49 protein-coding genes and 1 tRNA gene (2 of these 50 running past the window's edge) are annotated in these 57671 nt (G+C 62.8%); 28 read left to right on the top strand and 22 right to left on the bottom strand.

Annotated elements, in window-relative coordinates; translation table 11 throughout:
* The 3 genes from DFR46_RS09675 to DFR46_RS09665 all read left to right on the top strand — a co-directional run.
* Positions 1-792, top strand: partial view of an Acg family FMN-binding oxidoreductase gene (locus DFR46_RS09675; protein WP_116236259.1) — the 3' portion only. Its footprint begins 369 nt before the window's first position; 792 of the gene's 1161 nt are visible here — the last part of the coding sequence; its start codon lies off the left edge, out of view; the stop codon is at positions 790-792.
* Positions 789-1271 carry a MarR family winged helix-turn-helix transcriptional regulator gene (locus DFR46_RS09670; RefSeq protein ID WP_116236258.1) on the top strand — a complete coding sequence of 161 codons (483 nt, stop codon included), beginning with the start codon at positions 789-791 and terminating at the stop codon, positions 1269-1271. The genes DFR46_RS09675 and DFR46_RS09670 overlap by 4 nt, the downstream gene beginning before the upstream one ends.
* 112 nt (positions 1272-1383) lie before the next feature.
* Positions 1384-1653 (top strand): hypothetical protein, encoded by a 270-nt coding sequence (locus tag DFR46_RS09665; RefSeq protein WP_147297661.1) that lies wholly within the window; start codon positions 1384-1386, stop codon positions 1651-1653.
* A gap of 197 nt (positions 1654-1850) precedes the next feature.
* Here DFR46_RS09665 and DFR46_RS09660 read toward each other — a convergent pair whose 3' ends face one another.
* From DFR46_RS09660 to DFR46_RS09650, 3 genes are all read right to left on the bottom strand, one after another.
* Positions 1851-3521 (bottom strand): flavin-containing monooxygenase, encoded by a 1671-nt coding sequence (locus DFR46_RS09660; protein ID WP_116236256.1) that lies wholly within the window; start codon positions 3519-3521, stop codon positions 1851-1853.
* A gap of 70 nt (positions 3522-3591) precedes the next feature.
* On the bottom strand, positions 3592-4614 hold the full coding sequence (locus DFR46_RS09655; RefSeq protein ID WP_116236255.1) for a DUF3616 domain-containing protein: 1023 nt from the start codon (positions 4612-4614) through the stop codon (positions 3592-3594).
* On the bottom strand, positions 4602-5015 hold the full coding sequence (locus DFR46_RS09650) for a TraR/DksA family transcriptional regulator (RefSeq protein ID WP_245953794.1): 414 nt from the start codon (positions 5013-5015) through the stop codon (positions 4602-4604). The genes DFR46_RS09655 and DFR46_RS09650 overlap by 13 nt, the downstream gene beginning before the upstream one ends.
* Here DFR46_RS09650 and DFR46_RS09645 point away from each other — a divergent pair.
* Positions 4995-6176, top strand: a complete 1182-nt coding sequence (locus tag DFR46_RS09645) for an MBL fold metallo-hydrolase (RefSeq protein WP_116236254.1) — start codon at positions 4995-4997, stop codon at positions 6174-6176. The two genes, DFR46_RS09650 and DFR46_RS09645, sit on opposite strands and share 21 nt — an antisense overlap.
* 77 nt (positions 6177-6253) lie before the next feature.
* Here DFR46_RS09645 and DFR46_RS09640 read toward each other — a convergent pair whose 3' ends face one another.
* The 5 genes from DFR46_RS09640 to DFR46_RS09620 all read right to left on the bottom strand — a co-directional run bounded on the left by DFR46_RS09640 (position 6254) and on the right by DFR46_RS09620 (position 10113).
* Complete coding sequence (locus DFR46_RS09640; RefSeq protein WP_116236253.1) at positions 6254-6643, bottom strand: VOC family protein; 390 nt, start codon at positions 6641-6643, stop codon at positions 6254-6256.
* A 30-nt stretch (positions 6644-6673) separates the two neighbouring features.
* A complete protein-coding gene (locus DFR46_RS09635; RefSeq protein WP_116236252.1) occupies positions 6674-7666 on the bottom strand; it encodes a toll/interleukin-1 receptor domain-containing protein in 993 nt (330 codons plus the stop codon).
* A 16-nt stretch (positions 7667-7682) separates the two neighbouring features.
* The gene (locus tag DFR46_RS09630; RefSeq protein ID WP_211306414.1) at positions 7683-8762 is read right to left on the bottom strand and encodes a TIR domain-containing protein; all 1080 of its coding nucleotides are present in this window, start codon (positions 8760-8762) and stop codon (positions 7683-7685) included.
* Positions 8763-8856: 94 nt separating this feature from the next.
* Complete coding sequence (locus tag DFR46_RS09625; RefSeq protein WP_162843455.1) at positions 8857-9426, bottom strand: DUF3617 domain-containing protein; 570 nt, start codon at positions 9424-9426, stop codon at positions 8857-8859.
* 147 nt (positions 9427-9573) lie between these two features.
* Positions 9574-10113 (bottom strand): DUF3617 domain-containing protein, encoded by a 540-nt coding sequence (locus DFR46_RS09620; RefSeq protein ID WP_116236249.1) that lies wholly within the window; start codon positions 10111-10113, stop codon positions 9574-9576.
* Between the two features lie 188 nt (positions 10114-10301).
* On the opposite strand from DFR46_RS09620, the gene uvrB reads away from it, so the two are divergent.
* From uvrB to DFR46_RS09600, 4 genes are all read left to right on the top strand, one after another.
* Entirely contained in the window at positions 10302-12482 is a 2181-nt protein-coding gene (gene uvrB / locus DFR46_RS09615) for an excinuclease ABC subunit UvrB (protein WP_116237261.1), read from the top strand.
* 76 nt (positions 12483-12558) lie between these two features.
* Complete coding sequence (locus tag DFR46_RS09610) at positions 12559-13215, top strand: hypothetical protein (protein WP_147297660.1); 657 nt, start codon at positions 12559-12561, stop codon at positions 13213-13215.
* The gene (locus DFR46_RS09605) at positions 13212-13727 is read left to right on the top strand and encodes a hypothetical protein (protein ID WP_116236247.1); all 516 of its coding nucleotides are present in this window, start codon (positions 13212-13214) and stop codon (positions 13725-13727) included. The genes DFR46_RS09610 and DFR46_RS09605 overlap by 4 nt, the downstream gene beginning before the upstream one ends.
* Before the next feature lie 98 nt (positions 13728-13825).
* On the top strand, positions 13826-14338 hold the full coding sequence (locus tag DFR46_RS09600; protein WP_116236246.1) for a hypothetical protein: 513 nt from the start codon (positions 13826-13828) through the stop codon (positions 14336-14338).
* Between the two features lie 527 nt (positions 14339-14865).
* Here the strand turns inward: DFR46_RS09600 and DFR46_RS09595 are convergent.
* The 5 genes from DFR46_RS09595 to DFR46_RS09575 all read right to left on the bottom strand — a co-directional run bounded on the left by DFR46_RS09595 (position 14866) and on the right by DFR46_RS09575 (position 20394).
* Positions 14866-16221, bottom strand: a complete 1356-nt coding sequence (locus DFR46_RS09595) for an MATE family efflux transporter (protein WP_245953792.1) — start codon at positions 16219-16221, stop codon at positions 14866-14868.
* A gap of 160 nt (positions 16222-16381) precedes the next feature.
* On the bottom strand, positions 16382-16912 hold the full coding sequence (locus DFR46_RS09590; protein WP_116236244.1) for an AAA family ATPase: 531 nt from the start codon (positions 16910-16912) through the stop codon (positions 16382-16384).
* Between the two features lie 36 nt (positions 16913-16948).
* Entirely contained in the window at positions 16949-17965 is a 1017-nt protein-coding gene (locus DFR46_RS09585; RefSeq protein WP_116237260.1) for a polyprenyl synthetase family protein, read from the bottom strand.
* Between the two features lie 106 nt (positions 17966-18071).
* Positions 18072-19406, bottom strand: coding sequence for a cytochrome P450 (locus DFR46_RS09580; RefSeq protein ID WP_116236243.1), 1335 nt, complete (start codon positions 19404-19406; stop codon positions 18072-18074).
* A gap of 112 nt (positions 19407-19518) precedes the next feature.
* Positions 19519-20394, bottom strand: a complete 876-nt coding sequence (locus tag DFR46_RS09575) for a TauD/TfdA dioxygenase family protein (RefSeq protein WP_116236242.1) — start codon at positions 20392-20394, stop codon at positions 19519-19521.
* Between the two features lie 140 nt (positions 20395-20534).
* Between DFR46_RS09575 and DFR46_RS09570 the strand changes: the two genes are divergently transcribed.
* Both DFR46_RS09570 and DFR46_RS09565 read left to right on the top strand, forming a co-directional pair.
* Positions 20535-20660, top strand: coding sequence for an entericidin A/B family lipoprotein (locus DFR46_RS09570; RefSeq protein WP_116236241.1), 126 nt, complete (start codon positions 20535-20537; stop codon positions 20658-20660).
* A gap of 104 nt (positions 20661-20764) precedes the next feature.
* Positions 20765-22108 (top strand): amidohydrolase, encoded by a 1344-nt coding sequence (locus tag DFR46_RS09565; protein WP_116236240.1) that lies wholly within the window; start codon positions 20765-20767, stop codon positions 22106-22108.
* Positions 22109-22352: 244 nt separating this feature from the next.
* On the opposite strand, the gene DFR46_RS09560 is transcribed toward DFR46_RS09565, so the two are convergent.
* From DFR46_RS09560 to DFR46_RS09540, 5 genes are all read right to left on the bottom strand, one after another.
* Positions 22353-24692, bottom strand: a complete 2340-nt coding sequence (locus DFR46_RS09560; RefSeq protein WP_116237259.1) for a TonB-dependent receptor — start codon at positions 24690-24692, stop codon at positions 22353-22355.
* A 35-nt stretch (positions 24693-24727) separates the two neighbouring features.
* Positions 24728-25660, bottom strand: a complete 933-nt coding sequence (locus tag DFR46_RS09555) for an alpha/beta fold hydrolase (protein ID WP_116236239.1) — start codon at positions 25658-25660, stop codon at positions 24728-24730.
* A gap of 137 nt (positions 25661-25797) precedes the next feature.
* Entirely contained in the window at positions 25798-26880 is a 1083-nt protein-coding gene (locus DFR46_RS09550) for a helix-turn-helix transcriptional regulator (protein WP_211306413.1), read from the bottom strand.
* Positions 26881-26984: 104 nt separating this feature from the next.
* Positions 26985-29513 carry a TonB-dependent receptor gene (locus tag DFR46_RS09545; protein ID WP_245953789.1) on the bottom strand — a complete coding sequence of 843 codons (2529 nt, stop codon included), beginning with the start codon at positions 29511-29513 and terminating at the stop codon, positions 26985-26987.
* Positions 29514-29998: 485 nt separating this feature from the next.
* Positions 29999-30074: transfer RNA gene (locus tag DFR46_RS09540), tRNA-Ala, on the bottom strand.
* A 190-nt stretch (positions 30075-30264) separates the two neighbouring features.
* Here DFR46_RS09540 and DFR46_RS09535 point away from each other — a divergent pair.
* Positions 30265-31254, top strand: a complete 990-nt coding sequence (locus tag DFR46_RS09535; RefSeq protein WP_116236236.1) for an NADP-dependent oxidoreductase — start codon at positions 30265-30267, stop codon at positions 31252-31254.
* A gap of 154 nt (positions 31255-31408) precedes the next feature.
* Here the strand turns inward: DFR46_RS09535 and ypfJ are convergent, their stop codons facing one another.
* On the bottom strand, positions 31409-32332 hold the full coding sequence (gene ypfJ, locus DFR46_RS09530; protein WP_116237258.1) for a KPN_02809 family neutral zinc metallopeptidase: 924 nt from the start codon (positions 32330-32332) through the stop codon (positions 31409-31411).
* A 143-nt stretch (positions 32333-32475) separates the two neighbouring features.
* Here ypfJ and DFR46_RS09525 point away from each other — a divergent pair, with 143 nt between their 5' ends.
* From DFR46_RS09525 to DFR46_RS09495, 7 genes are all read left to right on the top strand, one after another.
* Positions 32476-33261 carry a 3-hydroxybutyrate dehydrogenase gene (locus DFR46_RS09525; protein WP_116236235.1) on the top strand — a complete coding sequence of 262 codons (786 nt, stop codon included), beginning with the start codon at positions 32476-32478 and terminating at the stop codon, positions 33259-33261.
* 38 nt (positions 33262-33299) lie between these two features.
* Positions 33300-33959 carry a DUF4893 domain-containing protein gene (locus DFR46_RS09520; protein WP_245953788.1) on the top strand — a complete coding sequence of 220 codons (660 nt, stop codon included), beginning with the start codon at positions 33300-33302 and terminating at the stop codon, positions 33957-33959.
* Between the two features lie 70 nt (positions 33960-34029).
* Complete coding sequence (locus DFR46_RS09515) at positions 34030-35340, top strand: amidohydrolase (protein WP_116236234.1); 1311 nt, start codon at positions 34030-34032, stop codon at positions 35338-35340.
* Between the two features lie 207 nt (positions 35341-35547).
* Complete coding sequence (locus tag DFR46_RS09510) at positions 35548-35973, top strand: rubrerythrin family protein (RefSeq protein WP_116236233.1); 426 nt, start codon at positions 35548-35550, stop codon at positions 35971-35973.
* A 199-nt stretch (positions 35974-36172) separates the two neighbouring features.
* Positions 36173-37504, top strand: coding sequence for a heterodisulfide reductase-related iron-sulfur binding cluster (locus DFR46_RS09505; RefSeq protein WP_116236232.1), 1332 nt, complete (start codon positions 36173-36175; stop codon positions 37502-37504).
* Between the two features lie 9 nt (positions 37505-37513).
* On the top strand, positions 37514-38107 hold the full coding sequence (locus tag DFR46_RS09500; protein ID WP_116236231.1) for a DUF3501 family protein: 594 nt from the start codon (positions 37514-37516) through the stop codon (positions 38105-38107).
* 620 nt (positions 38108-38727) lie between these two features.
* Entirely contained in the window at positions 38728-40119 is a 1392-nt protein-coding gene (locus DFR46_RS09495; RefSeq protein WP_116236230.1) for a helix-turn-helix domain-containing protein, read from the top strand.
* Positions 40120-40221: 102 nt separating this feature from the next.
* On the opposite strand, the gene DFR46_RS09490 is transcribed toward DFR46_RS09495, so the two are convergent.
* Positions 40222-41274 carry a mannose-1-phosphate guanylyltransferase/mannose-6-phosphate isomerase gene (locus DFR46_RS09490; protein WP_116236229.1) on the bottom strand — a complete coding sequence of 351 codons (1053 nt, stop codon included), beginning with the start codon at positions 41272-41274 and terminating at the stop codon, positions 40222-40224.
* A gap of 39 nt (positions 41275-41313) precedes the next feature.
* On the bottom strand, positions 41314-42093 hold the full coding sequence (locus DFR46_RS09485) for a hypothetical protein (RefSeq protein ID WP_211306412.1): 780 nt from the start codon (positions 42091-42093) through the stop codon (positions 41314-41316).
* A gap of 107 nt (positions 42094-42200) precedes the next feature.
* On the opposite strand from DFR46_RS09485, the gene DFR46_RS09480 reads away from it, so the two are divergent.
* The 8 genes from DFR46_RS09480 to DFR46_RS09445 all read left to right on the top strand — a co-directional run bounded on the left by DFR46_RS09480 (position 42201) and on the right by DFR46_RS09445 (position 53114).
* Positions 42201-43112 (top strand): fatty acid desaturase family protein, encoded by a 912-nt coding sequence (locus DFR46_RS09480; RefSeq protein ID WP_116236227.1) that lies wholly within the window; start codon positions 42201-42203, stop codon positions 43110-43112.
* Position 43113: 1 nt separating this feature from the next.
* Positions 43114-44016, top strand: a complete 903-nt coding sequence (locus DFR46_RS09475; RefSeq protein WP_116236226.1) for a phytanoyl-CoA dioxygenase family protein — start codon at positions 43114-43116, stop codon at positions 44014-44016.
* A 163-nt stretch (positions 44017-44179) separates the two neighbouring features.
* Positions 44180-45568, top strand: a complete 1389-nt coding sequence (locus DFR46_RS09470) for a TIGR03013 family XrtA/PEP-CTERM system glycosyltransferase (protein WP_116236225.1) — start codon at positions 44180-44182, stop codon at positions 45566-45568.
* 1 nt (position 45569) lies between these two features.
* A complete protein-coding gene (prsK, locus tag DFR46_RS09465) occupies positions 45570-47651 on the top strand; it encodes an XrtA/PEP-CTERM system histidine kinase PrsK (protein ID WP_116236224.1) in 2082 nt (693 codons plus the stop codon).
* The gene (gene prsR, locus DFR46_RS09460; protein ID WP_116236223.1) at positions 47651-49009 is read left to right on the top strand and encodes a PEP-CTERM-box response regulator transcription factor; all 1359 of its coding nucleotides are present in this window, start codon (positions 47651-47653) and stop codon (positions 49007-49009) included. The genes prsK and prsR overlap by 1 nt, the downstream gene beginning before the upstream one ends.
* A complete protein-coding gene (locus DFR46_RS09455) occupies positions 49006-51003 on the top strand; it encodes a tetratricopeptide repeat protein (RefSeq protein ID WP_147297659.1) in 1998 nt (665 codons plus the stop codon). The genes prsR and DFR46_RS09455 overlap by 4 nt, the downstream gene beginning before the upstream one ends.
* Before the next feature lie 43 nt (positions 51004-51046).
* Positions 51047-51871 carry an ATP-binding protein gene (locus DFR46_RS09450; RefSeq protein WP_116236221.1) on the top strand — a complete coding sequence of 275 codons (825 nt, stop codon included), beginning with the start codon at positions 51047-51049 and terminating at the stop codon, positions 51869-51871.
* Positions 51872-51902: 31 nt separating this feature from the next.
* Positions 51903-53114, top strand: a complete 1212-nt coding sequence (locus DFR46_RS09445; protein WP_116236220.1) for a serine hydrolase domain-containing protein — start codon at positions 51903-51905, stop codon at positions 53112-53114.
* Positions 53115-53118: 4 nt separating this feature from the next.
* Here DFR46_RS09445 and DFR46_RS09440 read toward each other — a convergent pair whose 3' ends face one another.
* Positions 53119-54912, bottom strand: a complete 1794-nt coding sequence (locus tag DFR46_RS09440; protein WP_116237256.1) for an ABC-F family ATP-binding cassette domain-containing protein — start codon at positions 54910-54912, stop codon at positions 53119-53121.
* Between the two features lie 161 nt (positions 54913-55073).
* On the opposite strand from DFR46_RS09440, the gene DFR46_RS09435 reads away from it, so the two are divergent.
* On the top strand, positions 55074-57260 hold the full coding sequence (locus DFR46_RS09435) for a TonB-dependent hemoglobin/transferrin/lactoferrin family receptor (protein WP_245953786.1): 2187 nt from the start codon (positions 55074-55076) through the stop codon (positions 57258-57260).
* Positions 57261-57291: 31 nt separating this feature from the next.
* Positions 57292-57671, top strand: partial view of a DUF6607 family protein gene (locus DFR46_RS09430; protein WP_342769833.1) — the start only. 613 nt of this gene lie beyond the right edge of the window; 380 of the gene's 993 nt are visible here — the first part of the coding sequence; it begins with the start codon at positions 57292-57294; its stop codon lies beyond the right edge, outside the window.

The raw sequence follows: 57671 nt of genomic DNA, 5'->3' as shown, positions 1-57671 counted from the left end.
ACGCCCTTTCCCGATGGAGAGCCCCAGCCGGTGCTCGACGCGCGCGCCATTGCCGATATCCGGCTGGTGCCCGAGCCGGGTATCGCCAAAGACCCGCTGTTCGGGGCGGTTCTCGATCGCCACACGAACCGCGAAGCCTATGATCCCGAGCCGGTTGCGGGCAGCCGGCTCGCCGCGTTGCAGACGGCGTTGCCGGATGCCGACAGGGTCGGACTGGGCTGGGCCAACGATGCCGAAAGCGTGGCGCCCCTCAAAAGGATCGCCACCGAAGCCTGGATGATCGAATACCGGACGCCGCACACCTTGCAGGAAAGCATCGATCTGATGCGGATCGGCGCCGCCGAAGCCAATGCCGCGCCGGACGGGATCATACTGGACGGGCCGTTCATGGAGGCGGCCAGCAATCTCGGTATGGTGACGCGCGAAAAGCTGGCCGATCCGGAAAGCTATGGCTTTGCCGAGGGGATCAGGATGTACACGGCGCTTATCGATGCAAGCCCGGCAATGGTCTGGTTGCACAGCGCGGACAACAGCCGGGAAACGCAGCTGGATACCGGCGCCGCCTGGCTTCGGGTCCAGCTTGCGGCGGCGCGCGAGGGGCTGGCCATGCAACCGCTTAGCCAGGCTCTGCAGGAGTTTCCTGAGATGGCGGAGCAGTATCGGCGCATCCACAGCCATCTCGGTATCGCGGCACCCGCCCGCTTGCAGGGTCTGTTCCGGATCGGGCAGGCACCCGCCATCCCGCCGGCACCGCGCTGGCCGCTGACCAGCCGGCTGGTCGATATCGCATGAGCAAGGGCCGGACACGCAAGGCGAAGGGCCCCGGTCTCAGGGGCGATCCGCCCATCATGCTGGCGATCACCGAAATCGCGATCATCGCGCAGCTCGCCGAAACCCTGTTCGAATCGGTGCTGCCGGAAGGCATGACCAAGGCGCAATATGGCGTGCTCAACCATCTGCTCCGCCTCGATGCGGAACAGACGATCGGCGAACTGGCCAGCGCCTTTCAGGTGCGTCAGCCCACCATGTCCTCCACAGTCCGGAAACTGGAAGACAAGGGCCTTGTCGCGCTGGAGGCCGATCCGGACGATCGCAGGATTCGCCGGGTGGCAGTCACGAAAGCCGGTAGGGCGATGCGCCGGACCGGGCTCGATGGGCTGGCACCGCTCAACGAGGTGCTGACCGGGGAAATATCGGCGCGCGAACTGAAAGCGATATTGCCGACCCTGACAAAGTTGCGCATCCTGCTGGACGACCACCGGCCGGAGTGACGCGCACCGAAGTAAGGCCGATCCGATATTGCCCGACAATCCGCAAACCATGCGGCGCGGGATCGCGAACAGGCGCTGGCTGCATGCGGGCCGGGATGGTAGGAGCGCCTCCATGATCTGGATCATATTCATGATGGGCGTGTGCAACTTCTTTCTGCATCGCTCGGTGATGGAAGGCCGCGGGCCGGTATTTGCCGAAGTTGCCCAGGCGCTGCACCGCTTTGCCGGCGGCTATGGCGGCTATGTGGTCGAGTTCCTGTTCCTGGTCGGCGCGCTGTGGTTCGCCAAGTCGGGCCAGTCGATCATCCTCTTCTTCTATGGCGGCTATACGGCGCTCAACATCGGCACCTATATGATGCTCAAACATATGAACCGGCGGTAGAGCTTGTTTGTCAGAATTTCCTTTGCAGGAAATCGCCGCACCGCCCTCCGATGACATCCAGCGACGCTTCGCGCCGCCGGAGCCTTGTCATCTTCGCCCGCTCCCCCACCCGGCCTCCCATTCAGGGTACACTCGTGGGAGGCCGGGTGGGGGAGCGGGCTGGTGCCGCGATTTCCCGCAAGGGAAATTCTGACACGCTACGCCGCGGCGAGCGCCAGGATTTCCTCGGGAAGATCGAGATGTGACAGATAGTCCACCGATTCTCCGCCGGTTTCACCCGACACGGTAAAGCCCGCATAACCCTTTGCCCTGCTGTCTTCGCAGATCGCGCGATAGCCGGGCACGCCGCCGAGATAGGCCATAAAGATACGCGGTTTTCCGGGGATATTCGCGCCCATATACCAACTGTCGGCATAGGGATAGACGGTCAGGCCGGCCATGAAATTTGTATGGTCCACCCAGCTCTTTTCGGCTTCGCGTGTCGGTTCGATCCAGCCATCGCCGACATCTCCGATACAGGCTGCGATCCACTCGACATGCTGTTCGATGGAGACGATCATGTTGGAGATGACCGAAGGGCTTTGCGGCCCGGTAACGAGAAACAGGTTGGGAAAACCCTCGCTCATCAGGCCGAGATAGGTTTCCGGGCCGTCCCGCCATTTGGCTTTCAGCCTGCGCCCGCCCCGGCCGGTAATGGCGATCTTGTCGAGAGTACCCGTCATTGCGTCGAAGCCGGTGGCATAGACGATCGCGTCAAACGCATATTCGCGCGTGCTTGTCCGGACCCCCTTGGCGGTGATCCGCTCGATCGGTGTCGATTTCAGGTCGACCAGATGGACATGATCGCGATTATAGATCTCGAAATAGCCGGTATCGACGCACAGTCGCTTGGCCCCGGCGGGATAGGTTTTCGGGCATAGCAGCTCGGCGGTTTCCGGATCGTCTACCCGCTCCCGGATCTTGGAACGGATGAACTCCGCGGCCGTGTCATTGGCCTCCATGACCATGCCGATATCGGGATAGCTCGCCATGAATCGAAGCCCGCCATAATTCCAGCGCCGCTCGAACTCGGCCGTGCGCTCGGCTTCAGGCGTGTCGAGCGCCATGGCTTCGATGGTGACGGTCGAGCCGAGAAAACCCGCCGCTTCGTCGCGTGCCTGTTCGCGCAGGGCAGGGTAGCCGGCTTTGGTCTCGGCGATCTCGTCGGCGCCGAGCGGCCGGTTATGTGCGGGCACGACGAAATTGGGAGTGCGCTGCATAACGACAAGCTCGGCGGCCTGTTCGGCGATGACGGGGATCGACTGGATCGCGCTCGATCCGGTGCCGATCACGCCTACTTTCTGGCCCGTAAAGTCCACGCCTTCATGCGGCCAGAGCCCGGTCTGATAAGTCGGCCCCTCGAAATCCGCCATGCCGGGTATGTCCGGCAGGTTGGGGGAGGAGAGGCAGCCCGTTGCCATCACCACATGGCGCGCCGAGACGCTCTCGCCGCTATCGAGTTCCACCGTCCAGAGATTGCTCGCTTCGTCATAGCTGGCCGCCGCTACCCGCGTGTCGAACCGGATATCGCGGCGCAGGTCGAACCGGTCGGCCACATGGTTGATATAGGCGAGAATTTCCGGCTGGGTCGAATAGCGTTCGGACCAGTTCCATTCCTGTTCCAGCTCTTCCGACCAGCTATAGCTGTATTCCATGCTTTCGATATCGCAGCGTGCGCCGGGATAGCGGTTCCAGTACCAGGTGCCGCCGACATCGCCGCCGGCTTCGAACACGCGGCTCGACAGCCCCAGTTCGCGCAATTTGTGGAGCAGGTAGAGGCCGGAAAAACCCGCACCGACAATTACCACATCCATGTGTTTTGCGCTCATCCGTTCCTCTCCCCGCCATTTTTTCCGCCATCTTGCGGCAGCTTTCGGCGAGAGTCGAGGCGCAGGCTTCCTAGCGCGGGAGGCGTAGCGTCAGCGGTTCCGGCGCGCCGTCCGCGGCGCTGTCGAACAGGATCAGCAGGGAGAGGACACGGCCCTGCAGCCCGACAATGGCCAGGGCTTCGGGTTTGCTGTTTCCAGCGGGGGAAAGGGTCTCCAGCGTCGATACCGCGCCGTCGTTCGTGCGCAGATGGATCCGGTAAGCCACGTCCTGGTCCTGGGCAGGGCCGGAGAGGATCAGCAGTCGCCCATCGGGCAGGAAGGCGAGATCGCGAATGCCGGTATCGCGGCCCAGTGGCACGGTGAGAGAGCGCCCGCTTCCTACAATCTGGCGGGAAAAGAGCGCGGTGGCGCTCGTCTCGAACAGATAGGCATGGCCTTCGATGCTGGGCGCGCGCAGGCCGAAGATCATTCTGTCTCCGTCCACGGCCAGCCCTTCGATATTGAGCCCGTTGGCATCGTAGAGCGAGGCGCCGAAATAGGGCGCGAGCGTTTCATCCTGTTGCATCAGCCGGGCGAGCCTGTGGCTTGTGGTCAGGGCGACCGTGCCCGGCACGATCGGGCCTCTAGGTTCGTCCGGCGCGATGCGCGCGACGATAAAGCTGGCCGGGCGGAAATCGTTGCTGTTTCGAGCGCAGCCGTGCGAACCGGTTACATAGAACACGCCGTCGCTATAGGCCGCAGCCTCGCCATCCACTTCGCGGCTTTCAGGATCATATTCATCGCAGATATCGCGCGGCGCGGAACCCAGCGGAGCGCCGCCTTCGCGCAGGCCGAAACGCTGGCCCGCTGCCAGAACGGTGCCGTTGAAACTTGTCCATTGGGCCGAATCTCCCTCATCCTCGATGGCCAGGCAGCGCATGCTGTCGCCGCCGCGCTGCCAGTCGCAGGCAAGACCGCTTACATCTTCGGAAATCGTCCCTTCGGGCCCGAAATGGCCTGAAACGGTGGTTCCGCTGCGCAGTTCGCGCGGTGGTTCCGCTGGTTCGTTGCAGCCAGCCAGCAGCGCGAGCGCGCCGAGCGTCAGGATGCGCATGCGATGCACTGTGTTGCCATGGGGTCGATCTCCAGCCGTTTTTCGGCGATTGCCTCGCCGCAGCTCAGGCACCAGCCGAATTCGCCCTCGTCCAGCCTTTTCAGCGCGGCATCGATCCGCGCGATATCGGACTTTCGGCGGCGCGCCTCGGCATCGGCCATTTGCTGCTGCTGCATCGCATCCATGCGCGAGAGCCGTCCCACGCTTTGCTGGTCCAGCGCGACCGGCTTGCGCCATTCGGCCGCGCCCGCATCCTCGCCTGACAGTTGGGCGCGCAGGGCGATCAGCCTCTCGCGCATATTGTCCGTTTCATCACTCGCTTCTGCCATCGCCCCTGTGTCGGCCTTGGCCTTGCCAAGATCAAGCGCTAGGCGAAGGGCATGGTCAAACGCATCCTCCACTGGGTCGGCTCCGGCTTGCTTTTCGCGCTGATCGCGATCCTGTTGCTGCCGGTGGTCGTCCCGCCCTTTCTCGACCGTATTTATTATCAGGGTCCTGCGGCCGCGAACTTCGATGGCGCGCATTTCGTCAATCCCGACCAGGGCGAAGGCGACTGGGTTGGCGACCCTTCAAGCAGGAGCAATCCGCGGCGCGGCAGTTTCCTGTTGCGGCTTGTTCTGGGCGACGACCGCCCGGTTTGGCCGGAACATGTGACCGTCAATCCGATCGTCCCCGACGAACGGGTCGAGGGAGACCGGATGGTGACGACATGGATCGGCCATGCCTCGGCGCTCATCCAGACCCAGGGCCTCAACATTCTCACCGATCCGATCTGGTCGGACTATGCCTCGCCGGTGCAGGGGATAGGTCCGCGGCGCGTTGCCGCACCGGGAATCCGGTTCGAGGACCTGCCGCCGATCGATCTCGTCGTGATCAGCCACAACCATTACGACCATCTCGATCTGGAAACGCTGAGGCGGCTCTGGGAGCGCGATCGGCCGCTGATCGTGACCAGCCTTGGCAATGACGCGGTGATCGCCCAGGCGGGCGCCGAGGCCGTGACCCGCGATTGGGGCGGGAGCGTGCAGGTGTCGGAAGAGGTGTCTGTCATCGTCACCCGCAACCATCATTGGGGATCGCGCTGGGGCGTCGACCGCAACCGGGCGCTCTGGTCCAGTTTCATCATCGCCACGCCCGGCGGCAATATCTTCTTCGGCGGCGATACGGGCCCGGGCGACATGCGCTGGCCGGAAGAAGCGGCAGCCCATGGCCCGGTGCGGCTAGCCTTCATCCCGATCGGCGCGTTCCGGTTCCAGCGGGGGCAGGACTGGAGCGGCAGCCATATCGGCCCGATGCACGCGATGCAGGTCTGGAACCGGCTGGGCCGACCGGTCTCCATCGGCATCCATTGGGGCACGTTCCGCCTGAGCTGGGAAGGCTATTGGACGCCGGCCCGCATGCTTCACATGCTGCAGGATTGCGCCGGAGTGGAGCACGGCTTTTTCCGCGCCGTCCGCCATGGCCAGCGTTTCGACGTGCCGCCGGTGCGCGGAACGCCGGAGCTGGATGAAGCAGAGGTGGAGCGCTGCGCGGCAACGCCGGAGATCCGGGATCTAGACTAGTTTGTCAGAATGTCCCTAGCAGGAAATCGCCGCGCCGGCCCGCTCCCGCAACATTGCGCAAGCAATGTTCCGACAAATCAGTCTCCCGACCCCACATTGAACGCGCACAATTTGTTCCCGTCGAGATCGCGGAAATAAGCGGCATAGAAGCGCATTTCCTCCGGCTCACGCAGGCCTGGCGCACCCTCGTCGCTTGCTCCAAGCTCCATCGCCTTGGCATGCAACGCATCGACCTCGGCACGGTTTTCAGCCTGTAGCGCGACCATCGCGCCGTTGCCCGGCGTCGCATCTTCGCCGTTGAAAGGCGGCGTGACGCACAGCATCGGCTGGGTCATATCCTTGCCATAGCCGGTAAAGCCTTCGTCCAGCTGCATCACGCGTTTGGCACCAATTACCCCGGCAAGTGCGTCGTAAAAGCCGCGCGCCTTTTCCAGGTCATTGGTGCCGATGGTTGCATATCCGATCATCGTCTTTGCCTTTCGTTGCCGGTTTGTGGATCAGCAATTCTTCCCCGAGTAGAAATAGTGGAATTCCACTTCATAGAGGCTTTGCCCGCCCGCGCTATCCCGTACCGTCAGATTGCCATCGGCCAGGATCTTCGTGTTTCGCTCGGGCGCTACATCGAGCGCGAATGTTACGGTCGCGCCGTCCAGCACGGCGGGGCGGCAGGTGAATTCGGCCAGCATCTTGGAATCGTCGCCGGGTGAAAACTGTTCCATCGAACAATTGTTACGGCCATCGAGATCGAAGAAGGAGATGCCGGGATTGGTGGACTCGATGGCCCCGATACAGCCTCTCGCCGATTCAAGGTCGAGGCTGGCGAACAGGGCCTGTGCGGCCGTGTCGTCCTCGGCGCCGACAGCGGCATGGGCGGTCAGTTCGCGGGTCCAGCTCCCGGCCAGTATCTTGAATTCGGCATCCTCTTCGCCGCCGAGCAGATACCAGCCAGCGGCCAGCGCCGCGATCGCGACGGCAGCGCCGCCGCCCAGCCACGTTGGTCGCCTGCCGAAAGCGCGTTTGCGGCCACCCGGAAGATGGGCCGCCGACCCGTCTGCCACGTCGTCTCCGGCCTGGATCTTGATCGTATCGATTAGGCGCTGGATCGTGGCGTCACGGCGATCCAGCCAGTCGACCCATTGGTAACCGCTCAGCCAATAGGCGAGGCCCTCGGCATCGATATCTTCCAGCCGCACCGGATAGATCATTTTCTTATTGTCGACGGCCAGCGTCAGCTCGCGCCGTACATGATCCGACTGATCGGACTTTGCGCAGAACAGCAGCACGATCATATCGCACTGCCTGACCTCGTCGACGATAGCCTTGTCGAACAATACCCCCGGTTCGATATCGTCGGGTGCCATCCAGCCGGTAATCCCGTTGCGTTCGAGTATCGTCTTCAGATGGCGCGCCGTCTGCTCCTGCGAGCTGTGATGGCTGATAAAGGCAACCGGCCGGGGCGCGTCTTCGGTTTCCGGCGGCTCGTCGCTCATTTACACGGCCTGCACGTCACTCGCAGGGGCCGAGATAGCGCGCATTCTGGTTGGCGACGATACGCAGCTCATTCGATGCGGCGTCGGTCCAGGCATATTCGGCCTCGGTTTCCATATTCTCTTCGGTATAGGTTCCGCGCATCCAGATATTCAGGGTGATGCCGTCCAGACTGGGTGCTTCACACTCCAGCTGCACGCGAAAACGCCCATTCTCCCAGGTCAGGTTGCTCATTGCGCAGTTATTCTCGCGCTCGGGATCGAAAAAATCGTTGCCCGGTGAGCGGGCATCCGCCTCAGTTATGCACTGGATGGCGCTGTTGGATTCGAAATTGGCGAGAAAAGTGTCGAGCTGGGTCTCGCTCATGACGTTGGTATCGGGCCGTTCGAGAATGCGGTCCACGACATAGCTGGTTTGCCAGCGACCGGGCCGTACATTGTCGACGGAATTGCTTGTCAGCGCGTTGACGGCAAGGCCGAGGAGTATGGCGGCAAGCACCGCGACCCCGCCAATGGCGATCCAGCCATTGCGGTTGAGCGGAATTCCGGCGAAGCGGGGCGGCCCGTCCGCTGCCCCACCGTCTCCGCCCATCAAGCCAACCGGCGGAGTATCGCCCGGTGTATCGGCCTCGGCATCCTCAGCGGGAACGGCATGGTCGTCGACATCTTCGTATCCGACCTGCTTTTTTACCGTCTCGATCATTTTCTGGATCGTCGCATCGCGCCGGTCGATCCAGTCGATCCACTGATAATCGTTGAGCCAATAGGCGAGGCCCTTGGCGTCTATATCCTCCAGCCGCACCGGATAGATGAGCTTCTTGTTGTTCTCCGCCATCATCAGCTCGCGCTTCACATGGCGCGACTGATCGGACTTTGCGCAGAACAGCAGGACGATCAGGTCCGAGCGTTCGACCTGCTCTATGATCGCCTGATCGAAGGCGACGCCGGGATCGATATCGTCGGGCGCCATCCAGCCGGTGACGCCATTGCGTTCAAGCACCGTTTTGAGATGGCGGGCGGTTTTCTCCTGCGAGCTGTGATGGCTGATAAAGGCAACGGGCCTGCGGCCTGGTGCTGCTTCATCATTATCCTGCGCCATCATCGCCCCCCATCTGTAGCCGCTGCGTCGGCCCTCACCCTAGTGATGAAGCGGCGCGCTATCAACGGCGCGCCGCTTCATGACTTGCAGTCCACTAGTCGGCGTCCGCCGCGCAGTCCGGTCCCACAAAGCGGCCAGTGACCTGTCCGGCCATGCTCATCGGTCCGGCCGGGCCGGACTCCATGTTCATGTTCATCGTCATGTCATAGCTGGTCGGCGTATAGCTGCCTTCCATCCGCATACTCGTTGCGCCGGGCATGCCCTGCGTCTGGCAGGAGCCGGCAATCAGGATATTGCCGCCCGACATGGTGAAATCGGTATAGGTGCAGTCGTCATTGTCGTCGCCGAACATATTGGCTTCCGGGTTGGCGGCTTCCTCCGGCGTGATGCATGACGTGCTGGTGTGTGCGGTGCCCATCTGCTGCTGCATCATCGCGCGCGCTTCTTCGGGCATCTGCGGCATATCAAATTCGGTAAGCTGGACGGTCGATTCCCACTGGCCGGGGGTAATGCTGATGCCGGCGCTCTCCACCTCAGCCTGCGCTTCTTCGCTGGAGATTTCGCCGTCGCCATCGGTGTCGGTATCGCCGCCCGAGGAGCAGGCGCCAAGCAGCGCAATCGGTGCGGCAAAGGCAAACAGGGTTCTCAAATGGGATTTCGTCATTTCATGTCCTCTCATCGGCGCGGTGTTGCTTGTGCCCCCGTGATAGGCGGGCTGGATTGCAGCATCAATGCCGCGCGCTGCTGCAAAAGAAAAGCGTCGCCGCGATCCCGGGGACCGTGACGACGCCGGTTGCTCGCATTTACGCGGTTATTCTTCCTCGTCGGTGGCGGCTGCGTCAGATTCAGGCTCAGCCTCAGGCTCAGCCGTGCATTCGCCGGTGCGCTCGGCGCTCAGCGTGCTCGACATGCTCATTTCCGATGGACCGCCTTCGACATTCACCGAAAGCTCCGCCTGCATCGTCGTGGCGGTGTAGGTGCCCTGTACCGAGAGGTTCGCTATGCCCTGGCCTTCCGGGCCCTGGCAGGTTGCATTCACGTTGATGACGCCGTCTTCAAAGGCGGAGTCGCCGAAATCGCAATCGTCACCCATCTCGCTGTTTGCGAACATGCCCTCGACAGGATTTTCGACATCTTCTTCGGTGAGGCAGTTGATGTTGGGGGGCTGTTCATTGGCCCGCTCGCGCATCTGGTTGACCATTTCCTCCGGCATGCCGGCCAGCGTGATTTCGTCTATCTGGCTCGTCATCGTCCATTCGCCGGCCTGAAGGTCGTCGCTGCCGCTGGCGCCGCCACCCGAACATGCGCCAAGCAGCGCAAGCGGCGCTGCCGCCATCAAAAATCTCTTCATGTTGAATTACCTCTTGGTATCGAAAAACTGGGGATAGTACCGACCCTTGGCGCGAACACTGGCGAAGGCGGGGATAAGACGCAAGCACTATCCGTAGCGGCAAGCGCCGCTTTCCAATGGCAGGAGAGGTGCCGGATGCGGCGCGCACCCCGTTGCGAAACCATCTGCGCGCGGCCATATCCTCATCCATGGCAATTGCGATCCGAACCGGCCTTGAAGAACCCGAAACCGATGGCGGCTTCGTGCCGCATCGCCCGGCCCGCCCGGAAAAGGCGGAGGGCGGAAAGCGTTTCGAGCTCGTTTCCGACTATGAACCCTCCGGCGACCAGCCGACCGCCATCAAGGAGCTGGTCGAAACGGCGCAGTCCGGCGAGAAGGACCAGGTGCTGCTTGGCGTCACCGGATCGGGCAAGACCTTCACCATGGCCAAGGTGATCGAGGCGCTGCAGCGGCCGGGGCTGGTGCTCGCGCCGAACAAGATTCTTGCGGCCCAGCTGTACGGCGAATTCAAGCAGTTCTTCCCGAACAATGCGGTCGAATATTTCGTTTCCTATTACGACTATTACCAGCCCGAGGCTTATGTCGCGCGCTCCGACACCTATATCGAGAAAGAAAGTTCGGTGAACGAGGCGATCGACCGGATGCGCCATTCGGCGACGCGCGCGCTGCTGGAGCGCGACGATGTCCTGATCGTCGCCTCGGTTTCCTGCCTGTACGGCATCGGCTCTGTCGAAACCTATTCGGCGATGACCTTCGACATCAAAAAGGGCCAAAGCGTCGACCAGCGGGATATCATCCGCAAGCTCGTCTCGCTCCAGTATAAGCGCAACGACGCCGCCTTTGCGCGCGGCAATTTCCGGGTGCGCGGCGACAATCTCGAAATCTTCCCCTCGCATTACGAGGATATGGCCTGGCGCATCTCGATGTTCGGCGACGATATCGAGGAGATTGTCGAATTCGATCCGCTGACCGGCAAGAAGGGCACGGCGCTCGACAAGGTCCGGGTGTTTGCCAACTCCCATTACGTAACGCCCGGCCCGACGATGAAGCAGGCCATGGGCGCGATCCGGCGCGAACTCGAAGTCCGCCTGAAGGAGCTGCAGGAGGCGGGCATGCTCTTGGAAGCCCAGCGGCTGGAGCAGCGCACGAATTTCGACCTCGAGATGATCGCCGCAACAGGCAGCTGCGCGGGCATCGAGAATTATTCGCGCTTCCTCACTGGCCGCCTCCCCGGCGAGCCGCCGCCAACGCTGTTCGAGTATCTGCCGGACAATGCGCTGCTCTTCGTCGATGAAAGCCATCAGACGATCCCGCAGGTCGGCGCGATGTCCAAGGGCGATCACCGCCGCAAGCTGACCCTGGCCGAATATGGGTTCCGCCTTCCCAGCTGCATCGACAACCGGCCGCTGCGCTTCAACGAATGGGATGCGATGCGCCCGCAGACCGTCTGCGTTTCGGCGACGCCGGGCTCCTGGGAGATGGAACAGACGAGCGGCGTGTTCGCCGAGCAGGTGATCCGCCCGACCGGCCTCATCGATCCGCCGGTTCTCATCCGCCCGGTGGAAGAGCAGGTCGACGATTGCATCGCCGAATGCCGCGAAACCGCGAAGAAAGGCTATCGCACGCTCGTCACCACACTCACCAAGCGGATGGCCGAGGATCTGACCGAGTTCATGCATGAGGCGGGGCTGAAGGTTCGCTATATGCATTCGGACGTGGAGACACTGGAGCGGATCGAGCTGATCCGCGATCTGCGCCTCGGCGTTTATGATGTGCTGGTGGGCATCAACCTGCTGCGCGAAGGCCTCGACATTCCCGAATGCGGGCTGGTGTGCATATTGGACGCGGACAAGGAAGGCTTTCTCCGCTCCGAAACCTCGCTGATCCAGACGATCGGCCGCGCCGCGCGCAACGTGGAAGGCCGGGTGATCCTCTATGCCGACCGGATAACCGGATCGATGGAGCGCGCCATTGCCGAAACCGACCGGCGGCGCGAGAAGCAGCGCGAATATAATCTCGAACACGGTATCACGCCGACGACGATCAAGAGCAATATTGCCGATATCGTCGCGCACACGGCATCGAAGGACAGCGTCACCGTCTCCACCGGCGATGAGGAGGTCAACAATCTCGTCGGCCATAACCTGCGCGCCTATATCGAGGATCTCGAAAAACGCATGCGCGCCGCCGCCGGCGACTTGGAGTTCGAAGAAGCCGGCCGCCTGCGCGACCAGATCCGCAAACTGGAAGCCGACGAACTCGGCATCCCGTCAGACGACCAGATCGCTGCCCCCAAGGGCCGCGCGACGGAGGGCCGGCCCGGCACCCGCAAGATGGGCTATGGCAAGACCGTGCGGAAGATGGGGTAGGACACCAGCACGCTTTCCTTGATATTCGCGCCCTCCCGCCCCATTGATGGGGAATGACATTTCCGGGAGACTCCCCTTGCGTTCACTAGCTTATATTCTCCTTCCAGCAGTAGCATTGTCCGCCTGTGCGCGGACCGAAACGCCGGAAGAAGCGCGCGCCGCGGCGGTAGAGGCGCAGGCCGAATATGCGCGGCTGGCGGCCGAAGCGCGTGCCGGGGTCGATGAGGAGGAGGTGCTTTCCGGTACCTCGCCCGGCCAGATCGACACCAGCGGTTCGGGCAGCCTCACGCCGGGCAGCTGGAGCGTCGCTACCGTCGATGGCGAACGCATGGCCCGGTTCGGCGAAGAGGGTGAAGCCCCGATCGTCTCGATCGCCTGCGAAACCGGCGGCGGGGTAGATGTCCGGCTGATCGGCATGGTGCCGCAGGGCGGATCCGGCACGGTGTTTATCAATACGCCCGAAGGCGGGTCGACATTCATCGCGTCCGAAGGCGTTGGCGATGTTGCCGAGGCCTATATTTCCGTTCCGGCGGCGGACCCCTTTATCGGTCGGCTGATCAGCGGCAGCGGGCCCTATGCGATCCGCATGGGCGGCGATCAGCAGCTTACCATTCCGGCCGATGACGTGCTTACCAGCGTCGTCAGTTCCTGTGACCGCCGCGACACGCCGGTAGCGACAACCGATCTCGGTGCCGCCGCCGTTGCGGAGAATGCCGGGGAGGCAGAGGAGTGAGCCGCCGCGCGGCGCTTTACGGAGCGCTTGTCGCCACCAGCGCTGTCGTTGCGCTGGGAGCCTGTTCGGCCCAGACGCCTGCTGCATCGGGCGCCGCGACCGGGAGTGCCAGCGAAACAGACTGGCGCGATATCCCGCTTGCGCCCGGAACCTGGGTCTATCGCGAGGATGAGCGCGGCTCGCTCGCGCTTTATGGCGAACCGGAAAGCGAAGCGCTGTTCCTGGTCCGATGCAACCGGGCGGACCGGCGCATCTTTTTCTCGCTGGAGGGCAGCCTTGAAGCGGCCGGCACCATGGCGTTTCAGGCCAGTCACGGCGAGGCCAGCTACGCCGCACAGAACAGTTCGGGCGCGCAGCCCTATATCGTCGCCGCAACCAGCGGGACGGACAGCTATCTTGATGCCATCGCCTTCAGCCGCGGCCGGATTGTGGTGACGGTGACCGGCCAGAGCGTCGTCGCCCTTCCCAACTGGCCGCAAATGACGCGGGTTTTCGAGGATTGTCGCGGCTAACGGCCGGACGCGGTGCGGCGCGTTGCCGCATGTTTGTAACATTTCCATGCCATGCGCCACGGCCTGGCCCCGATCGGGCCCGACCGGAGGGAATGACGATGAGATTTCGTTCAGCAATTATACTTGGCGCGGCCGCCGCCCTTGGTGCCTGTTCCGGCGCCGGCGATGAGGCAGGCAGCGGCGAGCCCGATGCGCTGACGCTGACCCCGGGGGCCTGGACGGCCAGTGCCGAACAGGCAAGCTATGCCGATGACGGGGGCGTTTTGCTCGCCTCGTTCCACTGCGACGCGGAAACGGCCGAGCTTGTGCTCGAAATGCCAGGCGGTTTTGCCGATGGCGCGCGGCCGGCCATTCTGATGCGCGCCGGTGATTTCATGCACGGGGTCGATCCGGTGGAAATGCGTGGCACCGCCGAGGGGACGGTCCGGCTCGCCCGCGCTCCGGTCGGCGGGCCGCTCATGGGTGCGGTCCGCGCTTTTCCCGTACCGTTGACGATCGAGGCCGATGGCGCACCGCCGGTGATGATCGAGACCGATTCCGTGTTGCAGGAGTTTTTCGAAAGCTGTGCTGCGGCGTCCAGTACCGGAGACTCTGCGGAGCCCGCCCAATAGAAGCGCCGCAAACAGCGTTCGCGGCGAGCCAATGAAGATCGCCCAAATAAAATTGAAAAACAAGGCTTGATCCACGAGTCGCAATGATTCATTCCTGTACATGAGTTCAACAATGCGAAAGGAGGTGATCCGATGTCTCATGGTTCAGTAAAGAGGTCGGTTCAGTCGTTTCGGAGGATGCGGGGCTAAGCCCCGCCTGAGTTCTCCGGCCGGCACTCCGGCCGCTGACCATGTTCAGGGCTGCCAGGCACGATGTGCCTGGCAGCCTTTTTCATATGTGGGCGGATTGCGGAATGCTTGTTGGGCATTCCATTTGTCAGAATTTCCCTGGCAGGAAATCGCGGCACCGGCCCGCTCCCCCTCCCGGCCTCCCATAGAATACACTGAGTGGGAGGCCGGGAGGGGGAGCGGGCCGGTGCGGCGCCTGAGGCGAAGCCGAAGGTCTGACAGACAGATCCCGGTGCGGCGATTTCCTGCCAGGGAAATTCTGACAAATTTTGCCCTGACAAACTAAGCCTGCGCTCTAATCACTCGTAGCGCACGAGCCCGATCCGTTCCCGCATGAACCAGCGCGATACCATGAGGACGGCTGCTGCTGCGAGACCGGCGGCAAGCCCGATCCAGATACCCAGCCCCGCCAGGCCGCCGGGAAAACCGAGCCATACCGCCAGGCCAAGCCCGACCACCCAATAGCCGATCGCGGCGAACAGCATCGGCACGCGGGTATCCTGCAGGCCGCGCAATACCCCCGCGCCGACCGCCTGGGCTCCGTCGACGAGCTGGAACAGCGCGGCGATTATCAGGAAGGAAACGGCGAGCCGGAAGACCGGCGCGCTTTCCGGTTCGGCCCGGTCGACGAACAGCCCGACAAGCTCATTGGGAAATGCCACCATCCCGGCCGAAAGCAGAAGTGCCGCGCCGCAGCCCAGCCACAGCGCAACGCTGCCAGCCCGTGCAACACCGGCCCTGTCCTGCCGGCCGTGCCATATCCCGACCCGCACGGTTGCCGCCTGGCTGAGACCGAGCGGGATCATGAAGGCGAGGCTGGCGACCTGGATCGCGATCGCATGGGCGGCCAGCGAATCCCGGTCGATCAGGCCCATCAGGAATACTGCGGCGTTGAAGACCGTCACCTCGAGCGCCAGCGTTACCGCAATTGGCAGACCAAGGCCGAGAATGCCGAAAAAGCGAGGCCAGTCGCTCTGCCAGAAGCGTCCGAGCAGCCGATAGCGCCTGAAAGAGGGCACCATGATCACGACAAGGATCATGCCGAACATCAGCACGAAATTGGCCACAAGGCTGGCAATCGCCGCGCCGGTCAGGCCGAGCTCGGGAAAGCCGAACAGGCCGAAGACGAGGATCCAGTCCGCCAGCGCGTTGAACCCCACGCCGATCACCGTAACGATAACCCCCCAGATCGGCCGTTCCAGCGCCGACACATAATGGCGGAGCACGCAGAAGATCAGGAAGGGGAAAAGCCCCCACATCATCACGCGCACATAGCCTGCCGCTGCCACCGATAGGGCGGGATCCTGCCCGAACAGCAGCATCACCCATTCGGTGTTCCACAATGTTGCCCAGACCGGCAGGCAGACGGCCAGCGAAGCCCAGCAGGCCTGTCGTACCGTGCGCCGGACATCGCGAACTGAATGCGGTTTGCGCCCGCGCTCGGCGGCGATCAGCGGTGAGGCGGCCATCACCAGTCCCATGGCGAATACCGCGAAAGCGAAGAACAGGTTTACTCCGAGCGCCGACGCGGCGAGCGCATCGACATCGTAGCGGCCGAGGATCAGGACGTCTGTGGTATTGATCGCGGCTTGCGCGAAATTCCCGATTATTAGCGGGAGGGCGAGGGCAAGGGTGGCGCGAATCTCCGCGCGCATGGGCGTCCGATGGCCATCAAGGGCAGAAGCGTTTGCCATTTATCGGACACAGCTAAGGCGACTCGTGCAGTTCATAGTGGCGGCGTGTGTAGCGAGCTTACGTGACCCTGCGAAGCGCTTTGTTGCAACCGGATCACAGGCTTTCGCCCGAACGTATCTTTTAGGCCACAAAATGGGCGCGAACCTGTTCCACGCGCGTGGCTACCGGGCCGGCAGGGACGGAAACCAGCCGATAGCCCAATTCCGCATAGGCCTGCGCATGGAGCCGACCGAAAGCACGCGCTTCCTCGAGATCGATCCGCCGAGCTGCGGTTTTCTCGATGAAATCGAGGCTGTCCACGATAAAAACGGAAGGTTCGAAGAGGCGTTGCGTTGCGATCCGGTCGAGCAAGCGCTCCAATATGGGCGGGACCGGAACGCCCAGATGCCGGGCAAGCGCCAGCGTGCAGATCGGTGACCGGTCGTGGCACTGGATCCAGCCGGTTGCCGCCGCGATCCGCTGTTTCTGCAATTGCGCTATCTTTGCGACAAAGCCCGCTGCGGTCCAGGGCTCGGCGACACCGGCGGCCTGTTCGCGCGCGATGATATCGGTGGCCGCCTCGGCGACTGTTTTGCAATCCTGCCCTGCGAGCTGGCGAACGATCGTGGTTTTGCCTGCGCCGGGGGCGCCGGTCAGTATGAAACGCTGCATGATGATACCCGAAAAGGGATGGAACCGGGTTTGCGGCTAATAGGCGCGGGCTACCGCGAACTGGACAGCCTCGGTGAGGGCGGACTTGGCCTGGCCATTGGCGAAGGGCCCGAGCGCGTCGATGGCGCGCTGCCCATAATGGCGGGCGCGGGTCATGGTGTCGGCAATGGTGTTGTGATGGATGAGCAAGTCCTTGGCATGGGCCAGATCTTCATCGCTTACCCGGCGGCCTTCAATGGCGTCGCGCCAGAATTGCTTTTCCTCGTCGGTGCCGCGAGCAATGGCCAGGATCACGGGGAGCGTTACCTTGCCATCGCGGAAATCGTCGCCGACATCCTTGCCCATCGTCTCGCCGTCGGAAACATAGTCGATCGCATCGTCGACCAGCTGGAAAGCAATTCCGAGATTGCGGCCATAGGCATCGAGCGCCTTTTCCACATCCTCGTCGCGTTCGGCCACAACCGCGGCGATGCGGCAGGCTGCGGCGAACAGCGCCGCCGTCTTGGCACCGATGATATCGAGATAGCGGTCTTCGCCGGTATCGATCCGGCGCTGGGCAGTGAGCTGGTTGACCTCGCCTTCGGCAATCACCGCCGAGGCGTTGGAAAGGATTTTGAGCACCTTGAGCGAGCCATCCTCGACCATCAGCTCGAACGACCGGCTGAACAGGAAATCGCCGACCAGAACGCTGGCCGGATTGCCCCAGATAACATTGGCGGTTTTCTTGCCGCGCCGCTGATCCGAAATGTCGACGACATCGTCGTGCAGAAGCGTCGCCGTATGGATGAACTCGACACAGGCGGCGAGCTTGTGATGCCGGTCGCCCGGATAATCGAGCAGCTTGGCGCAGGCCAGCGTCAGCATGGGCCGCATGCGTTTGCCGCCGCCGGCGATCAGGTGCCCGGCCAGTTCCGGAATGAGCGGCACATCGGAACGCATCCGGTCGAGGATGACCGTATTGACCTTGTTGAGGTCGGTCGAAACCAGAGACATTACGGGGTCCAACGAGGGCGGCGATGTGTCGCCGCGGATCGGAGTTACAGTCGCGCTCATATCGGGCGGCGGTTTGGGCGGATTCGCCCGGAAAAGCAAGGGGCAGGCGGTGCGGCGATTTGCCCGTCGAGCGACTCTCTGCCCGGCAGATCGCCGCCGCCTGTGCCTAGCCCTTGAAGCTCACCGGCATCTCGGTGATCGCATGGACGAAATTGTTCGGGGCGCACACCATCTCGCCATCCATCACCATATCGGGAAAGCGGGCGAGCAGCTGCCGATAGGCGCTTTCCAGCTGCATCAGCGCGATCTGCCGGCCCAGGCACACATGGGTGCCGAAACCGAAGGCGAGATTGCGGTCCGCATTCTTGCGTTCGATGTCGAAAGCATGGGGGTTTTCGAACATGGCCGGATCGCGGTTGGCGGCGCCGTAATACATGACGACCTTCTCGCCCTCGGACAGAGGCTGCCCGCCAACCTCGGTGTCCTCCATTACGATGCGTTTCATGTGGATGACCGGCGAGACGAGCCGGATGGCCTCCTGGATCGCATTGGGCAGCAGGTTCGGATTGTCGAGCAGCTTGGCCTTTTGGTCCGGATTCTCGGTCAGCAGCTTCATCATGCCGCTCATCGAATTGCGGGTTGTGTCATTGCCGGCGATGAAGATGAGCTGCCATGCGCCTTTCAGATACATGTCGGGCTGCGGTCCGCCATCGACAACGGCATTGGCGATGGCCGACATCAGGTCGTCGCGCGGGGTTTTCTGGCGATCTTCGATCTGGGCCGTACCATAGGCGAAGAATTCGGCAATCCGGTCTTCCCAGCCATTATAGGCCTCAAGCAGTTCCGGCGTGGGGGCGAGCAGCCCTTCGCGTACGCTGCCAAAATAGCTCGCCATCTCCAGATCGGTCATCCACTGGACAAGCTTGGGCCGGTCGGCCTGGTCGACGCCGAGCAGTTCGGCGAGCGTAAAGAGCGGAAGCTGCGCGGCGAACTCATCGACGAAATTACAATGCGGCGCCTTGGTCGCGAGTTCGTCGAGCATTTCGCCGACCTTTGCGTCCACCTTCTCTTTCAGCTGCGCGATATAGCTGGGCGTGAAAAAGGGCATGTGCTGGCGGCGCAGCTCGACATGGGGTTCGCCATCAAGGGCGATCATATTGTCGAGCGCCCCGGGGGAAAGCAGCGGGTGCATATTGTCCGGATCGCCCAGCGCGATATTTACGCCGGCTTTCTGGCTGGAGAAGATTTCCGGTTTCTTGGAGATGGTTTTGACATCGGAATAGCGCGAAACCGCCCAGTAACCGGGCTCGGCTTCCTGCGGTTCCTCCTGCCAGTAAACGGGCGCTTCGGCGAGCAGCCGCTTATAGCCTTCGATGGGATGCCCGGTGCGAAACACGTCAAGGCTGGTGAGGTTGACGATCTCGTCAGTCGGGTAAACCGGTGTGTTACGCGGTCCCTTCCAGCCGGCTCTCCGATATTTGAGATGGTTGAGTTCGAGCATCAGGCGTTCTCCTTACTGACACCTGTGATAGCAACGGTTTACGTAAACGTTAAGGGAATTGTTGGCGTGGTTTGCCGGGCTTGCTCTGCCCGGTGATCTCGGCTCGCGGCCGTCAGTTCGTTTCCGGCGAATAATAGGGCCGGTCCCCCTTTATAGTCGCGCGTTCCATGGCCCGCCGGGCAGGGAAATAGTCGGACGCCGCAAAATGCTGGCAGGCGCGATTGTCCCAAAAGGCGATCGATCCGGGTGCCCAGCGAAAGCGGCACTGAATTTCCGGATTGGCGGCCTGGGCGTACAGATGGCGCAGCAGATCGGCGCTTTCCTGATCCGAAAGCCCCTTGATATGGCTGGTGAAGGCTCCGTTGACATAAAGGCCCGGCAAGCCTGTTTCAGGGTGCGTGCGCACCACCGGATGTTCCATCGGCGGATATTTTGCGTGCAGCTCCTCGGGCGGTTTGCCGAGTCGCTTGGCAAACACCCGCGCGATATCATGCACCGCCGTCAGCCCGGAAACGAAACCGCGCATTTCTTCGCTGAGGCCCATATAGGCGGCGTGCATATTGGCGAACAGTGTATCGCCGCCCACTTCGGGGATTTCGATCGCGCGCAGGATCGATCCAAGCGATGGCTCGGCGCGCCAGGTCACGTCCGAATGCCACATATTCTCCTGGCCCCGGCTGTCGGGGCCATGTTCGATGCGCAGGATTTCCGGGTGATCCTGATCTTTGGGCGTGGCCGGATGGATTTCCAGCTCGCCGAACATCTGCGCAAAGGCCAGATGCTGCTCGCGCTTAATATCCTGATCGCGAAAGAAGATGACCTTGTGATCGAGCAGCGCCTGCCGGATCGCCGGGATCGCGTCGGCGATATCGGGCGCGCCGAGATCGATATCGCGCAGCTCGGCGCCGATGGAGGGCGTGAGCGGATGCACGGAAAAGGGCGCATCCTGTGCGGCCCTGATTTCGGTGGCGGGGTCCCGGTCGGCCATAGTGTCTCTCCTCTTCTTTTTCCGGGCAGACTGTACCTAAAGGCCCGCCGGCGCAAGCGGCGGGAACCATTGGGTCCGTTGCGCGCTTATATCCCGTCAGGCGCGCGATGCCGCGTCGTTTTTGAGTCTGGAGTAGAATAATGAAAAGCTTTGCGATTCTGGCCGCCGCACTCGTTTTTTCCGCCACGGCTGGCTGCAACACCATCCAGGGCATTGGCGAAGATGTCGAATCCGTCGGCGAAACCGTCGCACGGGAAGCGCAATAGATTTCCGGTCTGCCCCGCCGCTGTCGCGGCGGGGCAATCCCATTTGCCCCCGTGCCGATGACGGCGTATCGATCCGCTATTCGGATCAATTCGGGGGACATTTCATGCGCACATCACTTATCGCCCTTGCGGCAACCTTCCTGCTTTCTGCGCCCGCCGTCGCGCAATCGGATATCGCGGCCGATGTCGAGGCCGATTACAGCGCCTTTCTCGAAGAATTGTTCCTCGATTTTCATCGCAATCCCGAGCTCAGCTATATGGAAACCCGCACTGCCGGGATCATTGCTGCGCAGCTCCGTGAAGCCGGCGCGGAAGTGACGGAAGGCGTCGGCGGCACGGGTGTCGTCGGCGTGATGCGCAATGGCGAGGGGCCGACGGTGCTGGTCCGCGCGGATATGGACGGCCTGCCGCTAGTCGAAGCCTCGGGCCTCGACTATGCATCGACCGCTCGCCAGACCGGTATCGACGGCGTCGAATCCAACGTCATGCATGCCTGCGGCCATGATGTGCACATCACGAGTCTTATCGGCGCTGCGCGGCAGCTCGCCGCCCGGCGCCACAGCTGGAACGGCACGATCCTGTTCGTCGCCCAGCCGGCCGAAGAACGGATAGGCGGCGCGCGCGCGATGATGGAAGACGGCCTGTACAGCCGCTTCCCCAAACCCGAATATGCCCTGGCCTTTCACGTTTCTTCGGGCCAACCGACCGGTACGATCGCCATGCAGCCGGGCCTTGTCGCTTCCTCCTCAGACAGCGTCGATATCACGATCCACGGCGTGGGCGCGCACGGCGCCTATCCCCATGCCGGGATCGATCCGATCGTGATGGGCGCGGAAATCATCATGGCGCTGCAGACGCTGGTCAGCCGGACGGTATCGCCGCTCGATCCCGCCGTGGTCACGGTCGGCGCGTTCCAGGGCGGCATCAAGCACAACATCATCTCCGACCGCGCCACCATGCAGCTTACGGTCCGATCGAACGATCAGGCGGTGCGGGAGACGTTGCTGGAAGGCATTGCGCGGATCGCGGAAAATGTGGGGCGGATGAACGGTATGCCCGAAGACCGGCTGCCCGAAGTGGAAGTGTCGACCGAGTCGACGCCGCCGACGATCAACGATGCCGATCTCGCGGACCGGTTGCGCGGCGTGTTTGTCGGTTCGCTGGGCGAGGCAGTCGTGCTTCCGCCGACTGAACAGACGGGCATGGGGGCGGAGGACTTTGCCTATTTTGTACAGCCCGATACCGGCGTGCGCGGCGCCTATTTCAGTGTCGGCGGCACACCGCAGGCAGCCTTCGACGCCGCCGAAGCTGGTGGCCTGCCTGTGCCCTCCCATCACAGCCCGCTTTTCCGCGTTGATCCGGAACCCTCCGTTCGGCTGGGTACGGAAGCGATGGTCATCGCGGTGCTGGATTTGCTCGCGCCAATGTCCGGCGAGTCCGACGACTAGGTCGAGTTTTTGTCAGACTCAACCTAACGGTTGAGCGCGGCAGATTTTTTATCAGAATTTCCTTGGCAGGAAATCGCCGCACCGGCCCACTCCCCCTCCCGGCCTCCCACGAGTGTATCCTGATTGGGAGGCTGGGAGGGGGAGTGGGCCGGTGCGGCGACGTTGCACAAGCAACGTTCTGATAAACTAAAAAGGGGCCGGAAATCTCCGACCCCTTTTCGAGCGTGCGATATCTTGCGCCGCGTCAGAACCGCATGCGGGCGCTGGCGAACATGCGGAACGGATCGCCGTAGAAAGCCGTCAGCGTGCCTTCGCGGCCGAGCGTCGGGGTGAAGCCGCCGGCGCCGTTGGGGGCAACGAAATTATAGCCCGAGACGATATAGCGGTGATCGGTGATGTTCTTGGCGTGCAGGCCAAGCTGCCAGTGATCGTCATCCGAGGTCCATACGAGGCTCGCATCCCAGAGCGCATAGCCGGGCTGGTCCAGCGGGCTCTGCACTTCGAACTGGCTCGTCTCGCTGCGATAGCTGAGCGTCGTCAGGAAGTTCAGGTCCCCGCCAAATGCCGGGATCGAATAGTTGGCCGTGCCGGACAAGGTCCATTCGGGCGTATTCTGGAATACCCTCTGGCCCGCCACATCGACACCGAAGGCATCGATGAACTCGTCATATTCGGCGTTGATATAGCCGATTGCCCAGTTGAAGCCGAACCGGTCACCCGAGGCGACGAGATCGCGGCCTAGCCGGGCCTGACCTTCGAATTCCACACCCCAGATCGTGGCTGCGCCGGCGTTCGATGTGATGCCGATAAAAGTGTCGTTGGTGCCATCGCCATCGGTATCGAAACCGGCAGAACCGGGGATCTGGATATCGGAATAATCGGCGTAGAAGGCGGCGAGCGCGACGGTGACTGCGCCGTCGGCCAGCGCCCCATGATAGCCGATTTCATAGCTGTCGACGATTTCGGGGTCGAAGCTCATGAATTCGTAGATATCCGCCGCATCGATATCGCCATCGCCATCTAGATCGGGCGCTGCCGTTGTCTGGCCGCGCGGATCGAACCCGCCGCCCTTGAAGCCGCGGCTGTAAGACGCGTAGATATTGTGGTCGGGCGTCGGGCGATAGGAAATCGATGCGCGCGGCGTGAACTCCTCGAAGGTCGCGCCATCGTCGAAATCCGATGTCGTTGCGATAAGCAGCGGATTGGCACCGCCGAAATCGGTCGACGGGCCGAACAGGAAGGTCTGCCGCAATACGCGCGAATCTCGCCGGTCATGCGTGTACCGGCCGCCGACCGATACGCTCCACTGATCGGTAATGTCGAAGGTGAAATCGCCGAACACAGACCAGGTTTCGGTCGCCACATCGCCAAAGGTTTTCGCGGTCAGGCCCGGCAATGTCGGGGCCAGCGTGTCGAGGATGACATCGAAATTGGTCGTGGCGTTGGCATCGAGATAATAGAAGCCGAGCAGGCCTGCCAGGCGTCCATCGTCATAAACGATCTGGAATTCCTCGGAAAACTGGTCGTTGGCATAAAGCGCGGGCACGTCGAGGTCGGCGGCCGGAAGGCTGTCGAAATCGATCGGCGTCGAGCTTTCGTCATCGCGATAGGCAAGGATATTGCGCAGCCGGATCGTTTCGCTGACCTGGATTTCGGCGGTCATCGAGACACCCCAGGCTTCCACCCGCTGGCCCGGATTCTGGAGACCGGCGCGCGTATCGAATTCATTGTCGAGAACCGGTGCGCCGGAGAGCAGACCCGGGATCAGGCGCGAGCCCTGGCGCGGGTTGCTGCGGTCATCGGTATAATCGCCGGTGAACCGCACGAAGATGTCACTGTTCGGCGCATATTCGATCGTACCGCGCGCGGCCGCCACATCCTTGTTGTAATTCTCGATTCCGAGATTGAGGTTCTCGCCAAATCCGTTGCGCGTCAGCAGCGCGCCCGCCGCGCCGACATAGAAACCGCTATTGCCGACGGGCAGCGCGACCGATGCGACCCCGTCAAACTGGCCATAGGTGCCTGCGTTGAACCGCACTTCGCCGGTCGGGCTGTCTTCCAGTCGCCGGGTGATGAACTTCACCGCGCCGCCAATCGTGTTGCGACCGTACAGCGTACCTTGCGGCCCGCGCAAAACCTCGATGCGCTCGACATTGAAAACATCGAGCACCGCACCCTGCGGGCGGTTGAAGTAAACGTCATCGACATACAGGCCGACGCCGTTTTCAAATCCGGCAACGGGATCCTGCTGGCCGACGCCGCGAATGAAGGTGGTGAGCGTGGTGTTCGTGCCGCGCGATACTTCGAACGTTACATTCGGAACGCTTTCGGCAATTTCGGTAATGTCCAGTGTACCCGACTGATCGAGATCGTCTCCGCTGAACGTACTGATCGAAAGCGGAACCTCGATCAGCGTCTCGTCGCGGCGGCGCGCGCTGACAACGATCGGGGCGTTTCCGCTGGCGGTTTCGGCGTCCGTTCCGGTCTGTGCCTGGGCTGTGCCCGGCAGTGCGAAGGCGAGCGGTGCGAGGGCGATGCCGCCAAGATAGCGGACCGCGCGGCGGCTGGGGCTGCGATTGGACATGATAGTCTCCCTGTAGATGTTTTTTTCGTTGATGATCATTGGCTGTTGTTTTCGAGAAAGGCGCGAACGTCGGTGGCGGTCTGGGCCGGGATTTCTTCCTGCGGCGCATGGCCGACGCCGGGATAGGTGATGAGCCGTGCGCCGGGGATCGCCGCGGCGATCCGCGCGGCGTGGTCGAGCGGAACGATGCGGTCTGCCTCGCCCCACAGGATCAGGGTCGGCGCGGTAATTCGCCCAAGATCTTCGGTCGGTTCCGGCAGGACGAACTCTTCGAGATGGCCGATAAAGGCTTCGCCATTGCCCGGCTGGGCCATCATCTGCTGGATCTGTTCGACCCGGCCTTCGGGAAGGCGCGAGAGGTCGGCATAGATTTGCGCGGCCGAGGCCTGGACGCCGGCGAGCGGCGCGGCGAGTAGATAGCCCCGCATCATATCGGGCACGGGCACAGGGTTTTCGGTAACCCCGTAGATCGAATAGGCGCCGCTATCGACGAGAACCAGGCGCTCGACCCGTTCGGGATGCGCCGCGGCAAAGCGCCAGGCGACCAGTCCGCCAAAACTGTTTCCGCCTAAAGTCGCGCGTTCGATGCCCAGCGCATCGAGCAGGCGGCCCAGAACTTCGACCCGCTCATCCGGCGCATAGCGGGCGAGCGGATCGGGGCCGGTCATGCCGTGGCCGAGCAGGTCGTAACGGACAATGCGATAGTCTTCGCTAAGGCGCGCCGCCCAGCCGTCCCAGCTTTCAAGGCTCATCGTGAAGCCGTGCAACAGGACGATCACCGGCGCGTCGACCGGGCCTTCTTCGCTGACCCGGATCCGGGCACCGTCAATATCTATGGTGCTGAGGGTCGGCGCGGAATCCGGTGTCGTCGCAGCAGGCGCAGGTGCCGGTGTTTCGGGTGCACAGCCGTGCAGCGCGAATGCGCCAATGGCCGCCAAAACGGCAAATTTTGAAAATTTACTTTTCACTACACCCGGCCCTTTTGCGCTGGCTATTGCTGCCAGCTTCTCTTTCCGTCCTAGACACGGCAAGCCCGTCTGGTCGATGACGCCTTCGATCAATTTGAAAGGGACAATTTCGCTCAGAAGGGCTGCCCGGCCCGCTTTCAGGATAGGCGCCTATCACCCCGATACTGGCGGGGCGACTGACCCGTCCAATCGCGAAATGCACGTGCGAAACTGCGTCCATCGCTGAAACCCAGATCTTCGGCTATCTCGGCAACCGGCTGGCCATTGTCGATCCGGAGCTTCGCCTCGCTGGCTAGCGTAGCCGCGCGAATCTCGCGGAATCGGGTCCCGCGTTCTTCCAGCCGGCGGCGTAGCGACGCGACACTCATGCCGAGATGGCGAGCCACACTCTGCTGGTTCCCCAGGCCGTCCCTCAAGGCCTGGGCCGTACGCTCTACAATATCGCCGCCTGCTGCATCCGCATGACCCAGCTGATCGAGTGTTCGTGCGATACCGCCATAGATTGTCCGCGAGCTGAGCACCGGGCAAGCTGCTGGATCAACCGGCCAGTCGGCGATTGCCGCGTCATAGTGAAGCTCGAAATGCCGGGCGCCGTGTACGATAGGTACGCCCCAATCGGCCAGCGGGCTGGGTACGCCCCCTTTTTTCCGACGCGTGCGGAGGCTGCGGACGGGGAGGGGCGCGTCTGCGGTGCTGCTCGATCGCAGCAGCACATGAACATAGACGAGCAGGGCTTCGAGCGAGAAAAGTATGAACGGATCGTCCTTGGGAATCGCATAGGGAAATTCGCTGTCGTCCATGACGAAGCACAGCTCTTCGCGTGCCTGTGTCACCTTGTTGTAGCGCCCGCCATGAATCACATTGTAGCTTGCGGCGAGGATATCCAGCATGTCGCGAGCCGTTTTGGCGCTGCGGAGCCGGTCGCGGATAAAATCGGATGTGCCCAGCATCAGCGGGCGCGCCGAAACATGAATCGTTTCATCGCCGATGGCGAGCGCGATCTGCTCGCTCAACCGGAAATAATCGCCAAGGCTAATCTGCCCTTCATGGTCCGGGTCGAGCAGATTGCCCGGAAGGTGCGCGGCGTTGAGCACGGCCTGTCGGTCGAGCGCCGCTTCTTCGATGATCGCGTCGAGCGGACGCAGCGTGGCCGCCGCCACGCTCACACCGCCCAGACCCTGCGCCTCGATCATCATGCGCCGTGCTATAGGCAAAGCCACGGGCCGTGTCTCGTTACGGCAAAAAAGGCCTGCCCGCGCATGGCAAAGAAAAAGCCGGCGCGGCGAACCGCACCGGCTTTTTCCGTTCGGATCTCCGGGTTGGGCTAGAAGCCGAACCGGGCGGAGATACCGTATAGACGCGGCGCACCCGGATAGCCGGCAAAGGTGCCGGTCTGTTCGGGAACCGCGAAGGTCTGGACATTGTAATAGGTGTCCAGAAGATTCTCGACGAAGAATTCGAGCCGCCAGCTTTCGTCGGACGAAACCAGGCCGATCCGAGCATTGATGATGCCATAGGGCTCATTGTCGGTGATGCCGCGACCGGCCGCGCTTGTGGCCGTACTGCTGTTGAATCGGGCATCGACATGGAGCAGGCCGTCAAGTCCGTTGGTGAGGGCCGGGGTCCAGGTCGCCGCGCCTGTCAGCGTGTGCCGCGGCACGTTGACCAGCTGCAGCCCCTCGGCGCCGGCAAGCGGCGTTCCGGTGAGGTTGCTGCTCGGATCGAAACCGGCATCGGTCAGCGCATAGCCGAGTTGGAAAGTCAGGTCGCGCACGGGGCGGATCGTCGCATCGATCTCGAAACCCTTGGAGATCGTCTGCTCGACATTCTGCACGAAGAAGCTCGTGCCGGAAAAGACCAGCTGCTGATAATTCGTGAAGTCCTGATAGAAGGCGGCAACATTGAATGTGAACTCGCGGCCCCAATTGGTCTTCAGTCCGATTTCATAGGCATCGACGGTTTCTGCCTCGAACTGCAGGTCGGTAAGCTGGGGGCCGTTGCCGCCCAGCAATACCGTGTCGAAACCGGCGCGGTCGAGATTGTAACCGCCCGATTTATAGCCGCGGTCATAGGCCGCATAGACCAGCACATCCGGGTTGATCTGATAGGCGAGGCGCACCGTACCGGTGAACTCGTCATCGCTGAACCCGCCCGAATAATTGCCGTTGAATTCGCTGTTCACCGTCGGGTTGCAGGCGAGCAGGAAAGCGGCGGGGACATTGGCGAGGATGAGGTTGCTATAGGGCGCCGTCGCTGGATCTGCGAAGAAGCCGCAAGCCGGCACATTGGCATTTAGGCTGGCCGTGATGTCCTTTTCCTCATGGTTCCAGCGCAGGCCGAGGGTCAGCGACAGCTCGTCGGTAATATCGATGACATTGTGGGTGAAGAGCGCGATCGCCTCGGTATCGACCGTATAATTGTCCGCCTGCTGGCCGGAGCCGGCCGGGTTGCCCGGAAGCGGTGTGTTGAACAGCGCGAACAGGGCCGGGTTCTGGGCCGCCGCCGCCGCGAGCTGCGGATTGGTGGCAAGCAGAACCTGGCCGAATTCCGGAACCGACGGGCCGAAGCTGTCGAAGAATTCGAAACCCGCCGCCGGATCGAAGGCGAACAGCGCATCGACATATTGGTTGGCCTGCGTGCCGAAACGGACGGTGTCGCGCAGGGTCAGCGTTTCGTTGAGATAGAAAGCGCCGACCAGCCAGTCGAGCCGGTCGTCGAACGCCGTGCCCTGGAGCCGGATTTCCTGGGTGAAATCTTCCAGGCCGGTCCGGTATCCGTCGCGATAGGCGCGGTCTGCGCCGGAATAGTCGATGTCCTGGTTGCGCAGCGAGCGCCAGTCGCGGAATGCGGTGATCGAGGTTAGGGTGAAGGCGTCGAACTCATAATCGATCTGCGCCGAAATGCCCCATTCCTCGACCGCTTCGTTGTAGTTGCGGCCCGGCGTGATGCCCATGATGCGGTCTTCGGGGTCGCCGGTTGCAACGCCGGTATTGCCGGCAAGGCCCGCAATCAGGTTGAGCGCGCCTGCAGTTGGCCCGGAGACGAGATTGACGGCGCCGCAGCATTCCTCGTCGGTATCGGCATAATCGGCGATGATGCGGATGGTAAGGCGTTCATTCTCGAACAGGCCCTGGCCGCGCACGGCATAGCGATCGATGGTATTGATATCGCGGCCCGAATTGACATCGGTGATATAGCCGTCGCGCTGGCGGTAGATGCCATCGAGGCGCAGCGCGATCATGTCGTTGACCGGGCCGGTGATGCCGCCGCGCAGCTCGAAGGCGTCGAAATTGCCATAGCTGCCCTCGACGAATCCGCCGAGATCGAATTCGGGCATCTGGGTCGTGACGCTGAGCGCGCCGGCCGATGTGTTGCGGCCGAACAGCGTGCCCTGCGGGCCGCGCAGTATTTCGACGCGCTCAACTGGCGGGAGTTCGCTCAGCGCGACACCGGCGCGGGCACGATAGACGCCGTCGATGAATACGCCGACCGCCGGTTCGAAGCCCGGATTGTCGCCGGCCGTTCCGATACCGCGAATCGAGAGCGCGGTGGCGTTGGACGAGGACTGGCCCGTCGTCGCGACGAGGCTCGGCGCGAGCTGGGAGAAATCGCGGATGTCGTCGACGCCTGCATTCTGGACGAGATCGCCGCTGATAACCGAAACCGAAATGGGAACGCTCTGGACGTCTTCCGCGCGCCGGGTTGCGGTAACGAGAATGATGTTCGTGTCGAAATTGCCCTCTTCGGCCGTCGCGGCCGGGGCCGGATCGGTTTGGGGTGATTCGGTCTGGGCATGGACCGGAGCGGCGGCGAAGATGGCGGCGGCGCTGGCGAGCAGAATGGACTTTTTCACAATGGAATCCTTGTTGCTTGGAAAGGTTGGTGGGGGGGAGTTGAGAGCGATAGAAGGCAAAGCTGCCCGCAGGCTGCGAACCTCGCTACCTCGATAATATCTAACGGTGTCGGATCTCGATCCGGGGGCGCCGAGGGGTGTCGGCCCGTCCAGCGGCATCAGGGCCGCAAATGTCTATGTCATGGCAGGCAGACACTCCAGGTTCGGCGATCTCGACTGGCGCGACAGGCTCGGGACCCCTCTTCCCGCCCGCCATGGTTTTCGATCCGATGGCAGGATTGCGATGCCGCATTGCCGGGCGAAATGCCCTGTTTCATTTATTACTCAGTTTTATAACGAAACTACCTTGCATATCGTAAACACCAGAATCAAGGGGAAAAAATCGATAGCAGGATTCCGTCGGCGCGTTGGGTCGCGCGGATGCCGGCCCCGGTGCGTTGGACTGGCCCGACGCAGCGCATGCCTGATTTTGGCGGGGTCGGCGGTGGTGGAGCTAGGGGGATTCGAACCCCCGACCTCTGCATTGCGAACGCAGCGCTCTCCCAACTGAGCTACAGCCCCGCACCGCCGGAATGGCCGCCCTTCCGGGGCGGTGCTTCATATTTAGCGATGGCCGAATATCGGTGCAATATGGTGGCGGACGGATCGCAAAATTTTGATCGGGCAGTGGCGATCCGGCCCTGTCCTTTGCCATCTATCCTGCTACCCTAAGTTTCAATAGAAAACCCGAATCGCACGATAGGAGAATAATATGGCCCGCGCCTGGCACCTGAAATCCCGCCCCGAAGCTATGCCCGCCCCCGAAAATTTTGAGCTCAGGGAATTCGAACAAACACAAATGGGTCATGGCATGATCCGGGTGGCCAATCAGTGGCTGTCCGTCGACCCCTATATGCGCGGCCGGATGCGCGACGTGAAAAGCTATGTGCCGCCTTTTGCGATCGACGCGCCCCTGGAAGGCGGAGCGATCGGCGAGGTCGTAGAAAGCAATGCCGAGGGATTTGCCGTTGGCGACATGGTCCAGCACGGGGCCGGCTGGCGCGACGAAGCGGTGGTGAATGCCGCAGAGGCGCAGAAGCTTCCCGATCTCGGTATCCCGGTTCAGTCTTTTCTCGGCTTTCTCGGCATGCCGGGGATGACGGCCTATTTCGGTCTGCTCGATGTCGCGAGCGCAAAGGAAGGCGATATCGTGTTCGTATCGGGTGCGGCCGGCGCGGTAGGCTCGACCGTCATCCAGATCGCCAAAGCCAAGGGCATGACGGCCATCGGCTCGGCCGGCGGACAGGAAAAATGCGACTGGGTCAAATCACTCGGTGCCGATGCGGTGATCGATTACAAGGCCGAAGGCGAGCTGATGCCCAAATTGATGAAGGCGGCGCCGAACGGCATCGACGTCTATTTCGACAATGTCGGCGGCGAGCATCTCGATGCGGCCTTCGCGGTCGCCAATCCCGGCGCGCGCTTCGCCGAATGCGGGATGATCTCGGGCTATAACAGCACCGAACCGATGGAGTTCCGCTATATCATGAACATCATCGGCAAGGGCCTGAATGTCCGCGGCTTCATCGTCACCCAGTTTATGGACCGGATGGGCGAATTCCACGCCGATATGGGCGCGATGCTGCAGGCCGGAAAACTGACCAGCCAGGAAACCGTGCATGAAGGGCTCGAAAGCCAGGTCGATGCGTTTATCGGGCTGTTTACAGGCGGGAATACGGGTAAGATGCTGGTGAAGGTATAAACGTAAGGTGGTTCTTTTGTCAGACTCTACCTGACGGTTGAGCGCCGCACCGGCCCGCTCCCCCACCCGGCCTCCCATTCAGGATACACTCGTGGGAGGCCGGGTGGGGGAGCGGGCCGGTGCGGCGACGTTGCGCTAGCAACGTTCTGACGGACTAAAGTCTCCGCGCGCTGAACGTATCGCAGACATCGGGGTTGCCGCTTTCGATCCCGCGCCGCAGCCAGCGCTGGCGCTGTTCGGACGTTCCATGGGTAAAGCTCTCCGGAACGACATAACCCTGGGCGGCGCGTTGCAGCGTATCGTCGCCGATCGCATTGGCCGCGCGCATGCCTTCTTCCATGTCGCCGGGTTCCATCGCATCGCGCTCGCGGTTCGCCCAGACGCCTGCATAACAGTCGGCCTGCAATTCCATCCGCACCTGCAGCTGGTTGCCTTCTGCGGCGCTTGCCCGCTGCTGCTGGGAACGCACACGATTGGAAATGCCGGTGATTGTCTGGATATGATGGCCGACCTCATGGGCGATCACATAGGCCTGGGCGAAATCGCCGCCCGCGCCCAAATCGGTCCGCAGCTGGGTGAAGAAGTCCGTATCGAGATAGATTTTCTGGTCGGCGGGGCAATAGAAGGGCCCCATTGCCGAATCCGCCGCGCCGCAGCCTGAACTGCCCCGGTTATCGTAGAAGACGAGCGTGGCCGGTTGATAGCGCTGGCCGCTTTCCGCGAAAATCTCCGTCCAGCGGTCCTCGGTAGAGCCGAGCACCTGAGCCACGAAACGGTCGGTCTCGTCCTGGATAGCCTGTTCGCCGCGCGTCACTTCGCCGCCGCTCATCGGGCCGCCGCCTCCGCCCCCGGACAGGCCGAGATTGCCGAGGCCTCCGCCGAAATAGGACATGGCGAGGAAGATAATAATCATGATGACGATCGTGCCGCAGCCCATCTGGCCGCGCCCGCTTGCCGGGATCGGGATCGGCAGTCCACCGCCGCGCCGGCCGCCGCCGGGCATGCGAAAGCCGCCGCGGCGTCCTCCGCCGGTCTGCCGTTCGATATTGCTGCTGCTGCGACGTCCGCCCAAACGCATGGCGATTCTCCCCTCAAAAACTGGTGCCGAATAATGGGCGAGCCGGGGCGGTGTTGCAATCGGGCGCGGCATTTGGGGCTGGCATGATTGCGCCGGGCGGTTAGGTAGGGCGCAAATCACCGGCAGCAGAAAGGCCCGATCCCATGTTCCTCAAAGGCAAGACCGCCCTCATCACCGGCTCCACCTCTGGCATCGGCCTGGCCTATGCAAAGGCGCTGGCGGCCGAAGGGGCCAGCGTCATGATCAACGGCTTCGGCGATGCCGAGGAGATCGAGGCCGAGCGCAAGGCGCTGGAAGACCTGTCCGGCGCCAGGGCCGTTTATTCCGACGCCGACATGTCCGATCCCGCCGCCATCGAAGCGATGGTCGAACGATGCACGGACGAACTGGGCGCGCCCGATATCGCCATCGCCAATGCCGGTATCCAGCATGTTTCACCGATTGAGGAGTTCCCGGTCGAGAAATGGGATCAGATGCTCGCCATCAACCTTTCCTCGCCATGGCATCTGACCCGGCTCGTCGTCGGCGCGATGAAGGAAAAGGGGTGGGGACGGATCATCTATACCGCTTCGGCCCATTCGATCGTCGCAAGCCCGTTCAAATCGGCCTATAACGCAACCAAATTCGGACTGGGCGGGATCGCCAAGACGGTGGCGCTCGAAGCCGCCCGGGACGGGGTGACCGTAAACTGCATCAGCCCCGGCTATGTCTGGACGCCGCTGATCGAGAAGCAGATTCCCGATACGATGAAGGCGCGCGGCATGACGCGCGAACAGGTTATCGAGGAGGTGCTGCTGGCTGCGCTGCCGACCAAGAAATTCGTCATGCCGGAAGAAGTCGCGAGCTTCGCCCTCTATCTGTGCCGCGACGAAGCATCGCAGATCACCGGCGCCAACCTTTCCATGGATGGCGGCTGGACGGCGCAGTAACTGCTATACCGTAGTTCGGAGATAGGTTAGGCTGAGCCATGATGACGGGGCGAGCAAGCGCAATATTGACGGGGATAGCGGCGGCTTTGCTGCTCTCCTCCTGTGCCTATACCGATGGCGTGACGGGCGTTCCGGCAGGGGCCAATCCCAATCAGGAACTGCCGACCTATTGGCAGTCGATCGCCACGCGGGACGATCGGGCGCGGATATCGAACTGGCGCCGGTCCTTCCGGGAAGGCGTGGCCGATGCCGCGGCGGGCGGCCATGCCAATGAGGTCGCCGCCGAAGGCGCGCTGCTCCGGCCCGATGCGGGGCTGGCCGATCCGCGGCCGCCCGCAGGAGACTATCGCTGCCGCTTCGTCAAACTCGGTTCGCAGGGCAGCGTGCCTTTGTCCTTTGTCGCCTATCCCTGGTTTCGTTGCCGGATCCAGGATCAGGGCGAGACGCTGCGTTTTACCAAGCTCACGGGATCGCAGCGCCCGAGCGGAACTCTCTATCCGGAAAACAGGCTCCGGATGATCTTTCTCGGCGTATTGGAGCTGGGCGATGAAACGCGCGCCCATGTCTATGGCCGCGATGCCAATCGCGACATGGCCGGCACGCTGGAGCGGATCGGCGATGCGCGCTGGCGGATCGTTCTGCCCTATCCGCGCTTCGAATCGCTGGTCGATATCATCGAACTGGTGCCGGCCGAGTAGGGGATTTCCCTCCCTTGAAACGGTGGGGGATTCTGTTCAGTAAGCACGAAAACATTCGAGAGGATCATCCATGCGCCACCTGCTTTACGCCCTTCCCCTGCTTTTCGCTTCTCCGGCCTATGCCGATGAGCTGAGCGATGCGGTTGCCGCCGATATGCCCGAGCTGATGGAGCTGTATCGCCACCTCCACGCCAATCCGGAATTGTCCTTCCAGGAGGAACAGACCGCCGCGCGACTCGCTGCAATCGCCGAAGAGCTTGGCTTCGAAGTGACGACCGGCGTCGGCGGCCATGGCGTGGTCGCGGTGATGGAGAACGGCCCGGGCCCCGTGCTGCTGATGCGCGCGGATATGGACGGGCTTCCGGTGGAGGAACAGACGGGCCTCGACTTCGCCAGCCAGGTCGTCGCGACGACCGATGAGGGCATTGAATCGCGCGTCATGCACGCTTGCGGCCATGATACGCACATGACCGCATGGGTCGGCGCGGCGCGCCAGCTTGTCGCGCGGCGCGATCAATGGTCGGGCACCCTGGTGGCGATCCTGCAGCCGGCCGAGGAGCGCGGCGCGGGCGCGCGGATGATGCTGGAAGACGGGCTGTACGAACGCTTTCCGAAACCGGATTTTGCGCTCGCCTTCCATGATTCCGCATCGGCGCCGGCCGGGTCGATCGGCGTTGTGCCGGGCTTTGCCATGGCCAATGTCGACAGTGTCGATATCCATGTACACGGGGTTGGCGGGCACGGCGCCTATCCGCACACAACCCGCGATCCGATCGTTCTGGGCTCCCGGATCGTCGGCGCCCTGCAAACTCTGGTGAGCCGGGAAGTCGATCCGCAACAGCCGGCTGTTGTCACGGTTGGCAGTTTCCGGTCCGGCTCCAAGCACAATATCATATCGGACCAGGCGCAGCTGCTCCTCACCGTACGCAGCTATACGGACGAAGTGCGCGAACAGCTGCTTTCGGGCATTGAGCGGATTGCGCGGGCCGAAGGGATCGTCGCGGGATTGCCCGAAGAGCTGATGCCGGAAGTCACTCGCCGCAACGAGTATACTCCGGCGGTTTACAACACGCCCGATCTTACCGGCGAGCTGATGAATGTCTGGCGTGGTCGTTTTGGCGAGGCGCGGGTGCTGGAAGGCGAGCCGGTCATGGGCGGCGAGGATTTCAGCCGCTTCTGGCGGGCGGACCGCGAGAATATCCAGAGCGTCCTTTTCTGGGTCGGCGGCGTTCCGGCGGATCGTTGGGAAGCGGCCGAGCGCGGTGAGATCCAGCTGCCGTCCCTGCACAGCGGGCTATGGGCCCCCGATGCCGAGGCCGTGGTGAGCACGGCAACGGAAGCCCTGGTGGTTGCCGCGATGGAGATATTGGCGCCGGAATGATCTGTCAGAATTCCCGTATCCGGAAATCGCCGCGCCAGCCCATCCCTTATTGAGAAGCATTCTTAATTAAAATCAAGCGATTGATCGTTTCTGTCGCTCAACACCATCTGTAAATTCCGTTTCCTTCGACTCGCTGGCCTCGGCTAGCAACGAAGTTGCGAGTCCGGCGCACGTCGGCAATCATCCGTTTCAACAAGGAGAGTGATCATGGAACTGAAGGGCAGTCAGACCGAAGAAAATCTCAAGGCCGCATTTGCCGGCGAAAGCCAGGCCAATCGCCGCTATCTCTATTTCGCGCAAAAGGCCGATATCGAAGGCCATAACGATGTCGCCGCTGTGTTCCGCTCCACGGCAGAGGGCGAAACCGGCCATGCGCACGGCCATCTCGAATTCCTGGAGGAATGCGGCGATCCGGCAACCGGCGAGCCGATCGGTTCGACCGAGGAAAATCTCGGCGCCGCGATTGCCGGCGAAACCCATGAATATACGGATATGTATCCGGGCATGGTGAAAACCGCGCGCGAAGAAGGGTTCGAGGAAATCGCCGACTGGTTCGAAACGCTGGCCAAGGCGGAAAAGAGCCATGCCGGTAAGTTCCAGCGGACGCTCGATACGCTCAAAGCCGAAGCGTAGGCGAGGTTTCGATACGGTAATGAGATAGGGCGGGGGCCAGCCGGAAACGCTTGGCCCCCGTTTTGCTGAAGACCGAGATACCCATTTCCCGTTCGCCCTGAGCCTGTCGAAGGGCTGTCCTTCTTTTTAACAACCGCCAACAAGAAGAGCAGCGCTTCGACAGGCTCAGCCCGCACGGTTTTCGCAGGGGAGCGACCACATGCAGGAAGGCAGCCTGGAAGCGCCAACGCGCCATCCGATCGCCTGGCAGGACGATGAGTTTTACGATCCCGATCTGCTCGATGCCGAGCTGCGCCGGGTTTTCGATATCTGCCATGGATGCCGGCGCTGCTTCAACCTGTGCGACAGCTTCCCCCAGCTTTTCGACCTGATCGACGACAGCGAGACCGAGATGGTCGAGGATCTCCCGAGCGAGAGTTTCAAGCCGGTCGTCGATGCCTGCACCCTGTGCGACATGTGCTTCATGGTGAAGTGCCCCTATGTGCCGCCCCATGATTTCGATCTCGATTTCCCGCACCTGATGCTCCGCGCCCGCGCGATTGAGCATAAGAAGGGCGAAACCAAATTCGCGGACAGGGAGCTCGCCAAGACCGACCGCAACGGCAAGCTGGCTACCAAGGTATCGGGCCTCGCCAATTGGGCGACCAAAGAGTCGAACGGGCTGACCCGCAGCGCCATGGAAAAGACGCTCGGGATCGACAAACGCGCGCACCTGCCGCGCTATGATTCGAAGCAGTTCAGCAAGACCCCGGCGAAAGCGATGCCGGCAGTGAATCTCGAGGCGCCCAATTTCGGGCGCAAGGCGGCGATCTATGCCACCTGCTACGCCAATTTCAACGATTCCACGCCGGGCAGGGCCGCGCTCGATGTGCTCTCGCACAATGGCGTCTCCTGTCGGATCGATCACCCCCATTGCTGCGGTATGCCGCTCCTTGAAAATGGCGATCTTGCCGGTGTGGCGAAAAGCGCCGAGGCCGTGGCCGCCCATTTCGGGCCGCTGATCGATCGCGGCTACGATATCGTCGCGCTCACCCCGTCCTGCGCGTTGATGCTGAAATTCGAATGGCCGCTGATCCTGCCGGATAATCCGACCGTACAGAAGCTGGCCGAACATACGCGCGATCTTGCCCAATATGTTGTCGAGCTTGCCAAAGACAAAGGGCTGGTCGAAGTGCCCGAAATGGCGAGCAGGATCGGCCTGCATTTCGCCTGTCACAGCCGCGCCCAGAATATCGGGGCCAAGGCGATGGAGATGCTGAAACTCATCCCCGGAGCGACGCCCACCATTGTCGAACGCTGTTCGGGCCATGGCGGCAAATGGGGCATCATGGCGGACAATTACGACACCGCCGTCAAACTCGCCCGGCCTACGGTGCGCAATCTGAAAAAGGGCAATCCCGATTATGTCGTCAGCGAATGCCCGCTGGCCGGCCCGCATCTGCGCGAAGTGATGAAGGCGAGCGGCGGCGAGGATGTGCCCGAACGGGTCGGCCATCCCATCGAACTGGTCGCCAAAGCTTACGGATTTTAGGAGCTAGACATGCCGCGCAACACGCGTGAAATCACCGCCGACGACATTATGGGCCTCGCCGATTTCGAGCAGATCCGTGCCGAGAAGCGGGAGGAGAATCTGCTGCGCAAGCGGTTCCGCCGGCTCTCTGTCGGCCCGCATGTCACCGTCTATTTCGAAAGCTGGGACACGATGTGGCTGCAGGTGCAGGAAATGCTGCGCATCGAGAAGGGCGGCGAGGAGCAGCTGGTTGATGAGCTGGCTGCCTATAACCCGATGATCCCCAATGGCGACGAGCTGACCTGCACCCTGATGTTCGAGGTCGAAGACCCGGCGCGGCGCGATCTGTTGCTGAACCAGCTTGGCGGGGTGATCGACCATATCCATATCGTGGTGGATGGCGAGAAGATCGGGGCCGTCCCCGAACAGGATGTCGACCGCGAAAGCGCCAGCGGCAAGGCCTCTGCCGTGCTGTTCCTGCACTTTGCGTTCACAGCGGAGCAGAAGGCGAGATTTCGCGATACGGTCAATCAGATACTCTTCCAGATCGATCATCCGGCTTATGGCCATGCGGCGATAATGGGCGAGGAGATGCGCGCCGAACTGTCGCGCGATTTCGGATAGTTTTTGTCAGACTCGACTTCACGGTCGAGCGCCGCACCGGCCCGCACCCCCACCCGGCCTCCCAACAGGATACACTCGTGAGAAGTTGTGTGGGGGAGAGGGCCGGAGCGGCGATTTCCTGCCAAGGAAATTCTGACAAGCAGAAACCCGGTGCGGCGCTGGAATGAAAATGCGTGCCTGACAATCAACAGAAAACGCCCGCCCGGTTTTTGCCGGACGGGCGTTTCTTCTCCTCCCCAGGAAAAGTGCGGTATTCTTGGGGGCGGCATCCTCTCCCAAGGATGGAATAAAAAGGATGGGGGCACCTGCCCCCACCAGTAAGCTCGTTCTTCCGGCCGACTTGCGGCCCTTTAAAACTCCGGGTAAGCCGCTGGCTCAGTCAATCCTTTACACTATGCGAGGGATTGATGAGTGGTCGTCTAGCGCCTCACTTCTGCTATGAAGCTATTCACTTTCGTACGGGTCGCCTATAGCTCTGCCAGAAAAATCGGGTGTGATAGTCGGGTTCGTGCCAGCAAGAGTTGTCATATTGTAAGGAAAGTGACAAAGGGAGTTCGAGCTGCGGGACGCCATTGGAATCCCGTCGGAATGACGACAGGCGCGGGAGCGACAGACAGGCCATGGCCGATGCCAAACTTTTCGCCGGACACCGGATCAAACGGTTGCGCCGTCAGGCCGGGCTGACTCAGGCCGCGATGGCGGAGATGCTAGATATCTCGCCCAGCTATCTGAACCTGATTGAGCGCAACCAACGGCCCTTGTCCGCAACCCTGCTGATACGGCTGGCCGATCGCTTCGATTTCGACATGCGCAGCCTGTCCGACGACGAGCCGGGTGGGGGAGAGGACGGGCTCCGTCGCCGCCTTGCCGATCCCCTGTTCGCCGATCTCGATGTCGATCGCAACGAGCTGCATGAATGGCTGGCGGCTTCGCCCGGCGGCGCCGAAGCCTTTGCCCGCGCCTTCGACCGGATGACGCAGGGCGGCGGCGATGCCCGGCCGGATGCGAGCGATCCGGTGATCCCTGTACGGCGGGAGATTGAGCGGTGGAAAAACCATTATGCCGATCTCGACAGCCAGGCCGAGGCGCTGGCCGACGAACTCAGGCTCGGCGCCGGCGATCTTTACGGGGCGATTGCCGAGCGGTTGCGCAGCAAGCATCAGCTGACCATCCGCATATTGCCGGCAGAGGTAATGCCCGACCGGCTTCGGCGACTCGATCTCCATGCCCGTCAGTTGCAGCTTTCCGAAATGCTCGACCAGGCGTCGCGCACCTTCCAGGCCGGTTTCCAGCTCGCCCAGATCGAGGCCAAGGCGGAAATCGAGGCGCTGGTCGCCGGGGCGGAATTTCTCGATCCCGTACAGGCGCGCTTCTATCACCGCCATCTGTCGGGCTATTTTGCTGCGGCCCTGATGATGCCCTATCGACGCTTCCTCAGAGCCTGCGAAGGCAGTGGCTATGATTTCGAGCTGCTCCAGCGGCGTTTCGGCGCGGGCTTCGAACAGGTCGCGCACCGACTGACGACATTGCAGCGCGTGGGCGAGCGAGGCCTGCCCTTTTTCATGCTGCGGATCGACCGGACGGGCATGGTGTCCAAACGCTATGCCGGGGCCAGCGGCTCGCCTTTGGTCGAATCGGCCGGCTTCTGTCCGCTCTGGCATATCCACCGGGCGTTCGACCGGCCCGGCGAATTCACCCGCCAGCTGGTCGAGCTGGAGGATGAGAGCCGCTGGTTCACGATATCGCGCATGGTGCACCCGGTCAGCCGCGCGCCCAGCGGGATCCGCGCGGAATTCGCGATCGGTCTTGGTCTGGCGGCCGCCCATGCCGCCCCGCTTATCGATGCGCGCGGTTTCGATCTCGCAGGCGGCGATACGACGCCGATCGGCCTTGGGTGCCGTCAGTGCACGCGCGCCGATTGCCCGCAAAGGAGCGCGCCGCCGATCGGCCGGGCGCTGATCATCAATGAGCGCGAAAGGGCGATTACGCCTTTCGCCTTTGCCGGGGATTAGGGCTTGGGAATCTTATCTGTCAGACTCAACCTAACGGGGGAGCGGGCCGGTGCGGCGCCTGAGGCGAAGCCGAAGGTCTGACAGATAAAGTGCCTGACAGATTTATAGCGTCTCGCTGCCTTCGGTTTTCAGTTGCGCGACGATCTCCTTCACCCGCTGGCTCTCGCCGCGCGGCATGACGAGCACCGCATCTTTGGTCGCGACGACGATCAGATCCTCGACGCCGACGGTCGTGACCTTGATGCCGTCCGACCGCACCAGGCTGTTGGCCGTGTCGATCGCTACGATATCGCCGGACAGCGCGTTACCGCTGCTGTCCTGCTCCGAAATCTCGTGCAGCGCGTCCCAGCTGCCGACATCGGACCAGCCCATCGAAACCGGCACGACCGCAACCCGCTCCGCCTTCTCCATCACCGCATAATCGATCGACGTCGCTGGCGCTTTTGCAAAGGCAGCCGCATCGGGCCGGTGGACGGCGCCGTCGCGATGCCCGGCCTCATAGGCCGCGCGCGCCGCTGCCAATATGTCCGGCGCGTGTTTCTCCAGGGCTTCGAGAAAGCGGCCCGCGGTGAACAGGAATATGCCGCCATTCCAGTGATAGCCGCCCTTCTCCAGAAAGCCCTGTGCCGTTTCCCGATCCGGTTTTTCGACGAAGCGGGCGGCGCGGAAGCCATGGCCGTCCAGCGCTTCGCCCTGCCGGATATAGCCATAGCCGGTTTCCGGGCCGGTCGGTGCGATCCCGAAAGTCACGAGCCAGCCTTTGGCGGCCAGCGCCGCAGCCTGCTCCACCGCCGCTTCAAAGGCGGGGACATCGGCAATAACCTGGTCGCTTGGCATGACGAGCATCGCTGTTTCCGGCGGGAGCACGAGCGCGGCCAGCGCAATGGCGGGGGCCGTGTTGCGCGCTTCGGGTTCCAGGATGATGGCGGCATCGCTGCCGGCCAAGAGCTGCAATACATCTTCCTGCGCCGCGCCGCCGACGAGCAGGGGTTCGCCGAAACGCGCGCCGCCGGCCCGGGCAATCGTCTGTTCGAGCATGCTGGTCTCGCCCGTCAGCGCCAGAAACTGTTTGGGGCGCGCGGTACGCGACAATGGCCAGAGGCGCGTGCCGCTGCCGCCGGTGAGGATAACCGGTGTGATGGATGGGGCTGTCATGTCGCCCTTATGACGGGTTCGGTTGCGGTACGAAAGCCGTTAACCGGCCTCCCGATAGTAACGTCGCCAGATGTCCTTGCCGCTGGCGTCATAGAGTTTCATCGTTTCGACCAGCCGGGCGCGCAGAGCGCCGTCGATCATGGCATCGGGCAGAAGCGGATCGAGATTGATGACGCGGATTGCCGCCTGGCCGAGCGATAATGTTTCGCGCGCTGCCCCGGCCAGCGGCAGGGTGTCGAGGCGCGCGGCGCTTGTTTCGAGCGCAGCCAGGGCCTGGGCATAGCGCGCCTGCAAAGCATCCAAGTTCCACAGGGTCCGGAAATTCACTTTGTCCGGGGCGGCATAATCGCCGAGTGCAAAGAGCATCGCCCGGTCATCGAGCCCGATCGCAATCAGCTCGCTGCGCAGGGCTGGCAATGCGATCGCAAGATTGGCCGGCCGAACCCACAAATCGGGTTCGGCTTCGGCAAAGCCATAGAGCCTGAGCGCCTGGGACCGCGCGGCGAGCTGCTTGCGGTCGGTGCGTCCGAGATTGCCTGCCGGCACGGCGAGCCAGCCGCCATCCCAATCCTTGGTTCGCTCGCGCACCGAACGCCAGCCGCGAACCTGATCGCGCAGAGGGCGTGAAGCTGGGCCCGATATATAGAGCCCGCGTCCGGCGCTTTCGAGCAGGCCTTCTCTGGTCAGCCGGGTCGTCGCCATCCGCATCGCGCTGTCCTCGATACCAAAGGCGCTGCCGGCGGCGACAATCTGGGCTGCCGTTATCCGCTGGGTACCGATAGCGTTCATCAGGGAAAGGATCAGGCCGCGGCCCGTCATCTCGCCCGTATCCGGCGCTTCAAATGAAACAAAGTTTGACATAATATGATGAATATCGTTACAAGTAATTGCGACGCGTGGCAAGGAGCCCGCATCTGGAGCCGACAATGTCCAAAAACCCAAGCCTGCCCGAAGTCGTTACCAAGGATGAACTGCGCGCGCTGCTCAAGCTTTCCAACGTCAGGGCGGCGGCGATCCTGCTTGGCAATTTCGCGATACTGGCGGGCGCTTTTGCGGTCGCCATCCTGTGGCCCAATCCGCTGACGATCATCCTCGGCACGGTTGTTATCGCGGGGCGGATTCTCGGCCTTGTCGTGATTGGCCATGATTGTGCGCATCACGCCTTTTTCAGGAGCCGAAGGGCGAATGAAATCGTCGGCCACTGGTTCGCCAATGCCGCGCTCAACGTCTCGCACTATGCTTATCGCGCCTATCATCTCAAACATCACCAATATGCCGGCACGGACAAGGATCCCGATATCGGGCTGGTCCGGAACTATCCGATTCCCCGCGACAGTTTCCGCCGCAAGATGCTGCGCGACCTGACCGGCCGCACCGGCCTGCGTGACACCTGGTACAAGATCAGGAATTTCCGCCTGCCCCGGCACCTTCCCTGGCTGACCTTCCATATCGTGCTGTTCGGCCTGTTGTTCGCGGTCGGCGCGCCCTGGGCCTATGCCATGTGGTGGGCTGCCGAACTGTTCCTCTATCCGGCGATCACGCGGATCAGGAATATCGGCGAACACGGCGTCGCGAGCGACCGGACGAGCCTCGATCCGCGCGAAAACACCCATACGACGCTGGCCAATCCGCTGGAGCGCCTTGTTCTTGCACCCAACTATGTCAATTTTCATTGCGAGCATCATCATTTTCCCGCGGTCCCGCCCTATAATCTGCCCCGGCTGCACAGACTGTTGAGGGAGCGCGGCTATTATGAAGGCTATCGCTCGTTGACTCGGGGCTATCCCGCGATGCTGCGCCGGGCCGTGCGCGACGATCCCGCCATGGTGGCCGCCTGATATGGCGCGGGACGGAAAGGCCGTTGCCGAACAGGATATCAGCCACTGGCTTGGTGGCCGCTCCTTTGCCGAGTGCCGGGCCGAATTCGACGAAGCCGGCTATATCATTTTCGAAAATGTGCTGATGGCTGAAGAAGTCGCGGCGCTGCGCGAGGCGCTTGCGCCATGGCTCGCCGCGAATATCGCCGGCCGGAACGATTTCGAAGGCCTTAAATCCAATCGTGTCTATGCGATGCTCGCCAAATCGCCGGCTTTTGCCGATCTGGTGATCCATCCGCTCGCACTGGCCTTTGCCGAGGCCGATCTCGGGCGGAGTTGCCTGTTGTCCGCCTGTCTCGCGATCAATCTCCAGCCGGGCGAAACCGTCCAGCCCTGGCACTATGACGACAGCCATTTGCGGGTCGACCGGCCACGCGGATCATGGGGCGTGAGCACCTTCTGGGCAATCGATCCGATGACCGAAGACAATGGCGCGACCGAGCTTCTGCCCGGCAGCCATTTATGGGAAGAAAATTCGATCGAGGGGGCGAACATATCGGCCGATTTCGCCAACACGCAGATCCGGGATGTCGACGACGATCCGGCTGCGCGGGAGGATGCGATCAAAGCGGTCATGCCCTCCGGCGCGCTGATGATAACCAAGGGCACGCTCTGGCATCGGGGCGGCGCCAACCGGTCCGATGCGCCGCGCCTGATCGCAACGCCGCAATATTGCCCGGGCTGGGCGCGGCAGCTTGAAAATATGGCGATGACGATGACGCCCGACCAAGCCGCCGCGCTGCCGCCGCGCGCGCGCGAACTGATCGGCTATTCTATCCATCCGCCTTTTATGGGCTATGTCGATGGCATGCATCCGGACCGGCTGCTGGCCGGGCAAGACAGGCCGACGGCGGGCACCGTTTAGCGGCGATCTCTAATCGTATGATTTAAAATGAACATTTTCAGTCCTCGCTTGGCGAAGGCGGCATCGCGCCGTAAAATCCACCGACAGCGCCCCTTGTGTCGGATTTCTTTACGATTTGCGGCTAAGACCGTCTTCACATGAAGCAATAACGGGTCTTTCACGCGTGATCAGACTGTTCAAACATTATGTGCCGAATGCGGTCTTGCTGCTCGGCATCATGGATTTCGTGCTGCTGCTCGTTTCGGCAGAGCTTGGCTGGGTCTACAGGCTCAGCCAGATCGGCAGCATTCCCGAGCCCATGACCGATCGCATACCGCAGCTGCTCGCCTTTGCTCTGGCGCTCGAGGTCGCGATGATCGCGGTAGGCGTTTATGGTGTCGAGGCGCTCAATTCGCTGCGTTTTGCGCTGGCCCGGCTCCTGGTGGCGGTTTCCATCGGCATTATCTGTCTGTCGGCAGTTTTCTTCCTTGTGCCGGACCTGTCTCTCTGGCGGTCCAATCTCTTCTATTCGATGATCATTGCGACCGTGCTCCTGTTCGGGATGCGGATCCTGCTCGGCAAGACGCTGGGCGGCGCGGCCTTCAAGCGCCGCGTTGTGGTGCTCGGTGCCGGCAGCAAGGCAGAGCGGGTCAGGGATCTCTCCCAGGATTCCGGATCGGGTTTTGTCGTGGTTGGCTATATCGCCATGAATGACGGGCATCAGGAAATCCGCGAGTCCATCAACCGCGAGGCGATCTACAACCTTGCCGATCATGTCGTCCTGCTGAATGCGAGCGAGGTCGTGCTCGCGCTTGAGGAACGGCGCAACGCGCTGCCGCTGGACGATCTGCTGCGCATCAAGACGACCGGCGTGCATGTCAACGATCTCTCCACCTTTCTGGAACGGGAAACCGGCCGGGTCGATCTCGACAGCGTCAATCCGAGCTGGCTCATCTTCTCGGACGGCTTTTCGAGTGGCCGCCGCCTGTCGAGCGCGTCGAAAAGGCTGTTCGACATCCTCGCCAGTTCGGCCCTGCTGATACTGACGGCTCCGCTCATCCTGCTCTTCGCCCTGGCGATCAAGCTGGAAAGCCCGGGCCCGGCATTCTTCAGGCAGAAACGCGTTGGCCAATATGGACAGGAGTTCGAGCTCATCAAGCTGCGGTCCATGCGGGAGGATGCGGAGAAGGATGGCGAGGCGATCTGGGCCCAGAAAAACGATCCGCGCGTTACCCGGATCGGCAAGCTGATCCGTAAGATACGGATCGACGAACTGCCCCAGGCCTGGACCGTGCTGAAGGGTGAAATGAGTTTCGTCGGCCCCCGGCCCGAGCGCAAGCAGTTTGTCGACGATCTGGCGACCAAGATGCCCTACTATGCGGAACGGCATATGGTGAAGCCGGGCATCACCGGCTGGGCGCAGGTCAATTATCCCTATGGCGCGAGCCTGGAAGATGCGCGGCACAAGCTGGAATATGATCTCTATTACGCCAAGAATTACACGCCGTTTCTCGATCTGCTGATCCTGTTGCAGACGGTGCGCGTGGTTATCTGGCCGGAAGGCGCACGCTGAGATGGTGGCGCTCGCCGGTACCTGGAGCCACGCGATCGCGGCGGTCCTGTTCGGGCTGCTCGCGCTGTGGCAGTTCACACGCCACGAGCGCCGCGTCTCGATGGCGATCCTCGGCATCGCCTTTCTGCTGACGGCGGTATGGGCCGGGCTCGCGGCGGCAACAGACCCCGGCTCGGTTGCGGCCAGGCTCGGTGAAACAGCCCGCAATCTTGGTTTCCTGACATTCATGTATGTCTTGCTCAGGCGCGGCCTCGGGGACGATCGCCGTCCCTTTGTCGGGCTGGTCTATATCGCGCTCTTCCTGCTGGTCGTGCTTCAGGTCATGATCGATGGCGCGCTGGCGTTGCTGCCGGGAGGCGAAGAACTCAATGCGATAGCCCTGGCCTCGATGCTGATGCTGAACCTGTGTTTCGCGATCGGTGCGCTGCTGCTCGTCCATGCGCTCTATACAGTCGCGGCTCCGGAAACGCGCTGGGGCATCCGCCCGACCATGATCGGGATCACAGCGATGTGGGCCTATGACCTCAATCTCTACACTTTCGCCTGGCTGACCGGGCGTGTGCCGTTCGAGCTGCTGGCCCTACGCGGCGTGCTGATGCTCTGTCTCGTGCCCACTTTTCTCTTCGCCATGCGCCGCAATGTCGAACTCAAGGTGAAGCTCTCCAGAAAGGTCGCCTTCCGCTCGCTCTCCCTGCTGGCGATCGCCGGCTATTTCCTGATCATGTTCCTTGCGACCGAGCTGATCGACATTTTCGCCGGGAGCAGCGCCGCTCTGGTGCAGGTGGCGATCGTCTTCCTGCTGTCGGTCGGCGCCATCACTCTCCTGCCGTCGAAAAGGGTGCGCGCATGGCTGCGCGTCAAGATCGCCAAACACCTGTTCGAGCATCGCTATGATTACCGGGCGGAATGGATCCGATTCAACCATACGCTCGCCCAGCCAGGCAGCGATACCGATCCGCTGGACAAACGGATCATCCAGGCGCTGGCCGATATTACCGAAGCCCAGGGCGGCCTCCTCCTGGTGCGGAGTGGCGATACTGTCCTGCAGCCCGGGGCCCGCTGGAGCTGGGACGATCTTGGCGCGGTCAGCGCGACCGGCGATTCCGTGCTCGGTGACTGGCTGGAAACGAGCGGCCATATTGTCGAGCTCGATCCGCTGCGCTGCGGCGAACACGGCAACCCCGACGAAATTGCCACCCTCGTTCCGGGCTGGATGATCGCCCAGGCCGACGCCTGGGCGCTGGTGCCGCTTATCCACCGGGACAAGCTCGCCGGCGCGGTGCTGCTCCGCCGCCCGCGTATCGACCGGACGCTCGACTGGGAGGATCTCGATCTCCTGCGGATCGCCGGCCGGCAAGCGGCGAGCTATCTCGCCGAGGCCAGCAGCCAGGATGCGCTGGCCGAGGCGCGGCGCTTCGATGAATTCAACCGCCGCTTCGCCTTCATCCTGCACGATATCAAGAATCTGGTGAGCCAGCTCAGCCTGGTGGCGCGCAATGCCGAACGGCATGCCGACAACCCCGAATTTCGCGCCGACATGATCGCGACTTTGCAGGATTCGGTGGGCAAGATGAACGATCTGCTCGCCCGGCTTGCGCCAAAGGAGAGGAGACGCAGCGAAGCGCCCCGCCCAACCGGAGTGCGCAAACTGGCCGAACAGCTGGCCGAACAAAAGGGCGATGCCCATCCCGTCCATATCGCCGCGGGGCCCGAATTCCACGCGATGGTCGATCCGGTGCGGCTTGAAACAGCGCTGACCCATCTTGTGCAAAACGCGATCGACGCCAGCGCGCCCGACACGCCCGTTTGCCTGACGGTCGACGGCGATCGGGAGGCTGTGCGGATAGCGATCGAGGATCGGGGCGTCGGGATGGATGCGGAATTCGTCCGCGAGAAGTTGTTCCGGCCGTTCAGCTCTTCGAAAAGCGGCGGGTTCGGCATTGGCGCCTTCGAAGCCCGGTCGCTTGTCGCCGAGATGGGCGGAACGGTCGATGTCGACAGCCGGGAGGGTGAAGGCACGTGCTTCACCATCAGCCTGCCGGCGGCAGCGAGCGACACCGGTTTGACCAAGAGGAGCGCATAATGGCCGACACGAAACCCGTGCTCCTGATCGTCGAAGACGATGAAGGGCTGCAGCGCCAGCTCCGCTGGGCCTATGAGGATTATGACGTGCAGGTCGCCGGAAACCGCGAGAGCGCGATCGCCCTGCTGCGCCAATATGAGCCGGCGGTCGTTACGCTCGATCTCGGCCTGCCGCCGGACCCCGACGGGACAAGCGAAGGCTTCGCCACGCTGGAGGAAATCCAGGCGCTCAAGCCCGATACCAAGGTGATCATCGCCTCCGGCCATGGCGCGCGGGAAAGCGCCCTGCGCGCAATTTCCGGCGGCGCCTATGATTTTTACCAGAAGCCGGTCGATATCGACGAACTTGGCCTGATCGTTGCGCGGGCATTCCAGCTCCATGCGATCGAGCGCGAAAATGCGCGGCTCGCCATCGCCGCCGGCGATGAACAGACGGTGCTGGGCGGGATGATAACGGCGGCGCCTGAGATGCTGAAGGTCGCCCGCACGATAGAGCGAGTTGCCTCCGCCGATGTCTCGGTCATGCTGCTGGGCGCCAGCGGTACGGGCAAGGAATTGCTCGCCCGCGGCTTGCATGACGAAAGCCCGCGCAAGGACAAGCCCTTCGTGGCGATCAACTGCGCGGCCATCCCCGAAAACCTGCTGGAAGCCGAGCTTTTTGGCTATGAGAAGGGCGCCTTTACCGGGGCGGTGAAGACCACCGAAGGCAAGATCGAACTGGCCGAGGGCGGCACATTGTTTCTCGACGAGGTTGGCGATATTCCACTGCCGCTACAGGTCAAATTGCTGCGCTTCCTGCAGGAACGCGTCGTCGAACGGATCGGTGGGCGCAGGACCATTCCCGTCGATGTCCGCATCGTGTGCGCAACCCATCAGGATCTCGACGCGATGATTGCGGGCAAGAGTTTCCGCGACGATCTCTATTACCGGCTTGCCGAAATTGTCGTGACGATCCCGTCGCTGGCCGAACGACCCGGCGACGCGACCCTTCTCGCCCGCCACTTCCTGCGCAAATATGCAGCCGAGATGCAGTCTCCGGTCACGGGTTTTGCACCGGACGGACTGGACGCCATCGAATCCTGGCCGTGGCCCGGCAATGTCCGGGAACTGGAAAACCGGGTCAAACGGGCGGCGATCATGGCCGATGGCAAGCTGGTGAACGCGGTCGATCTGGATTTCGACGGCGGCGAGGAGGGCGCGCCCCTGAACCTCAAGGCTGCGCGCGAAATCGCCGACCGCAAGGCGATTCGCCTTGCCCTGTCTCGGTCCGAGAACAATATTTCGCAGGCAGCGAAACTCCTCGGGATCAGCCGGCCGACGCTTTACGATCTCCTCAAACAATATGATCTGAGCCCGTGAGCCGGCGGCGCAGAAAAGGCTCACCGCGCACCGTGCGCGCGCCGGTTTCGCGGCGGAAAGCGCTGGCGCTCGTCGTCGGCGCGGCCTTCCTGCTGCTGATCGGCGCGCTGCTGCTGATGCGTGGCAGCGATCCGGCTGGGGCGCTGGTTCGCGCGCAGCAATATGAAGCCAGCGGCAACCTGGCTGCGGCCCGGGTCGAGGCGATGAACGCGGTGGATCATGCGCCAGACGACGAGGCGGCATGGCGGACGCTGGCCCGCACGCAACTGGCCCTGGGCGACGACGGCGGTGCGCGCCGGACGGTCGAACGATCCCGGAACGCGGGCATTCCGACCCGGCAGACCCGGCACCTGATGGCCGAAGCGCTGCTGCTTTCTGGCGATGTGGAAGGGGCGCTCGCCGAAACCGAAAATGTTGGGATCGCGCCTGAGTTCTTTGCCGATGCCGCGCGGGTACGCGGCCGGGCGTTTCAGCAACAGGGCGCGCTGCCTGCCGCTGCCGAGGCCTTCACCATGGCCATCGAACACAATCCCGAAAATGCTGAGCTGTGGATCGACATCGCCCGGTTCCGCCTCTTCACCGGTGAACGGGCCGGCGCGATTGATGCGGTGGACGAAGCGCTGTCGCTCGATCCGGACGATGTCGATGCCCTGCTTCTCAAGGGGCGCATGGTACGCGATCAATACGGGCTGGTGGCGAGTGTTGCCTGGTTCGACCGGGCCATTGCCGCGGATGAGGACAATGTCGACGCGCTGCTCGAACGTGCGGCGACGCTGGGCGATATCGGCCGGATGAGCGATATGCTGGAAACGACACGCCGTGTGCTCGCTCTCGATGCCGGCAATCCGCAGGCGCTGTATCTCCAGGCCGTGCTCGCCGCGCGCGCGCGCAACTATCCGCTGGCGCGGCGACTGGTGCTGTTGACGGATGGCCAGCTCGATGGCCAGCCGGCGATGCTGCTCCTGCAGGCCGGTATCGATTATGCGGAAGCCAATCACGAAGCGGCGATCCGGCGTCTCGGCGAGTTGCTCGCCCTGCAGCCGGCGAACCGTGCGGCCACGCGCCTGCTCGGCGCTGCGAAGTTCCATGCCGGCGATATGCCCGCCGCCATTGCCGCGCTGGCCCCGCTTGCCGACCGGCCCGACGCCGACAGCTATGTGCTGACGCTGATCGGCCGGGCCTGGGAGCGCGACGGCGATTTCGCGCGCGCTGCGCCCTATCTGGAGCGGGCGGCCAGCGCGGGGCGCGGCGCCCCGACCCCGCTCGGCGCACCGCCCGAAGACGGTGCCGTACTGGCCCTGATCGAGCGCGAGGCACGGCAACAGGGCGGCGCCCGGGCCGAGGTCGATCTGATTCGCGCCTATCTTGCGCTTGGCCGGACCGGCGACGCGCTGGCGCGCGCCGAACAGCTCAGGAACCGGAATATTGGCGCGCCCGATGCGCATCTTATCTATGGCGATGCGCTGGGCGCGGTCGGCCGTTACGGCGATGCCGCCGCAGCCTATGCGAGCGCGGCCAATATCCGCTTTTCGGAACGCGCGGCGCTCAGCATGTTCGATGCTTTACAACGTGCTGGCCAGCCCGAGGAAGCGTTGCGTGTGCTGACGCTTTTCCGGCAGCAAAATCCGCGCAACATTGCGACCGGGCTCGTTTCGGCGCAGCTGAACCTGCAGTCCGGCCGCTGGCCTCAGGCTGCAGCTGTCCTCGAGCAACTCAGGCTGCGGCTCGGTGACCGCGATGCCGCGATTCTCGCCAACCTGGCCTGGGCCTATCACGAAATGGGGAGCGACGCGCGCGCCGCCGCTCTGGCCCGCCGCGCCTATCTGCTGCTTCCGATGAATGCGGGGACCAGCGAAATTTATGGATGGATACTCGTCGATAGCGGCATGGACCGGGTCGCCGGGCTCGAGCTGCTGGAAAAAGCCCGGGCCCTGGCGCCTGACGATCCGCAAATCGCCGAAAGACTGGCCGCCGCACGGGCCGCTACGGGGTAGCCAAGGCTGGCAAAGCGGGGCAGTTAGCGGGTAAGGCGCTTGCATGACCGACGATCCGCTCTCCCGCATTGCCGACGCCCTCGATCGCCTAGCGCCGCCGCCTGCCGCTCCCGCCGATCCTCTGGCCGCCCCGGCCTATGTCTGGCGCGGCGATGGGTTGCACGCGGCGCAGCATTTTGCACCGCTGCCGCTGGCTTTGCTCACCGGGATCGGGGCGCAGAAAGAGGCGGTGCTCGAGAATAGCCGCCGGCTCGCATGCGGTGCCGCAGCGCATGATATCCTGCTCTGGGGATCGCGCGGATCGGGCAAGTCGATGCTTGCCAAAAGCGCGGTTGCGGCGCTGCAGGCCGAGGGCGAGACGATCGCTCTGGTCGAAGTCGCCCCGGAACGGCTCGACAGCCTGCCCGACCTGTTTGCGCTGCTTGCGCCTGTGGAGCGGACCTTTGTCCTGTTTATCGACGATATCGGTTTTGACGGCGATGCGGCGGCCGGCCGGGCGCTGCGCTCGCTGCTCGAAGGCGGAGCCGAGGCGCGGCCGGCCAATATGCGGCTCTATGTCACGTCGAACCGTCGTCACATCGTGCCGCGTTCGATGGCCGAGCAGGACGATCCGGTGAATCCGCGCGATGCGCTGGACGACAGCCTGGCCCTGTCCGATCGCTTCGGGCTCAGCCTCGGCTTCCACGCGGCAAGCCAGGTCGATTACCTCGCGATGGTCGACGCCTATGCCGCTCATTTCGATCTCGCGTTCGACGAAAGCGATGCCATCGGCTGGGCCCATCGGCGAGGCGGGCGATCGGGCCGCGTGGCCTGGCAATATATCGTCGAGCTGGCGGGGCGGATGGGCCGCTCGCTAAAGGAAGGCTGACACGCCCGCGCTCTATTGAAAGGAAATTTGCATGACCATAGTCCACGGCACCACCGACCCGAAATTCGCAGCACTGCGCGACGAGTTCGAACGCAATTTCGCCGAGCGCGGCGAGGTCGGCGCGTCGGTCTGCCTGAGCGTGGGCGGCGAGAAGCTGGTCGATCTGTGGGGCGGTGTCGCGAATCCCGAAACCGGCGAGGCATGGCAGGAGAACACTGTCTCGATCGTCTTTTCATGCACCAAGGCGGCGGTCGCGCTGTGCGCACATATCCTGATCGATCGCGGCGCGCTGGAACTGCACCGGCCCGTTGCCGATTACTGGCCCGGCTTTGCGCAGAAGGGCAAGGAGAGCGTTACCGTACAGATGATGCTCAATCATCAAAGCGCGGTACCTGCGCTGCGCGAGCCGGTGAAACCCGGCGGCTTTCTCGACTGGGAATACATGATTTCGCGCATGGAGCAGGAAGAAGCCTGGTGGGAGCCGGGTGTGACGGCCGGCTATCATATGGTCAATTTCGGCTGGACGGTCGGCGAACTTGTGCGCCGCGTCTCGGGCAAGACGCTCGGCCAGTTCTTCCGCGACGAGGTTGCCGGCCCCCTTGGCGCCGATTTCTGGATCGGCATTCCCGAGGGTTTCGACCATCCGGTCGCGCCCATCCAGACCTACCAGCCCAGCGGCCAGGAAACGCCAATTCCGTTCACGGTCAAGCTGCTCACCGAACCGCAATCCCTGCAGGCGCTGAGCTTCCTCAATACGGGCGGATGGGGGCCCAATGACGCGGACGGCCATCGCGCCGAGATCGGCGGCGCCGGCGGCATCTCCAATGCGCGCGGCCAGGTCGCGATGTACACGCCGCTCGCCAAGGGCGGATCGCATGGCGGCGTAACGCTCGTTTCGGCGGACCAGCTCGCGATCATGGAACGCTGTTCGGTCGCGACGGGCATCGATGCGACGCTTTTGAGCCGCACGCGTTTCGCCTCGGGCTTCATGAAATCGATGGACAACCGCGCCTATCCGGGCGGCGAGCAGATGAGTGCGATCATCGGCGAACGCGCCTTCGGCCATGTCGGCGCAGGCGGCTCGATCGGCTTTGCCGACCCCGAATGCAACCTCGCCTTCAGCTATACGATGAACCAGATGGGCCCGGGGATCATGCTGAACGACCGCGGTCAGAGCCTGATCGACCGGGCTTATGAGATCCTCGGTTATCGTTCCAACGCATCGGGAGCGTGGGTACGATAACCGGCTAGCCCGTCTCCAGCGCCTCTGCCATTTCGGCGACTTCCAGCCAGCGTTCTTCATGGGCTTCGCGGGTGGCCCGGGCTTCGTCGATCTCCTCCGTCAGCGCGCGGAAGCGGTCGGGATTTTGCTGGTAGAGATCGGGGTCGGCAAGCGCTTCTTCGGCCCGGGCGATCTGCGCGTCGATCTTGTCGATCTCGCCGGGTAGCCGATCGAGGTCGCGCTGGTCCTTATAGCTGAGCTTGCTGGGTTTTGAGGGAGATGGCGGCGCGGCGGGTGCGGATTTTGCCTTGCCGCGCGGCTTGCTCGTCGCGCGCGCGGGCCTGCGCCGTTTTTCCCAGTCCTCATAGCCGCCAGCGACGATATCGACCTTGCCCGATCCGTCGAGGCCGAGCGTGATGGTGACCGTGCGATCGAGAAAATCGCGGTCATGGCTGACGATCAGGACGGTGCCCTCATAGTCCGCGATCACTTCCTGCAGCAGGTCCAGCGTTTCCATGTCGAGATCGTTGGTCGGTTCGTCGAGCACCAGCAGGTTCGATATCTTCGCGAACTCGCGGGCGAGCAGCAGCCGGGATCGCTCGCCGCCCGAAAAGGTGCCGATCTTTGCCTCGGCAAGCCCCGGATCGAACAGGAATTCCTTCAGATAGGCCTCGATCCGTTTGGGCGTTCCGCGCACATCGATCCAGTCGCTCCCCTCGGTAAGCACGTCGCGGATCGTCTTTTCCGGCTCCATTTTGGATCGTTGCTGGTCGATGACCACGCTGTCGAGCGTCTTGGCGCGCTTGATTCTGCCCTCATCGGGCTCGATCTCGCCGGTCAGCAATTTGAGCAGGGTCGTCTTGCCCGCGCCATTGGCGCCGACAATGCCGATTCGGTCGCCGCGCTGGATGCGCAGCGTGAAATCGTCGATGATTATGCGGTCGTCATAGCGTTTCGTGATCCGGCGCGCGTCGATCACGCTCTTGGTTTTCACCTCGTCGCTCTCAACCGAAAGTTTCGCCACGCCGGTGGGGCCGAGCATCTGCGCGCGCTGCTCACGCAGCTCCCACAATTTTGTCAGCCGGCCCTGGTTGCGCTTGCGGCGCGCCGTCACGCCGCGATGCAGCCAGTGCGTTTCGATCTTGAGCTTGGCGTCCATGCGCTCGGCGGCCCTGGCCTCTTCGGCGTAGATTTTCTCGACCCAGGCGTCATAGCCGCCAAAGCCGATCTCGGCGCGGCGCAGGCTTCCCCGGTCCAGCCACAGCGTTGCTTTGGTCAACCGCCTGAGAAAGGTCCGGTCATGGCTGATAGCGATAAAGGCGCCCTTGAACCGGCCCAGCCAGTCCTCCAGCCAGTCAATCGCCGTAAGATCGAGATGGTTGGTCGGCTCGTCGAGCAGCAGCACGTCCGGGTTCTGGGCCAGCGCGCGGGAAATCGCGGCCCGCCGCCGCTCCCCGCCCGAGGCCGTTTCCGAAACCGTATCGAGATCGATGCCGAGCTGCCCGGCAATGGCTTCAATCTCATGTGGGGCGGGCGCATCCTCGCCGTTCAGCGCCCAGTCGCGCAGCGTTTCATGGCCGGCAAGATCGGGGTCCTGTTCCAGCAGCACGACTTTGGTTCCCGGCTGGATCGTCCGGCGGCCCTCATCCGCCTCGATCTGTTCGGCGATCAGGCGGAACAAGGTCGTCTTGCCCGTTCCGTTGCGGCCGATCAGCGCCAGCCGGTCGCGCGCGCCGATATGCAGGTCCAGCCCGCGGAACAGCCAGCCGGTACCCTGGTTGAGGCCAAGATTTTCGAACGAGAGGATGGGAGCAGCCATGGCGGCCATGTAGGCGCAGCGGCGCGCAACCGCCAGCCCCAAGGCTGGCCGGGCATGCAGCGGGAATTTTTGGCTCTTTTCCGGTTGACGCCCAAATTGGCCCCACTTATTAAGATTGCGAATCACTCGCATTAGCAAGTGAAGTTGCAGGGGACCTTTTGGTGAAATCAGTCTTACGTCTTTCGGCCGCAATCCTTGCGTCCGCCATACCCGCCATGGGCGCACAGGCCGCCACGGCCGCCATTGCCGAACCGGCCATAACGGTCACCGCAACGCGCCTGCCCAGCCTGACCAGCGAAGTCCCGGCAACGGTGACGGTGATCGACGAGGAACAGATTGCCGACGAGCTGGCGACCGATATTCGCGATCTGGTGCGCTTCGAACCCGGCGTCAGCGTGCGCCGTGCGCCATCCCGCTTCGGGGCCGCGCTCGGCTCTACCGGGCGCGACGGCAATGCGGGTTTCAATATTCGCGGCATTGGCGGCAACCGCGTGCTGATTCAGGTTGATGGCGTGCGCGTACCCGACGGATTCAGTTTCGGCGCGCAGGCGGCGGGGCGCGGCGATTATGCCGATATCGGTCTGGTCAAATCGGTCGAGATCCTGCGCGGCCCGGCATCGGCGCTTTACGGTTCGGACGGCCTGTCGGGCGCAGTGAGCTTGGAAACCTCCGATCCTGCGGACATGCTGGGCGGAGACCGGGATTTCACGGCGATGATCCGTGGGACCTTCGACAGCGCGAGCGATGAATTTTCCGAAACCGCGATCATCGCCGGCCGTTCCGGGCGCTGGTCCGCGCTGGCCGCCTATACGCGCCGCGACGGCGAAGAGCTGGACAATGAAGGCTCGGTCGGCGGGACCGGGGCGATGCGCACGCTCCCCAACCCGCAGGATACCCGCTCCGATGCGCTGCTCGGCAAGATCGTCTTCACGCCCGATCCCCGGCACCGCATCCGGCTGACCGGCGAATATCTGGACAGTTTCATCGGCACGGACGTTCTGAGCGGGCAGAGGACATCTCCTTTTACCGGGGCAACGGTCGACAGTCTTGTCACGCGCGACACGGTTGAGCGGATGCGGGTCGGGCTCGACTGGCGCTACGAGGGAGAGGGCGTCATCGACTATGCCCAGGTCGCTCTCTATTGGCAGGATTCCGAAAACCGCCAATTTTCCGACGAAGATCGCACGCCCGCGCCCGATCGCGAGCGGCTCAGTACCTTCGAGAACCGGGTCTGGGGCGGCAATGTGGAGCTGCGCAGCGCCTATGAGACCGGTGCGTTCAGCCACAATCTGGTGGTCGGCGGGGACCTTTCCTTCACCCGTCAACGCGGCCTGCGCGACGGAACGGTGCCGCCGATCGGTGAGAGTTTTCCGACTTCGGCCTTCCCGGAAACCGATTTCACCCAGGGCGGCATTTTCCTTGGCAACCAGATTGCGCTGGGCCCGATCACCCTGTTTCCGGCCCTGCGCTTCGACTTCTACGATCTCGATCCGGCCAGCGATCCATTGCTGCCGACCTTCACCGGCGTGGGGCAGAGCGGCTCGCGGGTTACGCCGCGTATCGGCATTGTCGGCGAGATTGGCGGCGGGGCCAGCCTCTATGCCAATTATGCGCAGGGATTCCGCGCGCCCGAGCCGGGACAGGTCAACCAGTTCTTCGAGAATTTGATCTTCGGCTATACTTCCCTGCCCAATCCGGATCTCAAGCCGGAAACCAGCGAGACGTTCGAGGCGGGCATTCGCTATGACGACGATATCGTTTCGGCCTCGCTGACCGGCTTTGTCGGCCGCTATGACGACTTCATCAGCCAGCAGCTCGTGTCCGGTACTTTTGCGCCGGGCGATCCCGGCGTGTTCCAGTTCGTCAATCTCGACCGGGTCGAGATCGAGGGGGTCGAGGGCAGGGTCGGCGTCGACCTGCCAGGCGGCCTCAGCTTCGATGCGACATTCGCCTATGCCAGCGGCGATGTGATCACCCCGGGCGGCGGCACTGCGCCGCTCTCCACGATCAATCCACTCGAGGTCGTGCTGGGTGCCGGCTACCGCGATCCCCGAGACCGATTCGGCGGGCGGATCTTCATGACGGCTGTCGCCCGCAAATCGGCCGGCGATGCGGCGGGCCTGTGCACGGGGGAGTGTTTCCGGCCGCCGGCATTCACGACCTTCGATGCGACGGCCTTTTACCGGCTGGGCGAGAATTTTACGCTGCGTGCCGGGCTCTTCAACATCACCGATGCGAAATATGCCTGGTGGCGCGATGCGAACGGTCTGCCGGCGAGCGCGCCCGATACCGACGCCTACACCCAGCCCGGCCGCAACTTCCGCGTCTCGCTAACGGCGCGATTCTGACGACGATATGATCAAGACAAGGGGAATGAGAATGACACCAATGAAACTGAAAACGGCGCTGCTGGGCGCGGCGTTGCTCGCAACAATGCCCTTTGCGCCGGCGCTGGCCGATCGTCCGGTCGCCGCCGCGACGACGGCTGAAGATCAGGCGAGTTTCGAGGCGGATCGGGCGATCATCCTCTCCATGGCCGGCAATTACCGGGTCAGCTTCGACATGCAGGAATCGACGAGCTGGCGTTCCGATTATGCGGCAATCGCCCCCAAGATGTCCGGCGGTTTCGAAAATATCCGGGTGATCGAGGATACGGGTCGGACCATTGTGCTGCAGCATATTCTGGTGGTCGGCAATGAAGACAATCCCGTGGTCGTCAAGCATTGGCGGCAGGACTGGGTCTATGAGCCGGAAACCTA

This window comes from Parasphingopyxis lamellibrachiae (assembly GCF_003385775.1).
GTDB classification, from domain to species: Bacteria; Pseudomonadota; Alphaproteobacteria; order Sphingomonadales; family Sphingomonadaceae; genus Parasphingopyxis; species Parasphingopyxis lamellibrachiae.
This window is presented reverse-complemented; position numbering and strand designations above follow the sequence as displayed.

Coding starts and splice junctions, on each gene's coding strand:
- DFR46_RS09670 (WP_116236258.1), top strand. CDS start 789: ATGAGCAAGGGCCGGACACGCAAGGCGAAGGGCCCCGGTCTCAGGGGC.
- DFR46_RS09665 (WP_147297661.1), top strand. CDS start 1,384: ATGATCTGGATCATATTCATGATGGGCGTGTGCAACTTCTTTCTGCAT.
- DFR46_RS09660 (WP_116236256.1), bottom strand. CDS start 3,521: ATGAGCGCAAAACACATGGATGTGGTAATTGTCGGTGCGGGTTTTTCC.
- DFR46_RS09655 (WP_116236255.1), bottom strand. CDS start 4,614: ATGCGCATCCTGACGCTCGGCGCGCTCGCGCTGCTGGCTGGCTGCAAC.
- DFR46_RS09645 (WP_116236254.1), top strand. CDS start 4,995: ATGGTCAAACGCATCCTCCACTGGGTCGGCTCCGGCTTGCTTTTCGCG.
- DFR46_RS09640 (WP_116236253.1), bottom strand. CDS start 6,643: ATGATCGGATATGCAACCATCGGCACCAATGACCTGGAAAAGGCGCGC.
- DFR46_RS09635 (WP_116236252.1), bottom strand. CDS start 7,666: ATGAGCGACGAGCCGCCGGAAACCGAAGACGCGCCCCGGCCGGTTGCC.
- DFR46_RS09630 (WP_211306414.1), bottom strand. CDS start 8,762: ATGGCGCAGGATAATGATGAAGCAGCACCAGGCCGCAGGCCCGTTGCC.
- DFR46_RS09625 (WP_162843455.1), bottom strand. CDS start 9,426: ATGACGAAATCCCATTTGAGAACCCTGTTTGCCTTTGCCGCACCGATT.
- DFR46_RS09620 (WP_116236249.1), bottom strand. CDS start 10,113: ATGAAGAGATTTTTGATGGCGGCAGCGCCGCTTGCGCTGCTTGGCGCA.
- uvrB (WP_116237261.1), top strand. CDS start 10,302: ATGGCAATTGCGATCCGAACCGGCCTTGAAGAACCCGAAACCGATGGC.
- DFR46_RS09600 (WP_116236246.1), top strand. CDS start 13,826: ATGAGATTTCGTTCAGCAATTATACTTGGCGCGGCCGCCGCCCTTGGT.
- DFR46_RS09595 (WP_245953792.1), bottom strand. CDS start 16,221: ATGCGCGCGGAGATTCGCGCCACCCTTGCCCTCGCCCTCCCGCTAATA.
- DFR46_RS09590 (WP_116236244.1), bottom strand. CDS start 16,912: ATGCAGCGTTTCATACTGACCGGCGCCCCCGGCGCAGGCAAAACCACG.
- DFR46_RS09585 (WP_116237260.1), bottom strand. CDS start 17,965: ATGAGCGCGACTGTAACTCCGATCCGCGGCGACACATCGCCGCCCTCG.
- DFR46_RS09580 (WP_116236243.1), bottom strand. CDS start 19,406: ATGCTCGAACTCAACCATCTCAAATATCGGAGAGCCGGCTGGAAGGGA.
- DFR46_RS09575 (WP_116236242.1), bottom strand. CDS start 20,394: ATGGCCGACCGGGACCCCGCCACCGAAATCAGGGCCGCACAGGATGCG.
- DFR46_RS09570 (WP_116236241.1), top strand. CDS start 20,535: ATGAAAAGCTTTGCGATTCTGGCCGCCGCACTCGTTTTTTCCGCCACG.
- DFR46_RS09565 (WP_116236240.1), top strand. CDS start 20,765: ATGCGCACATCACTTATCGCCCTTGCGGCAACCTTCCTGCTTTCTGCG.
- DFR46_RS09560 (WP_116237259.1), bottom strand. CDS start 24,692: ATGTCCAATCGCAGCCCCAGCCGCCGCGCGGTCCGCTATCTTGGCGGC.
- DFR46_RS09535 (WP_116236236.1), top strand. CDS start 30,265: ATGGCCCGCGCCTGGCACCTGAAATCCCGCCCCGAAGCTATGCCCGCC.
- ypfJ (WP_116237258.1), bottom strand. CDS start 32,332: ATGCGTTTGGGCGGACGTCGCAGCAGCAGCAATATCGAACGGCAGACC.
- DFR46_RS09525 (WP_116236235.1), top strand. CDS start 32,476: ATGTTCCTCAAAGGCAAGACCGCCCTCATCACCGGCTCCACCTCTGGC.
- DFR46_RS09520 (WP_245953788.1), top strand. CDS start 33,300: ATGATGACGGGGCGAGCAAGCGCAATATTGACGGGGATAGCGGCGGCT.
- DFR46_RS09515 (WP_116236234.1), top strand. CDS start 34,030: ATGCGCCACCTGCTTTACGCCCTTCCCCTGCTTTTCGCTTCTCCGGCC.
- DFR46_RS09510 (WP_116236233.1), top strand. CDS start 35,548: ATGGAACTGAAGGGCAGTCAGACCGAAGAAAATCTCAAGGCCGCATTT.
- DFR46_RS09505 (WP_116236232.1), top strand. CDS start 36,173: ATGCAGGAAGGCAGCCTGGAAGCGCCAACGCGCCATCCGATCGCCTGG.
- DFR46_RS09500 (WP_116236231.1), top strand. CDS start 37,514: ATGCCGCGCAACACGCGTGAAATCACCGCCGACGACATTATGGGCCTC.
- DFR46_RS09495 (WP_116236230.1), top strand. CDS start 38,728: ATGGCCGATGCCAAACTTTTCGCCGGACACCGGATCAAACGGTTGCGC.
- DFR46_RS09490 (WP_116236229.1), bottom strand. CDS start 41,274: ATGACAGCCCCATCCATCACACCGGTTATCCTCACCGGCGGCAGCGGC.
- DFR46_RS09485 (WP_211306412.1), bottom strand. CDS start 42,093: ATGACGGGCCGCGGCCTGATCCTTTCCCTGATGAACGCTATCGGTACC.
- DFR46_RS09480 (WP_116236227.1), top strand. CDS start 42,201: ATGTCCAAAAACCCAAGCCTGCCCGAAGTCGTTACCAAGGATGAACTG.
- DFR46_RS09475 (WP_116236226.1), top strand. CDS start 43,114: ATGGCGCGGGACGGAAAGGCCGTTGCCGAACAGGATATCAGCCACTGG.
- prsK (WP_116236224.1), top strand. CDS start 45,570: ATGGTGGCGCTCGCCGGTACCTGGAGCCACGCGATCGCGGCGGTCCTG.
- prsR (WP_116236223.1), top strand. CDS start 47,651: ATGGCCGACACGAAACCCGTGCTCCTGATCGTCGAAGACGATGAAGGG.
- DFR46_RS09450 (WP_116236221.1), top strand. CDS start 51,047: ATGACCGACGATCCGCTCTCCCGCATTGCCGACGCCCTCGATCGCCTA.
- DFR46_RS09445 (WP_116236220.1), top strand. CDS start 51,903: ATGACCATAGTCCACGGCACCACCGACCCGAAATTCGCAGCACTGCGC.
- DFR46_RS09440 (WP_116237256.1), bottom strand. CDS start 54,912: ATGGCTGCTCCCATCCTCTCGTTCGAAAATCTTGGCCTCAACCAGGGT.